The organism is Mesorhizobium sp. B3-1-9 (genome assembly GCF_006439595.1).
Classification (GTDB): domain Bacteria; phylum Pseudomonadota; class Alphaproteobacteria; order Rhizobiales; family Rhizobiaceae; genus Mesorhizobium.
Genome location: NZ_VFTJ01000007.1, coordinates 1 through 55,966, shown reverse-complemented (window position 1 = coordinate 55,966; position 55,966 = coordinate 1). Strand labels below are relative to the sequence as shown.

Below are 55,966 nucleotides of genomic sequence, written 5' to 3'. Positions count from 1 at the left end.
ACGCGCGCAACCGCTACCCGCACGAATTCTCCGGCGGCCAGCGCCAGCGCATCGCCATTGCCCGCGCCATGATCCTGAAGCCGAAAGTGGTGGTGCTGGACGAGCCGACTTCGGCGCTCGACCGCTCCGTGCAGAAGCAGATCGTCGAGCTGTTGCGCAAGCTGCAGGCCGACCACGAACTGTCCTATCTCTTCATCAGCCACGACCTCGCGGTGGTGCGCGCCATGGCCGACTACATCATCGTCATGAAGCAGGGAAAGATCGTCGAGGAAGGGCCGACGCAAGAGATCTTCGACAATCCGCGCGAAGCCTATACGCAGACGCTGATGAACGCGGCGATCGATTCGACAAAGTTCCGCATGAGCGCTTGAGGCGGGGCGAGCCCAGCCAGGCTAATGCATGTCGCCCAAAAGTGTGTGGCGGCATCGCCTGAATCCGTTCGGAGCGACGCGCTTCAGGTTCACTGCGCGGATGGGCACCTCTGCCTCCGCGTGGCGACGATCGCCTGCTGCTGTTGCTGCAGTCTGTCGATCCGGGCGGTTTCGCGATTGGCGACCACCGTCTTCACGCGCTCGCCGCCGAGCAGCCACGTCGGCACGCTCGTGTTGGCGACCTTGCCGCGGGCTATTGCGGTGCGTGAAATATCGGTGGCGGTGTCGCCGACCGCATTATTGAGCTCGGGGCAGTTCATTTTGTCGTACTTCGCCGGGCTGATCGACGCTGTGGTCGATGAACAACCTCCCGCGAACAGGAGGAACACGAGTGTCGGTGCAATGGCCGTCGGCGTGAACTTCATACTCTCAACCCTGGTTCGCCGTCTTACAGTCCCGCGCATCTCCAAAGCATAGCGGGTTGCCATTAGGCCAAACTGAGAAACTGTTGTCGAGCGTTGCCGCGCGATTCTGTTTCGAGGTCAGGCCATCCTTCGACGGCGCTGACCGCAATAACTATTGGCATAATATGCCATGTCCCTGTATCGTGCCTGTTGAATTGGAGCTGATATCGCGATGCCGACACGCAATGTTGTCCTGACGGAACACCTCGAAGAGGTGATCGACCGGTTGGTGAAAACCGGGCGCTATCAGAACGCGAGCGAGGTGTTGCGTGACGGCTTGCGGCTGGTCGAGCAGCGCGAGGCGAGGGAGAAGGCAAAGCTCGCTGCGCTCAGGGAGGCCGCCAACATCGGCTTCCACGACATCGAACAAGGCCGTTTCGAGGATGTTACTGAAGACGGCGTCGAAAAATTTATGGATGGCCTGGGGCAACAGGCAAGCTTACGCGCGAAAAAAACCGGCTTGTAAGGCCATGGTCCTATACCGGCTTTCCGCGGTCGCGAAGGAAGACATCGTTCAAATACTCGCCTACACGGAAGTCAATTTCGGCGAGATTGCGCGTATTCGCTACCAACGGCTGCTGATGATCGCCCTGCGCGACATTGTCGCCGATCCCCAACGGGCCGGCAGCATCGCCCGCGCGAGCTGGGAAACAAGATCCGCAGCTACCACCTGCGCCATAGTCGGGACCGCGCGCGGACCGAACATGGCATTGTGCTACGACCGCGCCATTTCCTGCTCTATCGGATGACGCTCCAGGTCATCGGAATTGGCCGCGTTCTCCACGACGCAATGGAACTACAGCGTCATCTGCCGGAGAGCTACGGCGACGATTGACGCCAGTCCTGATTTCAGGCGGGGAGTAATTTCAGGAAAAGCCAAGTGCTTGTTTTTTCTGGTCGGAGTGGCAGGATTTGAACCTGCGACCCCCTCGTCCCGAACGAGGTGCGCTACCAGACTGCGCTACACTCCGTGACCAGACCGCGGGCTTATAGCTGCCGCTTTCCGATCCTGCAAGCGGCAATGGCAGCACATGTGTCGCATTTCCTTTCTTTCGCGAAGCTTGCCCGAATGGCATAGGATTGGCTGTCAGCTAAAGGGTGGCTTAAAGGCTTTTGTCGTAAGGCCGTCCCATCGGAGCCAGACTTTTGACAGGGTCGTTCATGAGCCAGCGCATCGTCAGTTTCGTCATGAGCGGCGGCGTCGGCTCGCGGCTGTGGCCGCTGTCGCGCGAGGACAACCCCAAGCAGTTCCACGACTTCTCGGGCGACGGCTCGATGCTGGCTAAGACCTTGCGCCGGCTGGCGGCGCGCCCGCAAGGCGAGACACCGATTTTCCTGATCGCCGCGGAACGTCACGCCGACCGCGTCCACGCCGACCTTGCCGGTCTCGATCTGGCCGGCGGCGGACCGCTGTTCGAGCCGACAGGTCGCAACACGGCAGCCGCGGTGGCGCTTGCCAGCTTGCGCACGCTCTCCGAATATGGCGACGAGCTGGTGCTGGTGGTGCCGTCCGACCATGAAATATCGACGCCTCATCAGTTCTGGCAAAGCATCGAGGCGGGCGCAGGCGCGGCAAATGCCGGCCGGCTCGTTGTGTTCGGCCTGAAACCGACACAGCCCGAGACCGGCTATGGCTATATCGAGGTCGGGGCCGGCAAGGACGGCCTCTTCGACGTCTCGCGCTTCGTCGAAAAGCCCGATCTCGCCACCGCGCAGGCCTATCTGGACGCCGGCAGCTTCTACTGGAACACCGGCATCTTCCTGTTCCGCGCCGGGGCCATGCGCGACGCCTTCGCGGCCCATGAACCGAAAATCTGGCAGGCGACGGAGGCCGCCTACAAGGCTGCGACCAGCGATCTGTCCGGCCTCTACATGCCGCTGGAACTCTATTCCGCGATCCCGTCGACCTCGATCGACTACGCCATCATGGAACGCGCGAAAGACATCGCCATGGTGCCGGCCGGCTTCCGCTGGAACGATCTCGGTTCATGGCAGTCGCTGCTCGATGTCGGCCCGTCCGATGGGCAGGGCAACGTCATCGTCGGAGACGTCGTCGCCATCGATTGCGAGAACTCCTATATCCGCAGCGAGGGGCGCCTGCTGTCGGCGATCGGCATGAAGGACGTGGCGATCGTCTCCACCGCCGACGCCACTTTCGTCGCGCCGGTCAGCCACAGCCAGCACGTCAAGAAGATCGTCGAGCAGTTGGAGAAATCCGGCCGGCTCGAAACCAGGTTCACGCCGGCGCATGACCGCGTCATCGAGAGCGGCGCCTGGCGGCGCCGCGTGCGCCACTGGCTGTTCGAGGAGACGCTGCCGCTATGGTCTACCATTGGCGTCGACGAGCGCCATGGCGGCTTCCACGAGGCGCTGGGCTTCGACGCCTCGCCGCTGATGAAACCCAAGCGCATGCGCACGCAGGCGCGTCAGGTCTATGCTTTCGCGGTCGCCAAGGAGCGCGGCTGGGACGGCCCGGCGGACACGCTGATTGCGCACGGCATCGACTTCATGGCGGGTCAGGGCCGCACCGACAAAGGCGGCTGGGTGCGCACGCTCAACATCGACGGCTCGGTCGCCGATCCGGTCGAGGATGCCTACGACCATTCCTGCGTGCTTCTGGCGCTGGCCCACGCCCATATGTCAGGCCATCCCGATGCGTTGCGGCTCGGCGAGGAGACGTTCGCCTTCCTCGATGCGCATCTGGAAGATGCCCGCATGACCGGCTTTCTGGAAACTTCCGACGGCGACGGCGAGCGCCGCTCCAACCCGCACATGCATCTGCTCGAAGCCTTCCTTGCCTGGCACCGGGCGACCGGAGACCGCGCCTATCTGCGCCGCGCCGCGCGCATCATCGATCTTTTCCGCAGCCATTTCTTCGACCCAGAAAGCTGGACGTTGGGCGAATATTTCGACGCCGGCTGGAAGCCCGCCGCCGGCGACAAGGGCGCCTGGACCGAGCCCGGCCACCATTTCGAATGGGCCTCGCTGCTCATCGATTTCGCCGCCCGCAGCGGCCAGACGGAGCTCGGCGGCTTCGCCAGGAAACTCTATGCCTCGGCGATCGCCAACGGCCTCAACCGCGCCACCGGCCTTGCCTATGGCGCCGTCTCGCGCCAGGGCCTGCCGCTCGACAGGGTCTCGCGCAGCTGGCCGCAGGCCGAAGCGGTGAAGGCGGCGATAGCGCTCGACGGTTCGGGCGGCCCGGATCTCAAGCCGGAGATCGAGGCGCGTGTCGGCCGGCTGTTCCGCTGGCACATCGACCCGGCGCCGCTGGGCTTGTGGATCGACCGCATCGACGAACGCGGCCGCTCACTGGCGAGCGACGTGCCGGCCAGTATCTTCTACCATCTGGTCTATGCGCTGACGCAGTATCTGGATGGCACCAGCGATAAGTCGTAGGCCGTTTGCCCCATGCTCGGATCTTGACGTCACGGCACGGTGGCGGGTGCGCTTTCCTGCATGACAAGGGGCACGATCGCAACGATCGGCGGCAGCGCAAAACACCACATTCCGACTTGTGAATAGAGCAAAGCGGCTGTCCCACATCCCAGCGCGAAGACGAACACGGCGACCGACATTCGCGCCAGGCGCGATCGGGACGCGGCCATGCTCTCGGGCAGTGCGCCGTGGATGAGATCGGCGAGGTCGAGCATGATCTGGGTCGTGGTGCCCGTCATCAGCGTCGACGGCGGCGCACTGGGAAGATGGACGCGATGCGCGGCATTCTGCACCGCCATGGCCGAAACCAGCACCATGCCGGTGACGATGGCGGCCCAACTGTTTCCGTCGGGGAACGGGCCAAGGCGGATTGCCAGGATCGCACCTGCCGTCAGCAGCAACAGTTTGATTGCCAACAATGACCGGAAGACCGGCAGCTTCCGGCTTTGTAACGGATACGATAGAAGTCGGCTAAGGGTAACCATGAAGCAGAAGACCGGCAAAGCCAGAAGTTTTGCAAAGGCGCCTGACGTGCCAAGCGCCAGCGAAGCGCCGAGCGTGACGAAATTGCCGGTGACATGCGCCGTGAACAGTCCCTGCAGCGCCAGGAAGCCCGCGGTATCGACATAGCCTCCATTGAAGCTAAGCAGCAGCGGCAGCGTGGCCGCCTTGTTGTCCTTGGCTTCGCCCGCCATTTTCGCCTCCTCGATTGCCCCGTCAGAAAACCTACGGCAAGCCGGCAGCAAGGAGAACAGCCTTCTCGGCAAATCGCGCCCTTCAGCAGAGGCTCAGTAGGGCGCCACTACATCCCCCGTCTCGACATAGACAGACTTCAATTGCGAATAATGCGCCAGCGCGGCCAGCGAATTCTCCCGCCCTATGCCGGATTGCTTGACGCCGCCGAACGGCATTTCCACGGGCGTCAGATTATAGGCGTTGATCCAGCAGGTGCCGGCCTGCAACTCGGCGATCACCCGATGCGCGCGCGGCAGGTCGCGCGTGAACACGCCGGCGGCCAGCCCGAATTCGGTGTCGTTGGCGCGCTCGATCACCTCGTCCTCGCTGTCGAATCTCAAGACGCTCATCACCGGCCCGAAAATCTCCTCGCGCGCGATGCGCATGGTGTCGGTGACGCCTGAGAACACCGTCGGCTCGATGAAGAAGCCGCCGTCGAAACCCTGCAGTGACGGCACGTTTCCGCCGCAGGCGAGGCTGGCCCCTTCCTGCTTGCCGGCTTCGATATAGGACACGACCTTGTCCTGCTGCGCCCTGTTGACCAGCGGCCCCATCTGCGTTTCGAGATCGAGCGGATCGCCGATACGGATCTTTTTCGTCCGCTCGACCAGCCGTTCGACGAAGCGATCATGCAGGCCGCTCTGCACGAAGACGCGTGTACCGTTGGAGCAGATCTGCCCGGTCGAGTAAAAATTGCCGAGCATGGCGCCGCCGATGGCGTTCTCGAGATCGGCGTCGTCGAAGACGATCAGCGGCGACTTGCCGCCGAGCTCCATCGTCGCGTGCTTCATCTTCGAGCCGGCAAGCGACAGCACCTTGCGGCCGGTCGGCACCGAGCCGGTCACCGAGACCTTTGCCACGACATCATGATCGACGAGGCCGGCGCCGACATCGCCGTAACCCTGCACGACATTGAACAGCCCGTCCGGCAGTCCAGCCTCCGAGTAGATTTCGGCCAGCGCCAGCGCCGAAAGCGGGGTGTTTTCCGACGGCTTGAACACCATGGCATTGCCCATGGCCAAAGCCGGCGCCGATTTCCAGCCGGCGATCTGGATCGGATAATTCCAGGCGCCGATGCCGACGCACACGCCGAGCGGCTCGCGCCGCGTGTAGGCGAAGGGTCCGCCAAGATCGATCATCTCGCCGTTGAAGGCGCCGACCGCGCCGGCGAAATATTCCAGGCAGTCGGCCGCTGATGGCGCGTCGGCCACAAGCGTTTCCTGGATCGCCTTGCCGGTGTCCAGCGTCTCGATACGGGCCAGATCGGCATTGCGCGCCCGCAGGATGTCGGCTGCGCGGCGCAGGATGCGGCCGCGTTCGACCGGCTTCAGCCGCGCCCAGGCGGGCTGCGCGGCGCGTGCGGCCTCGATGGCGAGTTCCAGCACGTTGGGCGTCGCCGAATGCAGCGTGGCGATGGTCTCGCCCGTCGCCGGATAGATCACGGGCAGTGGCGCGCCGCCTTCGTCCTCGATGTAGCGGCCGTTGACGTAATGCGATGCCGTGGGTTGGGCGCGCATGGCTTTCTCCAAGTCTGTTCGCCGAGCGGGCGGTCTGCCCGACAATGCCCTATCGGTCCGCCACCTGCCAGCGTGGATTGATCCACGGTTCCTGGTTGGATGGCGCCAGCGGCGTGCGGCCGAGGATGTGGTCGGAGGCCTTTTCGCCGGTCATGATCGATGGCGCGTTGAGATTGCCGTTTGTCACCCGCGGAAAAATCGAGGAGTCGGCGACGCGCAGGCCCTCGACGCCGATCACCCGGCATTCCGGATCGACGACGGCGGTCAGATCGTCGGCGCGGCCCATCCTGCAGGTGCCGCAGGGATGATAGGCGCTCTCGGCATGGTCGCGGATGAAGGCGTCGAGCTCGTCGTCCGATTGCACATGGCTGCCCGGCGAAATCTCCTTGCCGCGAAAGCCGTCGAAGGCTTTCTGGCCAAAAATCTCGCGCGTCAGCCGGACGCAGTGGCGGAACTCGCTCCAGTCGTCCGGATGCGACATATAGTTGAAGCGGATCACCGGCTTCGTCTTCGGATCGGGCGAGCGCAGGCTCACCGACCCGCGCGACTTCGAGCGCATCGGCCCGACATGCGCCTGGAAGCCATGCGACTTCGCCGCCGACTTGCCGTCATAGCGCACCGCCGCCGGGATGAAGTGGTATTGGATGTCCGGGTAGTCCACACCGGCTTGCGAGCGCACGAAGGCCGCCGCCTCGAAATGGTTGGTGGCGCCAAGTCCGGTCTTGAAGAACAGCCACTGCGCGCCGATCAACGCCTTGGAGAAAGGATTGAGCACCGAGTTCAGCGTGATCGGCTTGGTCGATTCCTGCTGGATGTAGAGTTCCAGATGATCCTGCAGATTTGCGCCGACGCCCGGCCGGTCGGCAATCACCTGGACGCCGTTTTCCTGCAAATGCACGCCCGGGCCGATGCCGGACAGCATCAGGATCTTCGGCGAATTGACCGACGACGCCGCGACGATCACCTCACGCCGCGCCTTAACGACCTGAATCTGTTTGTTAGCTTCGATCTCGACGCCGATCGCGCGTTGATTCTCGATCACCACGCGTCGGGCGAAGCCTTTGATCAGACTCACATTCCTGCGTTTGAGAGCCGGCTTCAGATAGGCGTTCGCCGCCGACCAGCGGCGGCCGCCAAGAATGGTCTGCTCCATCGGTCCGAAGCCTTCCTGCTTGGAGCCGTTATAGTCATCGGTGAGCTCGAAACCGGCTTGGCGGCCGGCCTCGACGAAGGCGCCGTAGAGCGGATTTTTCCGCGTGCCGCGCTGCACATGCAGCGGTCCGCTTTTGCCCCGCCAGCCATCCTCGCCGCCGTCGGAATCCTCCATGCGCTTGAAATAGGGGAGCACGTCGGCGAAGGCCCAGCCGGCGGCGCCCTGTTCGGCCCAATGATCGAAGTCATGCGCATGTCCACGCACATAGACCATGCCGTTGATCGAGGAGGAACCGCCGAGCACCTTGCCGCGTGGCGTGGCGAGCACGCGCCCGCCGAGATGCGGCTCGGGCTCGCTGGCGAAACCCCAGTCGTACAGGCTCATATTGAGCGGGATCGACAGCGCCGACGGCATCTGGATCAGCGGCCCCATATCGGTGCCGCCGAACTCGATGACGATCACCGAGTGCTTGCCGTCTTCCGACAGCCGGTAGGCCATGGCCGAGCCGGCGGAGCCGGAGCCGATGATGACGAAATCCGCTTCAAGCATTGTTCATATGCGCCATAAAGTCGGCGAGCGAGACATTGCCGCCGGTTGCAACCACGAGGACAGTCTTGCCCTTCACATCCACCTTGCCGCCGAGCAGCGCCGCCAGCGATGCCGCGCCCGACGGCTCCAGCACCAGCTTCATCCGCTCGAAGGCGATCTTCATCGCGCGCCGCACCGAGGCATCGTCGACAGTGACGCCGCGCACCCCGGCGGCGCTCACCGCCGCGAAGGGCGCGTCGCCGGGCTTTCGGGCCATCAGCCCGTCGCAGATCGATTTCGGCCCGATCGGCATCGTCTCGATCGCGCCATGCGCGAGCGACGAGCCCATGCCATTGAAACCTTCCGGCTCGACCGCGATGATCTCGGTACCGGGCGACACATAGTGAAAGGCGAGCGAAACGCCGCCGATCAGGCCGCCGCCGCCGACCGAGCAGAACACCAGGTCTGCTTGCGTCTTCTTCGCTGTCAACTGGTCGAGCGCTTCCAGCCCGGCGCCGGCCTGACCCGCGACGATCTCCGGATCGTCGAAGGGATGCAGCAAGGTGAGGTGCTCGGTCTGAGCGATCTCGCGCGCCTTGGCGGCCGCGACCTCCTCGCGGGCGCGGTCGCCATGATCGGTCAGCACCACGCGCGCGCCATAACCGGCTGTCGCGTCACGCTTGGCGGCCGGCGCGTCGATCGGCATGACGATGGTGACCGGAATGCCCAGCGCCTGGCCGGCGGCCGCCAGCCCCTGCGCGAAATTGCCGGAGGAATACGCCACCACGCCTTTCCTCGCTTCATCCGGTGAAAGCCGGTTCAGCCGCCAGTAGGCGCCGCGCACCTTGAAGGAGCCGGCCCATTGCAGCGACTCCGGTTTGACGAAGACGCGCGCGGCGCCGGTCTCCTTGGCCAAAGCCGCCGACTCCAAAAGCGGCGTCACCTGCGTGGCCGTCGAGGTGACGGCGTAAGCCTGCTTCAGATGATCGAGGGTAGGGATGAGAACGTCTGCCATCATTCGCCTCTCGGATACCGTTTGCTCTCTTCGAGATTGTCGAGGTTCATGTGATTGCGCATGTAGCGTTCCGATGCCTTCTGCAGCGGCTGGAACTCCCACGGGTAGTAAGCGCCGTTGCGCAGCGCCGGGTAGACGACCCAGCGGCGCGCCTGGCTTTCGCGCACGGCGGCGTCGAAGCTTGCCATATCCCAGCGGCCACGGACCTTTTCCATGAAGGTCGAGACCAGATCGGCGTAGGCCGGATTGGTCGCGAGATTGTCGAGCTCGCGCGGATCGGCCTCGAGGTCGAAGAGTTGCGGCGGATCGAGCTCGCAATGGACGAATTTGTATTTGCCCTCGCGGATCGCCACCATAGGTGCGGAGGAGCCTTCGGCCGCATATTCCATCAGCACCAGCGCCGAGCGCTGCTCGCCGCCGGCAAGCGGCAGCAGCGACTGGCCGTCCGTCCAAGGCGCGATCCCGCTCATATCGACGCCGGCGAGGTCGCAGAGCGTCGGCGTCACGTCGAGATTGGAGACAGGCGCCTCGATCAGCCCGGCCTTGATGCCCTTGCCGGCCATCATCAAGGGCACTCGCGCCGCGCCTTCATAGAAGCACATCTTGAACCACAAGCCGCGCTCGCCCAGCATGTCGCCATGGTCGGAGCAGAACATCACGATTGTGTCGTCGGCCATACGGGTGCGCTCCAGCACCGACAGCAAGTCGCCGACCTTGTCGTCGAGATAGGAGATGTTGGCGAAATAGCCGCGCCGCGAGCGGCGCACCTGCTCCGGCGTGATGTCGAAACTGTCGTAGTCGGAGGCCTTGTAGAGCCGCTTGGAATGCGGGTCCTGGCTGTCATAGGGAATGAAACCCACCTCCGGCTCCAGCGCCGGGCAATCCTCGTAAAGGTCCCAGTACTTGCGCCGCGCGACATAGGGGTCGTGCGGATGGGTGAAGGAAATGGTCAGGCACCAGGGGCGACGTCCGGCGTCGTCGGAAACACGGGCAAACTCATAGAGTTTTTGCGTCGCGTGGAACGCGACCTCATCGTCATATTCCATCTGGTTGGTGATCTCGGCGACGCCGGCGCCAGTCACCGAACCCAGATTGTGGTACCACCAGTCGATGCGCTCGCCGGGCTTGCGGTAGTCCGGTGTCCAGCCGAAATCGGCCGGGTAGATGTCGGTGGTGAGCCGCTCCTCGAACCCGTGCAACTGGTCCGGTCCGACGAAATGCATCTTGCCGGAGAGCACCGTGTGATAGCCGGCGCTGCGCAAATGATGCGCGTAGGTCGGGATCGAGGAGGCGAACTCGGCGGCGTTGTCATAGACCTGGGTGCGCGACGGCAGTTGCCCGCTCATGAACGAGGCGCGGCCCGGGGCGCAGAGCGGCGAGGCGGTGTAATTGTTGGCGAAGCGCGCCGAGCGCGCGGCCAGCGCCTTCAGATGCGGCGCATGCAGGAAATCCGCGGGGCCGTCCGGGAAGAGAGTGCCGTTGAGCTGATCGACCATGACGATCAGGAAATTGGGTCGCCGGGTGGTCAAGGCAGGCTCCGTCCGTTGAGCTTGGTTTCGAGGTAGTCTTCCACGAGCGCGATCGCGGTCTGCGCATCCGGCACACCGTCCTTCAGCGCGCGGCGGATGTAGAGCCCGTCGATCAGCGCCGCGGTCGCTTCCGCCACGCGGTCGGCCTCGGCCCGAGGCAGGATGCCGGTCAGCCCGCTCATCAGGTTCGAATGCAGCCGCCGCGCATAGATGCGCAGTAGCCGCCGCAGGTCGGAGGACTTCTGCGCCTCGACATAAAAGGCGAGCCAGGCGGCTATGATCTGAGGCTGGAACTGGTCGTCGGAAAAGCTGACGGCGACGACGGCCGAGACGCGCTGGCGCGGCGTCACCGCAAGGCCGAACGCGCGCCTTGTGTCCGCGTTGAGCTCGGCAAGGATGTGCCGCATCGTCGCGAACAGCAGCTCGTCCTTGGCGCCGAAATAGTGATGCGCCAGCGCCGACGACACGCCGGCGCGGCCGGCGATCTCCGACATGGTCACGTCCAGCGATCCGCGCTCGCCGATCGCCGAGATCGTCGCGTCGATCAGCGCCTTGCGGCGCACGGGCTCCATTCCGATTTTCGGCATTTTGGGGATCCGGTTCGAGCCGAGATTATTTTTTATTGACGCATCAATCAATAAAAAACTGGCGCTGGGATCAACCGATCGTGTCGTTCTGGACCATGGCATGGGGCTGGAAAACGGTTCATTGTTGAACAATATTGAATCACGTGCCGCGCGCGATCGTGCTAGGTTGCGGCGCAAATGGAGGTTGCCATGACCGCATGCATCGTCGGCTGGGCGCATTCGCGCTTCGGCAAGCTCGAAGGCGAGACGCTGGAGGGCATGATCACCAAGGTTGCCGTCGAGGCCCTCGACCATGCCGGCATCGGTCCGGACGATGTCGACGAGATCGTCCTTGGCCACTTCAACGCCGGCTTCTCGCCGCAGGATTTTACCGCGAGCCTCGTGCTGCAGGCCGATGACCGGCTGCGCTTCAAGCCGGCGACGCGCGTCGAGAACGCCTGCGCCACAGGCTCGGCCGCCGTCCGGCAAGGCATCCGCGCCATCGACGCGAACGCCGCCCGCATCGTGCTGGTGGTCGGCGCCGAGCAGATGACGACCACGCCCGGTCCCGAGATAGGCAAGAACCTGCTCAAGGCATCCTATCTGCCTGAAGACGGCGAGACGCCTGCCGGCTTTGCCGGCGTCTTCGGCAAGATCGCGCAGGCCTATTTCCAGCGCTACGGCGATCAGTCGGATGCGCTGGCCATGATCGCCGCCAAGAACCACAAAAACGGCGTCGAAAACCCTTACGCCCAGATGCGCAAGGATTTCGGCTATGAGTTCTGCCGCCAGGAAAGCGAGAAGAACCCCTTCGTCGCCGGTCCGCTGAAGCGTACCGATTGCTCGCTGGTTTCGGACGGCGCGGCCGCACTTGTGCTCACCGACACCGCGACGGCGTTGAAGATGCGCCGCGCTGTGACTTTCCGCGCCAACGAGCATGTCCAGGACTTCCTGCCGATGTCCAAGCGCGACATCCTCTCCTTCGAGGGCTGCGAGCGTGCCTGGGAGCAGGCACTGAAAAAGGCCGGCGTCACGCTCGACGACCTCTCCTTCGTCGAGACGCATGACTGCTTCACCATCGCCGAATTGATCGAATACGAGGCGATGGGCCTGGCAAAGCCAGGCGAGGGCGCCAGACTGGCGCTGGACGGCTCGACGGCGAAGGACGGCCGCCTTCCGGTCAATCCCTCCGGCGGCCTGAAAGCCAAGGGCCATCCGATCGGCGCCACCGGTGTGTCGATGCATGTGCTGACCGCCATGCAACTGATGGGCGAGGCCGGGGGCATCCAGGTGCCGGGCGCCAAGCTCGGCGGCATCTTCAACATGGGCGGCGCGGCGGTCGCCAACTACGTTTCCATTCTCGACAGGATTCGCTAGAAGCGGCCCGCATTGAAGCGGCGCACCCTTGGGTGCGCGTGCGGGAGGCAACATGACAAATCCGGTTCTGGTCGAAGTCACGCGCGGCGCGGTGGTCGAAAGCAGGCACCGCGGCGCGGTTTCGATCTTCGACGCCGACGGCAAGCCCGTCTGGGAGATCGGCGACACGGACCGTCCGGTGTTCCCGCGCTCCGCGGTGAAGGCGATTCAGGCATTGCCGCTGGTCGAATCGGGCGCTGCCGACGCCTATGGCTTCGGCGATCGCGAACTGGCGCTGGCCTGCGCCTCGCATTCGGGCGAGCCGGCCCATGTCGAGTTGGCAACGGCGATGCTCGCCAGGGCCGGGCTCGACAGGACGGCGCTGGAATGCGGCGCGCATTGGCCCTCGAGCCACGACGCCACCATCGCGCTCGCCCGCGCCGGCGGCGTGCCCAACGCTTTGCACAACAATTGCTCCGGCAAGCATTCCGGCTTCCTCTGCACCTGCGTCCATTCCGGCATTGCGCATGGCGGCTACGTCAAGGCCGGCCATGCGCTGCAGGAGATGGTGCGCGACGCCATGCAATCCGTGACGGGCGCGGCGCATGACGTCGACCATTGCGGCACCGACGGCTGCTCGATCCCGACCTACGCCGTACCGTTGAAGAGTTTTGCGCTGGGCTTTGCCCGCATGGCGACGGGCAGGGGCTTTTCGCCCGAACGCGCCAAGGCGGCGAAGCGGCTGATCTCGGCTTGCATGGCCGAGCCGTTCCTCGTCGCCGGCACCGGCAAGGCCGATGTCGCGCTGATGCAGGCAACACCGGGCCGCATCTTCGTCAAGACCGGCGCCGAAGGCGTTTATTGCGCGGCACTGCCCGAACTGGGCCTCGGTATCGCCTTAAAATGCGATGACGGCGCGGGCAGGGGGGCGGAGGCCATGATCGCCGCGGCGCTGGCGAAGCTGCTGCGCGACGATGAAGCGGCTGCGGCAAGGCTCATCGAGCTCGCCCATCCTCCGGTCGAAAGCCGTATCGGCGCCAAGGTCGGCATGCTGCGGCCGACGGCGGCGCTCAACTAGCCGTCCTCAGCGACAGCACCAAAGTCATCGGATTTTTTGGCGAAGCCTGGAAGCCATAGTGCTCATAAAACGCCTTGGCTTCATCCGATATGGCATGAACCAAGAGACCGCGAATGCCAAGAATGGCTGCCGCTTGACCGGTCCGCAACACCGCGTCCTGCAGCAGAGCGACACCCAGACCTTTTCCCTGCCGACCTGCGTCGACAGCCAAACGGCCGAGCACAGCCATAGGCACGGGATCGGGCATATTGCGCCGGATCGAACCGGGCGCATCCACAAGGTCAAGTCCGCCTGATGAAAGGCAATAGTAGCCGACGACGCGCGTGCCTTCTGCAATCACATAGGTTCTGGACGCACCGCTGACTTGATTGGCACGCGCCCGCCGTCGGAGCCATTGATCCAGGCTGTCGGTTCCGCTTTGAAAGAAGTCGAGTTCGTGACTATCGGCAAGAAGGACCGGTGCCGAAAGCATCAGTCCCGCCAGGGCTTGGGCGCATTCATCAGGCGGGCAAATCCCTCGCCGCTCGGTGGCTGGTCGAGGATATCGAGATAATGCTGATAGCTCTCGGCATCGACCTTGACGAGCGTCTGGTCGAGCAGCGTGTCTTCTGCGGCGCGGTAAGCGGCGTCGATCATGAAGTCGGAGCGGGTCTTCCCGCGTATCTTCGCGGCACGGTCGATCAAGATACGAACATCCTCGCGGATGCGCAGATTGACGGGCTTGGCGTGGGTGTTGTGGTCTTTGGTGGCCATGGCGATGGATCCTTACCTTTACCGATATAGCAATTTGCATACACAATGTGTATCTAAATTTATGGGTTACCCGGATTTAGGTCGCTGACGAGCCGGAAAAACGCTGGTCTACGACAAAACGGAACAGCACCAAGTTCGTTTTTTGCTAGTCTCCCTCCACCATTGAACGGGCGCTGGGTGATGAGCATGCTCGAAGCGGACAAGGTGTTTGCCGGCTCGATCCCGGAAAACTACGATCGCCATATGGTGCCGCTGATTTTCGAGGCCTATGCCGCCGAGACCGCACGACGGGCCGTGTCGTTCTCACCCTTGGCCGTTTTGGAGACCGCCGCGGGAACCGGGGCCGTCACCCGCGCGCTGGCGCCACAGCTTTCTCCGGGCGCCAGCTACACCGTGACAGACCTCAACCAGCCGATGCTCGACTACGCCGCTTCGCGCCAGGGGCCCGACAGCCGCATCACATGGCGCCAGGCGGATGCCCTGAAGCTGCCTTTCGACGACGCTGCTTTCGACCTCGTCTGTTGTCAGTTCGGCGCGATGTTCTTTCCCGACCGCGCCGCCGCCTATCGTGAGGCGAAGCGGGTTCTGAAGCCGGGCGGGCATTTCCTCTTCAGCGTCTGGGATCGCATCGAGGAGAATGTATTCGCGGACGACGTGACGAATGCTCTGGCGAGGATTTTTCCGCACGATCCGCCGCGTTTCCTGGCGCGCACGCCGCATGGTTACCACGACAAGGCGCTGATCCGCAGCGATCTGGAGGCCGCCGGCCTCTCCGATGTGGCGATCGACACAAGGGCTGAGCAGAGCCGCGCATCCTCGGCGCGCGTTCCCGCCGTCGCCTATTGTCAAGGAACCTTGCTTCGCAACGAGATCGAAGCGAGGGAGGCAGGACGGTTGGCATCCGCGACCGACTACGCCGAATCCGCGATCGCCGACAGGCATGGCAGCGGCGAGGTTGCCGCCAAGATCCAGGCCCACATTATCGTGGCCGCGGCCTAGCTCACCTTGTTGCGCTCGACGGTGAGATGCGCATAGCCGGTATCGGTTGACTGGGACAGGTCGCCGGTCACCGGATCGGCCCAGCGCTGGCCGATGATGGCGCCGTTTTTCGCGCCGTCGATGACATTGTCCGAGATGACGGCGCTGCCGGAACCTTCGACGACGGAAACGACGATGCCGGTGCCGGCCTGGCGGATGATGTTTCCGCTTGCCACGACATTGCGCAGATAAGGGCCCCAGCCGAGCTGCATGCCGTAGAGCGGCGCGTTCTCGACGACATTGCCGGAGACCGTGGTATCGGCCTCGGCGCTGATGCCGACGCCGAAGCCGGGCGGGTCGGCGGTGTATGGACCGGTGGTTGAGAGGTTGCGCACGATGTTGTTCGAGCAAACCGCCATCCGCCCGCCTTCGTTGAAATTGACGATCGAGATACCGTTGGCGGCGCCGTCGACCAGATTGTTGCTGAGGATCGCGCCTTCGAAGGAGAATTCCGAATAGATCCCGGTCTCGCCCGAGCGCGAGCAGGTGTTGCCGGTGATCTGCAGATTGCTCGAACTGTTGGCGCGCACTGCAGTGAAGGCGCAATCGGAGACGACGTTGCCCGAGATGATCACATTGCCGGCGCGGAAAGTGTTGATGCCGTTGCCATTCTGACCGGTGCCGCCGCTGCGCGCCCCGATCCGCTGGACACGATTGCCGCTGACGATGGTGCCGTCCTCCGCCGCCTGCCAGCGATGCACCAGGATACCGCCATTGGCGCAGTCCGAAACGCTATTGCCCGAAATCTCCAGACCCCCGGCCTCGACCGAATAGATGCCGGCGTCCGCGGCGCCAGAAATATCGCAGCGGCCGATGCGGCCGACGGCATGCTCGAGCGCCAGCCCGTTCTTGCCGCTGCCGGTCACCTGGCAATTGTCGATGACGAGATGGCCGACGCGGCGCAAATCGAGCAGCCCTTGCGTGTAGTCGGCCAGCCAGCGGTTGGCGCCGTCCAGCACCAGCCCACTGAGCTCGATATGCTCGGCTTGTTCGGCCATCATCAGATGGCCGTTGCCGCCATAGACGATGCGCGTCGCGCCGGGCACGCCCGACAGTCGCACGCGCGCAGGCAGCTTGAGGTTCGAGACGAGATAGGTGCCGGGCGGCAGGAACACCGGCTGGTCGCGATCGCTGGCCTCGGCCAGCATCTTGGCGAAGACCTTGCTCTGGTCGTCGACCGCGCCGGGCTGCACGCCGATCTCCGTGGCGTTGATCGAGCCGCGCATAGCGGCCATTTCGATGCCGGGCAGCGATTTCGCCAATGCCTTGCCGGCGAAGACGCCGGCGACGGCGAAGCCGGCGGTCCGGGCAAGCAGCGTTCGTCTGTTCAACATCGGCACAGGTCCTGGCGTTTCGCCCCTCGTCGCAGGAATCGTGCCAAGGCGGGCCCATCGGCAAACCGCTTGTGCAGTCGCCTCGCCAAGCCTAAGTTCATTGTATGAGCAGAGCTTTCACGCGCGAAGAAGACAGCGAGAACGCCATTGCCGGCGTCGGCGAACGGCCGGTCAGCACGCACCGCAATCTGGTGACGGAGCGCGGCCTTGCGATGATCGAGGACAACCTCGCCGAGCTGCGCGACATACTGGGCAAGGCGGAGAGGAAGGGCGACCGCGAGCGCATCGCGGTGGTTTCCCGCGACCTGCGCTATTGGACCGCGCGGCGCGAGAACGCCGAGCTTTCGGTGCCGGAGCCCGGCAGCAACGTGGTGCGCTTCGGCATGGGCGTCACGCTGGAAGGCGACGACGGCAGGAAGGTGCATTGGCGCATCGTCGGCGAAGACGAAGCCGACCCGTCGAAGGGTAGCATTTCCCATGTCTCGCCAATGGCCGTGGCCCTGTTCGGCAAGAAGGTCGGCGAGGTCGTCAAGGTCAACGGCAAGGAATGGGAGATCGTCAAGCTCTCGGACAAGGCCGAGAACTAACCGCAGCCCTTTACTTTGCCAGCTTCCGCAGTGCGGCTTCGTATTTGTCCATGACATCGCGAGCGGCGTTGATCTGTCGTTCGTGATTGTCGTCGCGGACTGGCCTTAGAACGAAGCCGTCGTCGGTTTCGATGACCTGAAGCTGGTCGCCGACTTGGAGGTTCAGACTGTCAAGCATTTCGCGTGGCAAGAATACGGCTCCTGATCCGCCCTCAAGTCCGTAGATGGTCGTTTTGATCATGATCGCGCCGCCCTGGTTGTATCTGTCGTTATAGAACAACCTTCAGCCAATTCGGCAAGCCTTCACTGATCGGCCAGTAACCGATCCATTAGCCGGTTGGCCGCTTCCGGGATGACGGTCCCCGGCGGGAAGATTTCCGCCGCGCCCGCCGCCAGCACCGCGTCATAATCCTGCGGCGGGATGACGCCGCCGGCGACGATCAGCATGTCGGCATGGCCGAGCTTCCTCAGCGCTTCCTTGAGCTCGGGGATCAGCGTTAGGTGCCCGGCCGCGAGCGACGACGCGCCGATGATGTCGACATCGTGCCGCGCCGCCAGCTTGGCGATCTCATCCGGCGTCTGGAACATCGGCCCGACGGTGACGTCGAAGCCCAGATCGGCGAAGGCGCTGGCGATCACCTTTTGGCCGCGATCGTGGCCGTCCTGGCCCATCTTGGCGACCAGGATGCGCGGCTTGCCGCCGGATTTCTTCTCGAACGCCTCGATCTTCTCCTGCAGCCGCGCAAGCGCCGGATTGTCGCCGAGCGCGTCGCGATAGACGCCGGAGATCGTCTGCACCGCCGCTGTGTGGCGGCCGAATACTTTTTCCAGCGCCAGCGAAATCTCGCCGACGGTGGCGTTGGCGCGCGCGGCGCGGATCGCGAACTCGAGCAGGTTCTCGCCGCCCTCGGCGGCACGGGTCAGCGCTGCCAGCGCATCCTCCAGCACCGCGACGTCGCGCGTGCCCTTGAGCCGCTGCAGCTTCGCCAATTGCCTGGCTTTCACCTCGGCATTGTCGATCTTCAGCACATCGACTTCGATGTCGGTCTGGGGCCGGTGCGCGTTGACGCCGACCAGAATTTGCTCGCCGGAATCGATGCGCGCCTGGGTGCGGGCGGCCGCTTCCTCGATGCGCAGCTTGGGAATGCCTTGCTCGATCGCCGCCGCCATGCCGCCGAGGCTTTCGACCTCCTCGATATGGGCCAGCGCGCGCGCCGCCAGATCATGCGTCAGCCGCTCGACATAGGCCGAGCCGCCCCACGGATCGATCATGCGCGTGGTGCCCGATTCCTTCTGCAGGATGAGCTGCGTGTTGCGGGCGATCCGCGCCGAATGATCGGTCGGCAGCGCCATCGCCTCGTCGAAGGAATTGGTGTGCAGTGACTGGGTATGCCCCTGCGTCGCCGCCATCGCCTCGATCATGGTGCGGGTGATGTTGTTGTAAGGATCCTGCGCCGTCAGCGACCAGCCCGAGGTCTGGCAATGGGTGCGCAACGACAGCGAACGCTCGTCCTTCGGCGCAAAATTCTTCTTCATCAGGCTCGACCACAGCAGCCGCGCGGCCCTGAGCTTGGCGACCTCCATGAAGAAGTTCATGCCGATCGCCCAGAAGAAGGAAAGGCGCGGCGCGAAACGGTCGATGTCGAGACCGCCCGCAACGCCGGCGCGCGCATACTCGATGCCGTCGGCGATCGTATAGGCAAGCTCGAGGTCGGCCGTCGCGCCGGCCTCCTGCATGTGATAGCCGGAGATCGAGATCGAGTTGAATTTCGGCATATGCCTGGAGGTGTAGGCAAAAATGTCCGACACGATCCGCATCGAAGGTTTCGGCGGATAGATGTAGGTGTTGCGGACCATGAACTCCTTCAGAATGTCGTTCTGAATGGTTCCGGCGAGATCCTTCTGCGCGACGCCTTGTTCCTCCGCCGCCACGATGTACAGCGCCATAATCGGCAGCACGGCGCCGTTCATGGTCATCGACACCGTCATTTCGTTGAGCGGAATGCCGTCGAAGAGCTGGCGCATGTCGAGGATGGAATCGATCGCTACACCCGCCATGCCGACATCACCGGCGACGCGCGGATGGTCGCTGTCATAACCACGATGCGTGGCGAGATCGAAGGCCACCGACAGGCCTTTTTGGCCCGCGGCGAGATTGCGCCGGTAGAAGGCGTTGGATTCCTCCGCCGTCGAGAACCCGGCATACTGCCGGATCGTCCAGGGCTGCTGGACATACATGGTGGGGTAGGGGCCGCGCACGAAGGGCGGCATGCCCGGATACGTGTCTAGATTGGCGAGCCCCTTGAGGTCGCCTTGGCCGTAAAGATGCTTCACGGCGATGCCTTCCGGCGTCATCCGCTGGCCTTTGAGCTCGACCGGCGCGCAACGCGGCGCCGACCAGCCGATCTGGCTGAAATCCGGGATCATGACCCGGCTCCGATCGACTGATCGATGCGCACCGGAAACAGCGGCTCGCAGGTCGCGACGCCCTCCGTCAGCGCCGGACGCCGCTCTTGCGGCAGCGTCTCGACCGGGCGCTCCGTGCCGACGCGGTAAAGCGTCGTGCCGACAATGCCGCGTTCGCCCGACCGGTAGGCGCCGTTGCGCTTGGCCGCGGCCGTCTGAACGCGATTTTGGATATAGCCCTGCTGCAGGCTGGCAAGCACGCCGCCCTCGGCCTCGATGCGCTGGAATTCTTCCCAGGCCGCGGCGCAGAGATCGTCGGTCAGCGCTTCGACCGCGCCCGAGCCGCTGGCCGGGTCGACGACGTGGCCGATATGGCTCTCCTCGGCCATGATCAGTTGGGCGTTGCGGGCAACGCGGCGGGCAAAGCCGGCCGGCAGCCCATGCGCGATCGTGTGCGGCAGGATCGAGATCGAATCGGCGCCGCCGGTTGCCGCCGCGAAGGCCGCGATCGCCGTGCGCAAAATATTGGTCTCCGGGTCGGCCATCGTCATCATGCGATAGGAGGTCTCGGCATGGATGCTGGCGGTCGCGGCCGGGATCGAGCAGGCTTCCTGGATGCGCGCCCAGAGCGTGCGCAACGCCCGCACCTTGGCCATCGACAGGAACTGGTCCTGGTCGACGCTGAGCGCGAAGCCGATATAGGGCGCCGCATAGACCAGTGGCTGGCGCGCCTTCTCGAACATCCTGAGATAGGACACCACGGAAGCCATCATCGTGCCGAGCTCCTGCGCCTCGGTGGCGCCGGCATTGTGGAAGACGCGGCCGTCGGCCTCGAGCAGCACGCCCGGCACGCCCATCGAGAAGAAATGCGCCAGCGACTGCGGCATCGATTCCTGCAGCGCCTCGATCGAGGTGCGCAGCCGTCCGGTGCCGGCGAAGATCGCAGCCGGGTCGATGCCGAAGGAAAGGTTGAGCTTGGTCGGATCGGAGCGGCGTTTGCTCAAGAAGGCGAGAAGCCAGTCGGCCACGGCGCGGCTCCAGGGATGCGCGTCGATGCGCACCTGCACGCGGTTGAGCGGCACGCCGTCGAGCACCCGTTCCAACGCTTCCGCGGTGCGCGGCAGGCCGTAGCCGAAGGCATTCGGCGCGCCCTCGAAGACCAGCGACAGACCGCTGGCGCCTTGGGCTATGTCTTCCAGGGCTTGCGCGCTGGCCCGGGCAATATCCGGGTCGTCGACCCGCTGGCTGACGATCCAGCGCGCGGTCGGATTTGTGCGCGGCAATGGCTCGGCGGTCGTCGAGCGTTGTCTGAGCGGCTCGATGCGGATGCCGTCATCGGTGCGGGAGACGAGCTTTTCCTCGAAGGAACCGCCGGCAAGCGCCTTTTCCGCCAGCGCCTGCCAACGCTTGGCGTCCGGGTTCGGAAGGTCGACATCCCTGGTCAAGGCGCCGGCGCCCATCGCTCTCCTCGCTTCTCGGCCGCATCAGCCGGGTCCAGCCAATCTAAGGTCAGGAACCGGATATCACAATGCGTCATCCGGCCAATCGATTGCCAAACATGCGCGGAATCCGCAAGCGCCAAAGGCCGAATTCGCTGCGCCCCAAAATCGATGCTGGGCATTGCCGCATGTGACGAGCGTTACTATACCTCCGAATGAGGCCTTTGAGCGGAACAGATTGCGGAGACAGGATATGGTTGACGAGACCAGCATCTTCATCGGCGCCAGCCGCAAGCCCGACGATTCCTATCAGCGCGCGGAGGAGCTGCTGCTGCGCTACGGCAACCGCCACGGCCTTGTCACCGGAGCCACGGGCACCGGCAAGACGGTCAGCCTGCAGATCCTGGCCGAGGGCTTTTCCAATGCCGGCGTGCCTGTCTTCTGCGCCGACATCAAGGGCGACCTTTCCGGCATATCCATGATGGGCGAGGCCAAGGATTTCCTGGTCAAGCGCGCCGAGCAAGTGAAGCTCGATCCCTACCAGTTCCAGGAATTCCCGGTTATCTTCTGGGATCTGTTCGGCGAGCAGGGCCACCCGATCCGCGCCACCATTTCCGAGATGGGGCCGCTGCTTTTGTCGCGGCTCATGAACCTCACGGAGGCGCAGGAAGGCGTCATGAACATCGCCTTCCGCATCGCCGACGAGGAAGGCCTGCTGCTGCTCGATCTCAAGGACCTGCAGGCGCTGCTCGCCAACATGGCCGACCGCGCCGACCAACTCAGCGCCCGATACGGCAATGTCACCAAACCCTCCGTCGGCGCCATCCAGCGCACGCTGCTGGTGCTGGAACAGCAGGGTGCGGCTAACTTCTTCGGCGAGCCGGCGCTGCGCATCGCCGACATCATGCGCACGACGCGCGACGGCCGCGGCGCGATCAGCGTTCTGGCCGCCGACAAGCTGATGATGAACCCAAGACTCTACGCCACCTTCCTGCTGTGGCTGATGTCGGAACTGTTCGAGGAACTGCCCGAGGTCGGCGATCTCGACCGGCCGAAGCTGGTGTTCTTCTTCGACGAGGCCCATCTTTTGTTCGAGGACGCGCCGAAGGTGCTGATCGACCGTGTCGAGCAGGTGGTGCGGCTGATCCGCTCCAAGGGCGTCGGCGTCTATTTCGTCACTCAAAACCCGCTGGATATTCCCGAAAAAGTGCTGGCCCAGCTCGGCAACCGCGTCCAGCATGCGCTGCGAGCCTATACGCCGCGCGAGCAACAGGCGGTGCGCACGGCCGCCGAGACCTTCCGGCCCAACCCCGATTTCGATTGCGCCACCGCCATCACCCAGCTCGCCACCGGCGAGGCGCTGGTCTCGATGCTGGAGGACAAGGGCGTGCCGGCCATGGTCCAGCGCACGCTGATCCGGCCGCCGTCATCCCGGCTTGGACCGATCACGCCCGACGAGCGCCGCAAGATCATCGCCGAGAGCCCGGTCGCCGGCCAATACGACGAGACCGTCGATCGCGAATCGGCTTTCGAAATCCTGCAGAAGAAGACCAAGGAGGCGCAGGACGCCGAGGCGGCAAAGCAGCAGAACAGTGGCGGCTCGCGCTGGACCATTCCCGGTTTCGACGATGTTTTGGGAACAGGCAACCGGCGGTCCTCCAGCCGCCAGACCGTGGCCGAAGCCGCCATCAAGTCGGTGGTGCGCTCGGTCGGCTCCTCCGTCGGCCGCGCCATCGTACGCGGGATTTTGGGAAGCCTTGCGCGAGGCCGCTGAAGCGAAGAGCCGGCACCGAGCGGAGCGCGACGCGAATCACGCCCCGCAACCTTTGATGTCAGGCGAGGACCCGCTTGCCGTCGGGCGAATCCGTCACGGAAATGCGCCACCCCGGAAGGCTGTCCGCGTTACCTCCCGACGATCAAATCTTACCCGTCGACGGGTGAGCCGCGTCAGTGGCAGCTGAAACTTTCCGCCAGGGAATTTTTCCCGGCGGAACCGCAATTTCATGAAATACCAGACGCGCCAAATCATGGCCTTTGACGTGCTGTTGCCGGGGGGCAAACTCGATAGCGCCGACAGCACGTGCGATCACGAATTATTGTGGCAACGGAACCGAAAGCGCCCTCTAAGATTGGGCAAAGGCTGCGGAGGGCTGAGCATCAGGAGTCCGAGTTGCGGCGCGATGACGATCTGCCAGCTTGGTATTCGGAAATTCCTGCTGAAAGGCGGCCACTGCTAAACGCGAAAGGCGGGCTGTCGTTCGGCCACACTCGCCTCATGCAGCAATTCTTGAGCGAGAACTTTTCGCGCAAGCTTTCGCTCGCCGAGATGGCGGCTGTGTGTGGGCTGTCCCCCTACCACTTCGCCCGTGCTTTCTCCAAGACGTTCGGCATGACGCCGCATCAATATGTTCTTACCCTTCGCCTTGACTTTGCCGAGAAGCTGCTGGCCGACAGGCGCGTCTCGATCACGGACATCGCCTATCTGAGCGGCTTCTCGAGCCAGAGCCACCTCACCACCACGATGAAGAAATATCGCGACGCCACCCCACAGCAGGTGCGGGCAAGGCATGTTCGGTCGCGGTCCGGATAGGGAAACTAATTTAGCAGTATGGAAATTAAGCGGATCTCTTATAAAGATTCGGCTAAAGTAATTTACTGTTAACCTCCAGAAAACCTGCGGTATATTTTCAGATAAACAGCAATTTATTGGAATACGAAGCCCCTGAAAACGTGTCTTTCTGCAGCAAATCCGGTATTCGGATTCTAAGCTGGCCGAGGGGACATGAGCGACGACACGGCGATTCGCCGGAGCCTTTCCGAGGAGATCGGTTACTGGCTGGAGTCGGCATCGCGGACGCTTGAGAAGCGCTATGGAAATGGCGTGCCCCTCGCCAAGCAGGACATGCTGCTGGCCCATTATCTCTATGGCCTCACGGCTGTCGTTCACGCGCATGACGCGCCTGCCGTCCATCTGGCGGCGGTGCGGTCCTATCTCGAGCGGCTGATCCCAACGGAGCGGGTTGCGGCGGCGCTCAAGGCTGTGCCCGAGGCGGGTGACGCCTGGCTTGAAAACACGCTCGATCGCGTCGAGGCGATCGGTGAAAAACAGGGCCACGCGCTGCTGGCGCGCGGCGCCGATATCGTCATCCCATTTTCGAGCAGACACGCTTTGGCGGCAGGATCGGCGGAACCTGCCGTGATCGAGCGCGACCCACCAAAGGAGGCATTCTCGCAATGAACTTCAGGCAGGAAGGTATCAGTCAGCGCGGATCGGCTCGATTTGCTGGAAATTGGGTCTCCGGCGCCACCGACAGCCGCTCGCTCCGGCGCCGCCTGATGGCGGCGCTGCGCAACGCGCATAGGGTGCTCGGCATGCAGCGCAGGGGGCTAGGGCTTGGCACGCTCGGCGGTGGCAGGATTCTGGCGGCGGCGCTGGGTGCAATTGCATTCGGTGGCATCGCCACGCCGGCATCGGCACAGGTTTTCGGCGGCGGCGGCACGGCAAACGGTGTGCGCGGTATCGCGTTTGGATCTGGAGCCGTGCAAAACGGAGCCGATTCCATCGCCGAGGGTACCAATGCCAGCGCGGGCAGCCAGAATGCCGTCGCGATCGGCTTCCAGTCGATCGCCTCGCAGATCAACTCCATCTATCTCGGCTCGCGGACTGCTGCGGGAACGGGTGCCACTGCCACGAGCGCCATCGGCATCGGCACGGATGTCACGGCATCTCAGGCCGACGCAATTGCCATGGGACGTTCGTCCGTGTCGTCGGCGCAATATGCGATCGCCATCGGTCTGAATGCGCGAGCTACGGGTACCGGCGGCGCGATCGCGTTGGGTCAAGGCACTGTCTCGAGCGGCGTCAATTCGGTCGCGCTCGGTGTAACCGCCAATGCCACTGGGGCTGGCGCAAACGCCTTGGGCACCTTCTCCCTTGCTTCTGGGGGGAACTCCACTGCCCTCGGCACCAGTTCCACGGCCAGCAACAACTATGCGACAGCCGCGGGCTGGGGATCTGTCGCCAGCGGCGCCAACTCCACTGCCGTCGGGCGTGAGGCCGCTGCCAGCGGCATAAACGCTTCTGCATTCGGGGAAGGGGCAAAAGCAGTAGCAGACAATTCTCTCGCTGCCGGCGTCAGCGCCAACGCAGGCGGAGTCGGCAGTACCGCGCTCGGCATCGGCACCTCGGCCGGCGGCGCCAGTTCGGCAGCCGTGGGCTTCCAGGCCCAGGCAGCCGGCACCAATGCAATCGCCGTTGGCCCCCAGGCAAATGCATCGGCGTCAAACTCGGCAGCGTTCGGCAACGTTGCCACGGCTTCCGGTCAGTTCGCGCTGGCTCTGGGCAATTCGGCCGTGTCGAGCGGCGTCGGCTCGGTCGCGGCTGGTTCTGGAGCCCAGGCGACGGACGTCTCCACCACCGCGATCGGCAACAACGCCGCGGCGATAGCCGCCAACGCAAGTGCGCTGGGATTGGGCGCCACTGCGAGCGGTGTAGACGGCACGGCGGTCGGCAGGCAAGCCACTGCGAGCGCTCAATCGGCCATCGCCATAGGCACCAGTTCCGCTGCGAGCGCCGCCGCCAGCACGGCAGTTGGCAACACCGCCGTTGCCAGTGGCATAAACTCCTCCTCATTCGGGTCTGGAGCGAAGGCGACAGGCGACAATTCCCTTGCCGCCGGCGTCAGCGCCAGCGCCGGCGGGCTAGCCAGCACCGCGCTCGGCATCGGTTCCAATGCATCGGCGCAGAGCGCCATCGCCGTCGGCAACAATGCCAAGGCCGATTCCGCCGAGGCGGTCGCCATGGGCACCAATGCGGTCGCGACCGGTGGCAAGGCTGTCTCGATCGGCTCTGGCAACACCGCCTTTGGCGACGGCGCGGTCTCCATCGGCGATCCGAGCTATGCCAGCGGCACCGGCGCCTTCACCGGCGGTGCCAACAACATCGCCAACAGCGACGGCACGGCGAGCGCCACCGCCGCCAACCAGGCCGCCGGCGCAGTGGCGATCGGCAACAACAACAAGGCGATCGGGCAAGGCTCCGTGGCGCTGGGCAACGGCTCTACCGCGGGCGCCGCCGGCCTCGCCGGCAATATCGCCCTGGGCGACGGCGCGACCGCGGCGGCGAAGTCAGGCGATGTCGCCCTGGGCTCCGGCTCGGTGACCGTCGCGGCGGTCGGCACGAGCGGCACGACGATCGGCGGGACGGCCTACAGTTTCGCCGGAACGGTTCCGACATCAACCGTCAGCATCGGCGCTCCGGGCGCGGAGCGGACCCTCACCAATCTCGCGGCGGGCCGGCTCAGCAACGCCTCGACCGACGCGATCAATGGTTCGCAGCTTTTCGCGACCAATCAGCAGGTGACGCAGAACACGACCGATATCGCCAACATCGGAAATACGGTCACCGACATCAACACCGGCGCCGGCATCAAATATTTCCACGCCAATTCGACGCTGCCCGATTCCCAGGCTCTGGGGACGGATTCGGTTGCGATCGGCCCGAATGCCGTCGCCAACAATGCGGGCGACGTGGCAATCGGCCTGAACTCCGTATCCGGCACCACGACCGTGGTCGGCGGCACGACGATCGGCGGTGTGAACTATACCTTCGCCGGCGGAACGCCGGCCGGCGCGTTCTCGGTCGGCTCGGTTGGTGCTGAACGCCAGATCCAGAACGTTGCGGCCGGGCGGTTGAGCAACTCCTCGACCGACGCGGTCAACGGCTCGCAGCTGTTCGCGACAAACCAGCAGGTGACGCAGAACACAACTGATATCGCGGCCAACACCGCCGACATCACCAATCTCGGCAACACGATCACCAACATCAACACCGGTGCCGGCATCAAGTATTTCCACGCCAATTCGACGCTGCCCGATTCCCAGGCGCTGGGGACGGATTCGGTCGCGATCGGCCCGAATGCCGTCGCGAACAACGCCGGCGACGTGGCTATCGGCTTGAATTCGGTATCGGGCGCCACGACCAATGTCGGAGGCACGACGATCGGCGGCGTCAACTACACCTTCGCCGGCGGAACGCCGGCCGGCGCATTCTCGGTCGGCTCGGTTGGCGCGGAGCGCCAGATCCAGAACGTCGCGGCCGGGCGGTTGAGCAACTCCTCGACCGACGCGGTCAACGGCTCCCAGCTCTTCGCGACAAACCAGCAGGTGACGCAGAACACGACCGATATCGCGGCCAACACTGCCGACATCGCCGCCAACACTGCCGACATCACCACGCTCGGCAACACCATCAACAATTTTGCCGGCGACAGCTCGACTGCCTACACGGACGCCAACGGCGAAGGCATCCGCTACGTGCGCACCAACGACACGACGCTTCCGGTCACCGATGCCTTGGCGCAAGGGATCGGCTCCTCGGCGCTCGGCTACCAGGCGACGGCGTCCGCCGCCAATTCCTTGGCTCTCGGCCGCGGCACCGCGGTCACCATAACCGACGGCGTGGCGCTCGGCTCCGGCTCGGTTTCCGACCGTGCGGTCGCGCCCGTGTCGGGGTCGATCCTTTCCGGCACCGGCCTCATTCCCTACAACACCGCGGACATGACCCTGCTCGGCGCCGTCTCGGTGGGCACCTCCACCGCTTATCGCCAGATCATCAATGTGGCCGACGGCACCGAGGACCAGGACGCCGTCACGCTTCGCCAGCTGAAGGGCGCGCTGAGCTCCTTCGCGGTGACCGGAAGCATGTACTTCCACGCCAACTCGACCGCGTCGGACTCGCTGGCGGTCGGCGCCGATTCGGTAGCGATCGGTCCGCGCACGACCGTCAATGGCGACAACGGCATCGGCATGGGCAACGGCGCCATCGTCCAGCAGACGGCCCCCGGCGGCATCGCGATCGGCCAGACCTCGACTGTCAATGCGGCAGACAGCATCGCGCTAGGCACGAACTCGACCGCCAACGGCGCCCAGTCAATGGCGCTCGGTGCCGGCGCCACGGCCAACGAGCCGGGCAGCGTCGCTCTCGGCGCCGGCTCGACGACGGCGGCTGCCGTCGCCACCACCGGCACGACGATCAACGGCGTCGCCTACACCTTCGCCGGAACCAATCCGACGAGCACGGTGAGCGTCGGCAGCGTCGGCAACGAACGCACCGTAACCAATGTGGCCGCGGGCAGGATCAGCGACACTTCCACCGATGCCATCAATGGCAGCCAGCTCTACGCGACCAATCAGGCTGTCGAAGCGGTGCAGGGGAGCGTCGGCAACCTGAATGAGTTCGCCGTTCAGTATGACAAGAACCCGGACGGCACCAAGTCGAACTCGCTGACGCTCGTCGGCGGTGACGTGAATGCGCCCGTTGTCATCCACAATGTCGGCGCCGGCACCGCTGACACCGATGCAGTCAACGTGCTGCAGCTCAACAACGGGCTGGCGACAACGTTCGACAACTCCAAGACCTACACCAATCAGGTGGCGGCCACCACGCTGCAGCAGGCCAATGCCTATACCGACTCCAAGCTCAGCCAGCTCAACATGGACATGGGCGAGGCGCGCGGCGAGGCGCGGCAGGCCGCCGCGATCGGCCTGGCAGCCGCCTCGCTGCGCTACGACGACCGCCCCGGCAAGCTGAGCGTCGCGGCCGGCGGCGGCTATTGGCGCGGCGAAGGCGCCGTCGCGTTCGGCGCCGGTTACACCAGCGAGGACGGCCGAGCCCGGGCGAACCTCTCCGGCACGACGGCGGGCGGGCACTGGGGTGTCGGCGCGGGCGTCAGCTTTACACTGAACTGAGTCTGCTGATGACCAGGCAAACAGTCCTTGCCGTAATATCGATGGTTTGCCTCCTTCTGTCCGGCCCGCACGCGGCCGGGCAAGGGGCGGCCCCTGCCTACAGGATAAAACCTTCCGACGTCGCGGTACCTCCGGACGTGAAGCTTGGCGAATATCAACGCATCACGCGTCCGTTCGAGAACTGGACGCTGATCTGCGACGAGAACCTGCAGGCCAGGAAGAAAGTATGCAACATCAGCCAGTCCTTCATCGACCAGGGCCAGGCAATAATCTTCAGCTGGTCGCTTGCGGCCGACGAGAAGGGCAAGCCGTTCATGATATTGCGCGCGCCCAGCGCGGCAGGGGCAGGCAGCAAGCTTTCGCTCAGATTTGCCGGCCGCAAACAGCCGGTCGACGTTCAAATGCAAGGCTGCGACGCGTCGGTTTGCGTCGGTTACCTACCCGTCGGCCCGGTGCTTCGCGAGCAGATCGGCAAGGAGACGATGGTCCAGGTTTCCTATTCCCTGCCGTCGGGAGCGACCGTCAGCCTCGATGCCCCGTTCAAGGGGCTCAAGACCGCGCTGTCGGCCATCAACTAGAAAGACTTTGAGATGACACGCCAATCCATCGAGGACAGAATCCTGACGCACTCCCAGCCGGTCGCGCTGCCGGAGCCGCCGGCAAATGCGCCGCCACAGCGTTCGCCAGGCTGGCGCCTGGTGCGAAACACGGCGCTGCTCGGCGCGTTCGCGATCTTGGTCGCGTCGGCGGTGATCCTGTCGCTCCGTCTCTATCCCGCGCTCGGTACATTCGTCGCCGGCACGGCTTCCGCGCAAGCACAGGCGCCTGTGCAGGGCGAGCCGGCGCAAGCCGCGCCTGTGCCGGCGGATATCGCGGCGAACAAGAATCCGTTTCAGGCGCATGTCGCTCAGGCGGGCGTGCGCACCTGCGCCAATCTCTTTACCACGCTCGGACAGGCGCTGACGGCAGGATCGACCTATGCGGTGCAGACACAGTGGGACAAAACTTCGCCGGATGCCCATGCGGTGCAGGCCGTGGCCGGGATGAGCTACGATCTGCCGGACTACAAGACGCAGGCCGCGGGCGTCGTCTTTGCTTCGCCCGTCGGCCAGACCTGCGAGGGCGGCTTCGTGCGCGTGGCGCCGTTCCAGCGCTCTTGCCAGGAAGTTGCCGGAACGCTCCCGAAAGGCAGCCTGCTGGCGGACAATCTTTCGAAAACGATGCTTTTCAACCTGGCCAACAATGGCGGCCAGGCGCTGCTGGTCCCCACCGGCAATACCTGTGTCGTCGTCTCGGTGGCCCGCATGGGCGGCTAGCGGCCAGCCGTGATTGTCGATTCCTGGACAGCTGCAATTGGGAGCTACGAAAATGCTGATCAACCGTCGCCTCTCATTCCCGCTGCTGGCGGCTTTTGTCGGACTGACAATGGCGAGCCAGGCCGCTGACCTGGTGGCGCCGCCGCCGGCGCAGACCGGCGAGGAGAGGGGAATCTGGGGCGCGATCGCCTACTCGCCGGGCGACGGCAGGCACGGCTTCTTCTGGGGCGCCGACAAGCGGCAGGAAGCCGAAGACATCGCGCTCAAGCACTGCGAGAATGCGGACGGCGCGGGCTGCAGGGTGGTCGAGGTGTTTCGCAACCATCGCCATTGGGACGATGATGACGGCACCGGCTTTCCCTATGAGCATTGCGCGGCGCTTTCAGTCGGCAAGAGCCGTGGCCCGGCGACCCCGTTCTGGGGTGTCGCGTCCGCCACGACGCGTCGCGAAGCCGAGGACAAGGCCAAGGCCGAATGCGGCGGTAAGGAGAAGCAGTGCAAGATCCGCGAGTGGGTCTGCACCTGAGCGTCGACAACGCTGCAGCCTGCATTAGATGTTCTGCCGCGTGAAGCGGAAGGCAGCGGCCCGCTGCCTCAGATATTCTCCGGTGTGACTATTTCGAAAGGTATCGACCGCTGAAGGGTCGCGAATGGTGCTTGTGGTCCAATGACATCGATCATGGTCTGCACGAGAAGAGCGGAGGTCGCTTCAAGGGGGTGACAGAGAGCTGCCGTGATCAATCCTTCCGACAATCCTTTGCGGGTCTCGGGCCCAATGTCGCGGCATACCACCTTGATCCCCGATCGCCTCTCGGAAGATACTTCCCTCAAGGCGCGAAGCACGCCTGTGATGCCGCCGCCAACAATTAGAATCCCCACCAGATCGTCCGTCGTCTTCAGCAACTCGGCCACCATGCGGTAGGCCTCGCTCGATTCCTCGTGAGTGGGGCGGCTCTCCTCCACTGTGAGCCGAGGCGCGTGCTCGCGCAAATAGGAGCGGAAGCTGGCGTCCGAGACATCCTGGCATTGGTAGCGATGATTGCCGATGAAAACAGCGATTCGACCAGCCCCTTGGGTCGTTTGCGTGATCAGGAATGCTGCGGTGCGCCCCAGCTTCCAGTTGTCGGTGCCTACATAGGCCGCCCTTTCCGGTGCGGATTGATCTGTGATGTAGGAGACAACCGGCTTACCCATCTCCTTCAGGGAACGGATGGCCTGGCCAATGATCGGGTGATCCGCCGCGACCACCGCCACAGCGTCGCATGCATCGCCAAGCGCGATGAGCCGGCTCGATATCGTCTCCGGCGTCAAAATATCCACGAAGTCGACGACAGGGTCGATGACCTCGTCCCGCCGCTCGCGGCAGGCGGTGACGATCTTCTTCCCGAACAGTTGATAGAGGTCGCGGGTCGACTGCTGGAGCAGGAAACCCAGCCGGTAATGCGGCGAGATTTTTCGCGCCCGGTCATCGATCGCGCCGATGCCGTAAAAGCCAATTTCTTCCGCGGCGCTTTGCACGCGCTGGACTGTTTTCGGCCGCACGGCAACCGTGCCGCCCAGAATTCTGTTCACCGTCGCCACCGACACGCCTGCCGCGGTAGCAAGATCGTGGATTGTCGGCCGCTTCATGAACGCTCACCCTTCTCTGTATCATCATGATTGAAACTAAATGATACAAATGCAATTTTGATATTATTTCTGCCTTCTCCGAATATCAACCCTCCGATATGAATTGCGCCGAGTGAGGCCTCGATCGGATGTCGAGAGCCCACAGACCCAGACCGATCCGGGCACGGAGGCGCTGTCACGATGGATGATCTTCAGTATGGAACGCGCGACAGGCGCGGTAACTGGGCACCACATCGCCGTGCCGGGCCGGCACCGATCTGGCACCGTCCGTTCAATGTGAAGAAGGTGGTAGCCTGGATTCCAGAATTCTTCTGGCCGTGGAACACCTTCCACCTCGCCACGTCGCTCATTTGGGTCAACCTGCTGATCCCGAGCTGGCAGAGTCTCGCGAGCCTCTCGCTGCTCAACTACCTTTGGCTGTACGGCCTCAACGCCGCCGGGATCTTTCTTTTCTACGGCTTCTTCGAGCTGCGCTACTACGTCCAGCGCAAGCAACAGAACCGCTTCAAGTACAATCCGAAGTTTCCCTCGGATGCGCCGTCCGACGTGTTCTGGTTCCAAAGCCAGAACGTCGACAATTTCGCCCGCTCGTTTTTCGTCACCATACCGCTGTGGACAGTGGTCGAGATCGTGATGCTGTGGGTCTACGCGAACAGCTGGGCTGTCTGGCTGCCCTGGACGACGAACTGGCTTTACCTGTCGTTCCTGGTGCTTATCGCGCCTGCCTTGCATGAGGTCTATTTCTTCTTCCTGCACCGGGCGATCCATTGGCCGCCGCTCTACAAATGGGTGCACTCGGTCCACCACAATTCGATCAATCCGAGCCCGTGGTCGTCGCTGTCGATGCATCCGGTCGAGGGCTTCCTCTATCATGCCGAAGCCTGGCTGCACCTGTTGATCCCGTCCAACCCGGTCTGCGCCTATTTCACGCTGCATGGAGCCGGTTTCGGCGCCGTCAACGGCCATCTCGGCTTCGAGACCTTCGAGATCACCGACAAGGTCAATCTCGATAGCCACTCTTACGTGCACTACCTGCACCACAAGTACTTCGAGGTGAATTACGGCGGCGACGGGCTGGTGCCACTCGATAAGCTGTTCGGCACCTGGCACGACGGCAGCAAGGAAGCCGACGAGGTCATGAAGGCCCGCTTCCGCAAGAAAAAGGAAAAGGTGCGGAGCCGGCAGGAAGGCCGCGGCGATCCGGCATCCGGAATGCCTGCGGAATAACGAACCAGGCGCCGTTTCGGCTGGGTCCGTGAGGAGTGGGCCCGGAACAGGAAGACTTTTGTTGAAACCCTATGGGGTAATCTGGGAGGAATACCATGAAGCTTTTCAAGACACTCGTCTCGACGGCGATGCTGATCGGGTTCAGCACCGGCGCGACGCTCGCCGCCAACATCTTTGTCGTCGGCGGCAAGCCGGACGATCCGTTCTGGTCGATCGTCAAGCGCGGTGCCGAAGACGCCGGCAAGGTCGTCGAGGCTCAAGGCGGCAAGGTCACCTGGCTCGGGCCGCAGAACTACGACAATCTGGGTGTCGACGCCGCCGAATTGATCCGCCAGGCGATCGACCAGAAGGCCGATGCCATCGTCGGCCCGGACTGGGTGCCGGAAGCGATGGATCCTGCGTTCAAGGCGGTGCGAGACGCCGGCATTCCGCTGCTTATCTACAATGCCGGCGGGTTGAAAGCGGCCGACCGTCTCGGCGCCATGAACTATGTCGGCTCCGATGACTACAAGGGCGGCGTCGCGGCCGGCGAGTACCTTACCAAGGCCGGCAACAAGAAGGGTGTCTGCATCAACACGCTGCCAGGCGCCGCCAACATCGAGGCGTTTTGCGGTGGCTTCAAGGAGGGTATGAAGAACGGTGGTGGCGAAGCCGACGTGCTGCCATTGCCCGCCACATCCTTCGGCTCGGCAACCGCCGTAGCCCAGGCGGTGAAGGCCTATCTGTTGCAGCACCAGGACGTGAACGCTGTCTTTACGATCGGCAACGTCGACGCCAACTCGGCCATGAACGGCATCACCCAGGCCGGCAAGGTCGGAAAGGTGCACCTGTGCGGCATGAATTTTGACGAGACCATCCTGAACAACATCAAGGGTGGCCAGCAGGACTGCGCCATCGACCAGCAGGGTTACCTGCAGGGATATCTCGCCGTGGCGATCCTCAATGGTCACGTCAATTACGGCCTGTCGGTGCCCACCCGCGAGATCCTTACGGGACCAGGCATCATCGACAAGACGAACGTCGACGCCACCATCGCTGGCGTGAAAGCAGGGACACGATAATCCTCCCGCCTGGGCCGCCCGCGTTTTGCGGCGGGCGGCCCTTTTTCCCTTTCTCTGCGGCGGCACATTACGGCCAGCCGCGTGCTTGCGGATTACCGTAATGGCACATCCCGCCGCATCCACATCAACGCCTGCGCTCGAACGCTCGCAGTCCGGACTGGCGCTCGGCCGGTTGGCACGTCGACCGGAGTCGGGCTCGTTCCTTGGCATGGTCGCAGTCCTGCTTTTCTTCGGCCTATTCGGCGGCAGCAGTTTCATGTCGGCAGCCGGTGCGGCAAGCTGGCTGAACATCGCTTCCGAGATCGGGATCATTGCGCTGCCGATAGGGTTGCTGATGATCGCCGGGGAACTGGACATCTCGGTCGGCGCGGTGATCCCCGCGGCGTCGCTCACCACTGCCATCGTCTCAGGTCACTACGGGCTGCCCGATTGGCTTGGCATAACGGCAGCGCTTGGCCTCGGCCTCGCCGTCGGCCTCGTCAACGGCCTGTTTGTGACGAGGACAACCATCCCGTCGCTTATCATCACCATCGGCACCATGTTCGGCACGATGGGTCTGACGCTGGGCCTCACCGTCAAGATCGCCGGCAGCACCGGCGTCTCGCTCGTGCCGGACCCGCTTACCAAGCAAATCTTGGGTGACTATCTCGGCGGCATGTTCCAGGTCACGATCCTGTGGTGGGTCGTGTTCGTGGTTGGCCTGTTCTGGCTGTTGCACATCTCGCCTATGGGCAATTGGATCTATGCGCTCGGCGGCGACAAGGAGAGTGCGCGCAACGTCGGCATCCCAACCAAGCGCCTGACGATCGGCCTCTTCATGCTGTCCGGCTTCAGCGCCGCGTTCGTCGGGGTCAGCGAGGTGATGGTCTACCAAAGCGCGCAGGTTCTGGCCGGCCAGTCCTTCATCTTCAATTCCATCATGTGCGTGGTCATCGGCGGCGTTTTGCTCACGGGCGGTTTCGGCTCGATCGTCGGCATCGTGTTCGGCACGCTCACCTTCTCGATCGTGAACCAGGGCATCTATTTCACCAGTCTCGATCCCAATGTCGGCAGCGTCATCATCGGCGCGCTTCTCCTGATTGCGGTGTTGACCAACGACACGTTCCGGCAGTTGGCGCTCAGCTATTCGTCGAAGAACGGAGGACAGTCATGATGGACGCAATCAAATCATCACTGCGCCGTCCCGAAGCCGGATCGGTCCTCAGCCTCATTGGCGTGGTGCTGTTCTTCGTTCTGTTCGGCGGCGCCAATCTGGGCACACTGGTTGGCGCGGCCAGTTGGGTCAATTTCGCGGCCAATCTCGGCATCGTCGCCATTCCCGTCGGCCTGCTGATGATCGCGGGCGAACTCGACATTTCCATCGGCGCTCTGATCCCGACGGGCTCGATGACCACGGCCATCCTGACCGGCTACTACGGACTGCCCATAACGGTAGGGATCGCCGGCGCGCTGGCGATCGGCGTGGCGGTTGGCCTGATCAACGGCCTGCTGACGATCCGCACCTCCGTGCCCTCGCTTATCATTACCCTGGCCACGCTGGTCGCCATGCAAGGGGTGGTGCTCAGCGGGTCTGTGCTTCTGACCGGCAACGCCAGCGTTGCGCTCACTGCGCCAGACTGGGCCAAATTCCTGTTCGGCCAACTGATCGGCGGCAGTCACCAGGTCATCATCGTCTGGTGGGTCGCCTTCGCCGCCATCATGGGTTTCGTTCTGCACAAGACCCGCTATGGCAATTGGCTGTTTGCAATGGGCGGCGACAAAGTCAGCGCCCGCAATGCCGGCATTCCGACAGAACGCCTGACCATTGCGCTGTTTGTGTTGTCCGCGGTCAGCGCCACACTCGTTGGCATCTGCCAGGCGATCCTGTTCAACTCCGCCCAGGTCTCCGGCGGCATGAGCTTCATCTTCAACGCGATCGTGTCCGTGGTGGTGGGCGGTGTGCTGCTGACCGGCGGTTTCGGGTCGGTGCTCGGCATCTTCGTCGGCACGATCACATTCGCGATTGTGAGCCAGGGCATCTACTTCACCCAGATCGACCGAAACTGGTCGAACCTGATCATCGGTGTGATGCTCCTGCTGGCCGTGCTGATGAACCAGTCATTCCGCGACCTGGCGCTGTACTTCAGACCGCGGCGCAAGCGAAGCCTGCCGCGGGAGCCAGCCAACCCATGAGAGATGAGTTTGAGATCACTTCCCGCTTCGGTGAATGCCACCCTGGCGCAGTCGAATTGCAGATGAAGAGATGACGCCATGAACGACAAACCTGCCATTCTCGAACTGAGAAACGTCAACAAATCCTTTGGACCGATCGACGTCTTGCACGATATTTCGCTCAGAGTGCGCGCCGGCGAAGTGCTTTGCCTGCTCGGCGACAACGGCGCCGGCAAGTCCACGCTCATCAAGACCCTGGCCGGGGTCCACAAGCCAACCAGCGGCCAGATATTGATGGATGGTCAGCCGGTTACGTTCACCGGACCAAGCGATGCGCAGGGGCGCGGAATTGCCACCGTGCATCAGTTCGGCGGCACGTTTCCGCTGATGAGCATCGGGCGGTCTTTCTTCGTCGGCGTCGAGCCGACCAAAGGTTGGGGGCCGTTTAGGATCTACGACCGCAAGCGCGCCAACGAGATAGCGGTGAAAGCGGTCCGGGATTTTGGCATCACCCGTATCGACGACGGCGACCGCCTGGTGGGCGGCCTGTCGGGCGGCGAGCGCCAGTCGCTTGCCATTGCCCGCGCCGTGCATTTTGGAGCGCGCGTGCTGATCCTGGATGAGCCGACCGCGGCACTCGGCGTCAAGCAGGCCTCGCATGTGCTGCGTATCGTCAACGAGGCCAAGAAGCGTGGCCTGGCGGTGGTCTTCATCACCCACCAGGTCATGCACGCCATGACCGTCGGCGACCATTTCGCGGTACTGATCCGCGGCGCCATCGCCGCCGATTTCCGCAAGGGCGAAAAGTCACGCGAGGAGATTACGGATCTGATGGCCGGCGGCGAGACCATGGCCGACCTCGAAGCCCAGGTCGAAGGCTACATGGAAACCCATGCGGGCCATCCGCCGTCCCTGATCCCAGCCGCTCACTAGACTTTCCTTGGGAGGTTATCCAGTCCGGCGCGGCTTCATCTCGCCGCTCACCGCGATCCCGTAAACCCGAAAGCAAAAACAGGACAGAAATGACAATTCGCATTGCAGTGATCGGCGCCGGCCTCATGGGCGCGGATCATGCCAGGATAGTCGCCGAGGAACTGCCCGGCGCAACCCTCCAATTGGTTTGCGACATGGATGAGCAGCGCGCTCGTTTCGTCGCTGATGCATGCGGCGCCAACGACGTTGCCACCGATCCCGAGGGCGCCATCGCGCGGCAGGATGTGGACGCCGTTATCATCGCCAGCCCCGATTTCACGCACGCGCCGCTGTCGATGGCCTGCATTGGCGCCGGCAAGCGGGTACTGTGCGAAAAGCCCCTGTCACAAGCCCCGGCTGACTGCATTGCGGTGATGGCAGCCGAACAGAAAGCCGGGGCGAAATTCGTCCAGCTCGGCTTCATGCGCCGGTACGACCGCTCCTACCAGGAGATGAAGCGGGCGCTGGAAGACGGCCGTCTCGGCCGGGCGTTGATGATGCACAATTTCCACCGCAACGTCGAAACGCCGGCCGCCGATTTCACCGGCGCGATGGCCATCACCAATTCCGCCCCGCACGAATTCGACGTCGTGCGTTATGTGCTCGGCACTGAATACACCGCCATCTCCGCATTCCAGCCGAGACGCTCGGACGCGCGTGTCGCCCCCGTCGTCATGGTGTTGGAAACCGTGGATGGCCAGCTGGTCAACATCGAGATCAACAACAACGCCGCCTATGGCTATGACGTGCGTGCCGAACTGGTCGGCGAACGGGGCACTGTCGCGACCAACAATGTTGCCTATACCCGCACTGAGTCCGCGCTTACCCAAAGCACCAGCTACGACGCCGACTGGCGGACCCGTTACTACGATGCCTACCGGCGCCAGAACCGAGACTTCCTGCGCTTCGTCATGACTGGCGATTTTCCCGTGACAGCGTCGGATTGCTGGGACGGCTATTGCGCCGCCGTCGTTGCTGAGGCTGGCGTGGTGGCGCTGAAGGAAGGCCGTCGAACGCCCGTCCAGATGATTGCAAAGCCGGAGTTCTACGCGTGAAGCTGGGTTTCGTTTCAGACAGTCTCGGCAACCTGCCGTTCGAGGCGGTGCTCAATCATGCCCAGCGCATGGGCGTATCCGGTATCGAGGTGAACACGTGCGGCTGGTCGACCGCCCCCCATTTCCGTCTCGCATCGATGCTGGGCAACAGGGAAGCACAGAGACGCTTTATGGGAGCGTTCGAGGAACGCGGGCTGGAGATCATCAGCCTGAATGCGAATGGCAATCCGCTGCATCCGACCGATCCGGCCCAGGGCGAGGCGTTGAAAGATACGATCCGCGTCGCCGGCGAGATGGGCATCCGCACCGTCTGCACCATGAGCGGCCTCCCTGCCGGCAGCGCCGGCGACAGCATGCCGAACTGGGTTGTCTCGTCCTGGCCGCCGGAAACGCAGATCATCCTCAAATATCAATGGGAAGAAAAGCTGATCCCGTTCTGGACCGAGATCGCTGCGCTGGCAAAGGCAAACGAGGTCGAGCGCATCGCGCTCGAGCTGCACGGCAATCAGTGCGTCTACAACGTGCCCTCACTGCTGAAGTTGCGACAAGCGGTCGGACCTATCGTGGGCGCCAATCTCGACCCCTCGCACCTGTTCTGGATGGGCGCCGATCCACTCGAGGCCGCCGAAGCGCTGGGCGAGGCCATCTATCACGTGCATGCCAAGGATACGATGCTGAACCGGCCCGTTCAGGCAACGACCTCGCTGCTCGAGAATGGCAGCCTGATGGACATCCCGGCCCGCTCCTGGAGCTATATCACGCTCGGCTTCGGTCATGGCGAGGAGTGGTGGCGGCGGTTCTGCTATCGGCTGAAGATGGCCGGCTATGATGGCTGGCTCTCCATCGAGCACGAGGACGTGCTTCTGAATTCGCTGGAGGGGCTCGAAAAGTCGGTCGCGCTGCTCCAGGGCGTGATGCCGTCGGCTCCCGCAGACTTCAAACCGCAAGATATCTGAGGAGACGTATATGCCCTGGGTCGACGCTTGTGCCGCTGACGAAATTGAAGCCGAGGAAGCCAAGCGTTTCGAGAATGGCGGCCGCACCTTCGCGATCTTCCGTAACGACGCGGACGAATACTACTGTACGGACGGATTGTGCACACACGAGGCGATCCACCTTGCCGACGGTCTTGTCATGGGCAATACGGTGGAGTGTCCCAAGCACGCGTCCGTTTTCGACTTCACCACCGGCGAAGTCGAGACGCCACCGGCCTGCGAGAACCTCAGGACATACAAGACCAAGGTCGAGAACGGCCGCGTGCACATCGAGATTTGACATGTCCGACACCTTTATCCTCGCCGCCTGCGCCGAAATGCTGTGGCGCGACAGGCCGATGGAATTCCGCGTCAGGCGGTTGACCGAACTGGGCTTCCAGATCGGGCTGTGGAACTGGCCGGAGCATGATCTCGCCATGCTCGAAAAATCCGGCGCCACCTTCTCGATCATGAACGGCTATCTGCGCGGCCGGCTCGCCGACGATGAAGGCGCGGAAGAACTCCTGAAGACAGCTAAGGAGACGGCCGCCGTCGGCAAGCGCCTTGGCGTGGCGCGCCTCAACCTGCATGGCACCGGACTAGGCGAGGGTGGTCTGCCGGTCAGCCCGTGCGAGACGGTCACCGGCGCGATGTGGCTCAAGGCGCGCGATACGCTTAACCGCGTCGCCGATCTTGCCGAAGCGGAAGGCGTTACCTTCACGCTGGAGAACCTCAACCTGCCGGTCGATCATCCCGGCGTGCCCTTCGCGCGCGCCGAGGACACGCTGGCGCTGGTGTCGAGCGTCAACCGGCCGGGCCTGCGCCTCAACCTCGACCTCTACCACGCACAGATCGGCGAGGGGAATTTGATCGAGCTCTGCCGCGCCTGCCTGCCATGGATCGGCGAGGTCCAGGTGGCGGACGTGCCGGGGCGCATGGAGCCCGGCACCGGCGAGATCAACTATCGCGGCATCGCCGGCGCGCTGAAGGATATGGGCTATCGCGGGCCGGTCGGCATGGAAGCGTTCGCTTCCGGCGATCCCGAAGCGGCGCTCGAGGCCTTCCGCAACGCTTTCACTATCTGAGGGAACGAAAATGGTCACCAAGAACAACCGTCCGACCGTCGCCGACATCCGCGCCATGAAGGCGCGCGGACAAAAGATTTCGATGCTCTACGTCACCTCGCTCGAAGAGGCGGCGGCGGCGAACGCGGCCGGCGTCGACATGCTGTCGATCGAAGGACGCTTCTTCTCGCCTGAGATGCGCGAGGCCGCGGGCCGCTGCTTCGTCCAGGTCGGGCTTCCCTATGGCCCCGCCGGCGATCTGGTCTCGGCGCATGACTATCTCGGCGCCGCCTATCACTTTACGCGCATGGGCGGCGACTGCTTCTACTGCGCCGCCTCGCTCGATATCCAGAAAACGCTCTGCGACAACGCCGTGCCGATCATCGCCCATGTCGGCCTGATCCCCTCGCAATGCACCTGGACCGGCGGCTTCAAGGCCGTCGGCAGGACGGCCGAGAGTGCGCGCCGGGTGTGGGACCACGTGAAACGCCTCGAAGCCATCGGCTGCTTCGGCGCCGAATTGGAAGTGGTGCCGGACCGCATCGCCGAACTGATCACCAGGAACACGCCGATGATCATGCTCGGCATGGGCGCCGGCCCCCATGCCGACGCGCAATATCTTTTCAGTGAGGACGTGCTTGGCCACACCGCCGGGCACAAGCCGCGCCACGCCAAGACCTATCGCAACTTCGCCGCCGAATTCGAGCGGCTGCAGCGCGAGCGCATCGCCGCCTATCGCGAGTTCATCGCCGACGTGCGCACCGGCTCCTATCCCGAGCCGCAGCACGTCGTGCCGATCGCCGACGAGGAGCTTGCCGCTTTCAAGGCCGCGGTGGATCTCTAGCGTTGAAGTGCGATCAGCCGATCTCGATGTCCATTTTGGCGATCAACCGCTCGCGCGCCCTTCAGGCGGCGTCCCACTGGCCTCTAAGCGTGTCCGCATTGGCGAGGGTGAGCCCGCAGGCTTCGACTGATCGCTTGGTGGCCGCGACAAGGTCCTGATTTCCCGAAGCCGGTGTTCCATCGGGCAGGAAAAGATTGTTCTCGAACCCGACGCGCGCGTTCCCGCCAAGCAGCGCGGCTGCCGTCACGCACGCCGTCTCCTGGTTGCCGAAGGCGCAGACCATCCAATGGCTTGCAGCGGCAGTGCCCGGGGCCAAGAAAGGCAGCAGGTCGGCCGGGCGGGACGTCTGTCCAACCGCGTAGCGGCCGAGCACATAGAGAACCGGCAGATTGTCGAAGGGGATCAGGCCGCGGCCCGCGAGCATCGCGAGATAGGTTGCCTCCTCGGGAGTGTAGAGGATGATCTGCGGTGTGATCTTCTCCCTGCGCAGCGTTTCAAGGAATGCGGCGAAACCCGCTTCGTAAGTTTGGTCGGGCAACAACTCGCGCAGGGCCAGTGAAACCGCCTCGGGCCGCGCTTCCAGCACCACCCGCATCTGCTGTTCGGGCCGATAGATGCCCAGTGCCTCGCTGGTGATCTGGACGACGAGCCGTTCGTCGACACTGGCCCTGATCGCCGCGGTTGCGGTCCGGTAGGCTTCGGCGTCGAGCAGGTGATGTCCGTCGCGGTCGCGGACATGGACATGGATCATGGCGGCGCCCGAGTCGAGCGAAGCCGCGGCCACATGCGCCAACTCATCTGGTGTGATCGGCAAGGCGGGATGATCGGCCTTCGTGCGCCGGCCACCATTTGGCGCCACGGCGATCGCGACCGGATCGGGGCGGCTGGCAACCGGTTGCATGGAATTCCTTTCGGCCCGAATGGCTGCTTCATCTGTCGCATAAGCATGCGTTGTGCAACACATGCGACGTCATGGCCATCGACGCGATCGTCGAGGCCTCGTCGACCGTCCGCTGAACGTCGCCGGGCAATCAAAGGGCGGGGCGCTTGGCTATGGCCAGGCCCATGCCGAGCGCGATCATAGCGCCGCCGGAGGCCTCCCGCAGCCGGCGTATGGTGCTGGCGCGCCCGGCCGCGCCTTGCCGGATGCGGCTCGCCGCAAAAGCGACCACGACATCGGCCACTGTATTGAGCGTCACCGATATGAAGCCAAGGACCATGAATTGCAGGGCGACGTGGCCGGCGCCCAGGTTCACGAATTGCGGAATGAAGGCCAGGAAGAAGGCGGCCGTCTTTGGGTTCAAGGCCTCGACCAGCACGCCTTCGCGAAACGCTCGGCCAGTGCCGACGGCAGGCGACAGCGTCTCGCCTTCCAGCATCGTCTTTGCCTCGCGGCGCGCGGACTGGAAGGTGCGGAAGCCCAGCCAGACGAGGTAGAGGGCACCGATCAGCTTCAGCGCCGTGAACAGCTCCGCGCTGGCGAGCACGATAGCTGAAACACCCAGGCTGCCGGCAAGCACATGGACCATGCCGCCGAGGCCCGTCCCGACACTCGAGGCAATGCCTTCCGCGCGTCCTCCAGCCAGCGTGCGTGCGGCGACATAGAAGATGCCCGGCCCCGGTGTAATGGCAAGCAGGAATGCCGCGGCGAAGTACAAGGCGAATTGGGTCAAATCCGGCATGATGGACTCTCTTGAAAGCGCAGGGCCGGTCTTCACACCGGCCAGTCTTCACACCGGAATGAGCGGAGCGACCGCGCGGTCGGACGGCCGCTCGCTCGATGACAGGCCGGACACGACGCCGGCGCGATCGGCCGCGTTGCGGTTCTGGCTCATCTTGCGCTTGCCTTCGAGCTTCGTAATCAGCATGCGCAGGCCGACAATGCCCTTCAGCTGCGACTGGATGAAATCCGCCGGTGCGTCCGACACGGCCCAGGGTGCTGCGCGCTCGCCCTCATGCAGGTTGGTCAGGCGGGTCACCACCTCGAGCAGCCTGTCGGCATCCTCGAAGAACTCGATCGGCCCATGGGCGTGGACGGCGACATAGTTCCAGGTCGGCACCACCTTCCCGGTCTCCTGCTTGGTCTGATACCAGGCCGGCGTCACATAGGCGTCCGGGCCCATGAACATCGCCAGGCCGTCGCCCAGCGGCGGCATGCGCCATTGCGGGTTTGCCTTTGCGACATGGCCGTAGATCACGCCGTGCTCGCCCTCGTTCTCGTCGAGGAAAAGCGGCAGAGGCGTCGCCAGCGGGCCATCGGCCGTGGCGGTGATCAGGATTGCCAGCCGCGCGGCGCGGATCGTGGCGGTGAGGCTCTCATGATCGTCGTCGCGAAAGGCGGGCGGTGTGTACATGGCAAAACTCCTTGCGTTCCAAGAAAAGATGCCGGATGTCTGGCTTGCTTGGAACATCCAGTTTTGGAGGTTTTTGGTGGTCCAGTTGGAGCAGGACGGCGTCGCGCGGCGGATCATCGCGGCGATCAAGGAGCAGATCCACAGCGGCGGCTATCGGCCAGGCGATCGCCTGCCATCGACGCGGGCTTTTGCGACCGAGTGGGGCGCCTCGCGAACCACGGTGACGGCCGCTTACAATCAGCTCGACGCCGAAGGCTATCTGATCATCCGGCATGGTGCGCGCGCCATCGTTGCTCCGGGGTTGGAGAGGGCGTCGGGAGAGGCGCCCGTCGCAGCCGCTTCGCCACGCAACCTCTCGGCATTCGCACGACGGTTGCTGGCCTTGCCTGCGCCTACGGAAGGGCAACCAGCCAAGCTCGCGGATTTCCGCTATGGCGAGTTGTCCGGTGCGGACTTCCCGGTGCTGGCCTGGCGGCGCGCGTCGAACAAGGCGATCCTGCGGCGCGCCGCGCGGCTGCGCTATGGTGATCCTCAGGGGTCTTCCGTTCTGCGCAACGCGCTTCAGGCCTATCTCTGGCGGGCTCGCGGCATCAGTTGCACGCCGGACCAGATCGTCATCGTCAACGGCTCGCAGCAGGGGTTGGACCTCTGCGCGCGGCTGCTGCTCGACCCCGGTGACCCCTTTGTGATCGAGAACCCCGGCTATCCGCTGGCACGCCACGCCTTCGTGGCGGCCGGAGGCGTCGCCGTGCCCGTTGCCGTCGACGCGGAAGGGCTAAGGACGGATACGCTGCCGCCGGCCCGTCTCGCCTATGTGACGCCTTCGCACCAGTTTCCGCTCGGTGGCGTGCTTTCGGCGACGCGGCGGCGTTCGCTGCTGGCCTGGGCCGCCGGCACGGGGGCCTATATTGTGGAAGACGATTATGACGGCGAATACCGTCACGACATCAGCCCGATCCCGCCTCTGCAGGCGCTCGACGCGGATAGCGTCATCTATGTCGGAACGCTGTCCAAGACGCTCTCGCCGACCTTGAGGCTCGGCTATCTCGTCGTCCCCGCCAGCCTGCGCCGGGCGTTCGGCGAGGCCAAGCGCCTGACCGACCGGCATGCTCCGATGCTGGAACAGGACGTGCTGGCCGAGTTGCTGGCGAGCGGCGCCTACGAGCGCCACGTGCGCAGCATTCGCAGGAAGAACGCCGAGCGCAGGGGCATCCTGCTGCAGGCTTTGACTGAACATCTGGGGTCGCGGGTTACCGTCGCCGGGGCCGAGACTGGCCTGCATGTCGTTGCTTGGATGAACGGTATCGATGCTGGACGCGAAGCGGCGATCATCGCTGCGGCGCGCACCGCCGGTATCGGCCTTTATCCCGTGTCGCCACTCTATGATCTGGGCGGGCCGCGTCCGGAAACGGCCGGCTTCATTCTTGGCTATGCCGGGCTCGATGCGGATGCGTTGCGGCGCGGCGTTGCGGTGCTGGCCACCATATTGGCCGAGCACCGCTGACGAACCAACCGCTTAGAAAATCGCGTCGTCGAGCCGCTTCACCGGACCGAGCAGGATGGAGCCCGTCGGCACGCCATTGTCGATCGGGATGGCCTTGCGCTCCGGCAAGTTCTCTTCCGGCGCGCCGACATTGGCCGTCACGATGACCGGCGTCTTGGTCGGCACGCGGTCGTAGAGGTCGATGATGTCCTGGTTGATCAGACGCACGCATCCCGACGACACCGACTTGCCGATCGACCACCATTCCGGCGAGCCGTGCAGGCGGTAGAGCGTGTCCTGGTTGCCCTGGAAGAGATAGAGCGCGCGCGCTCCGAGCGGGTTCTTCAGGCCACCCGTCATGCCGCCATTCTTGGCGCTGTATTGGGTCAGTTCCGGCTGGCGGGCGACCATCTCGTCCGGCGGCGTCCATTTCGGCCACTTCTGCTTCCATTGCACGACCGCATCGCCAGACCATTCGAAGCCGGCGCGGCCGAGGCCGACGCCGTAGCGGATCGCCTGACCGCCCTCGCGCACCAGATAGAGGAAGTGGCCGGTGGTATCGACGACGATGGTGCCCGGGCGCTGTCCGGTCGGATCGGGGACGATCTGGCGCAAGAATTTGTGATCGATCTTGTTGACCGGGATCGCCGGCAGATCGAAGCCATTGTCCGACATCGCGCCATACATCGTCTCGTAATCGCCGAGGGGCGGCTCGACATAGGCCGGCGGTGGCGGCTGGATGGGAGCGGGGCCCGGACCGGTGGTGGTGCACGCGGACACGGCGGCCGAAGCAGCGCCAAGGGCTGTGAAATTGAGGAAGCCACGGCGGCTGAGGCGGAAGGAAGCGTCTGACATGGTTGCCTTTTCTAGGTCTTAATTCGCAAGAAAGCATGAATCCGCGGGCACGTCGCCGACGGCATTCATAACAGTCGGCGGCGATAGGCGGTTCCAATTCTGGCCTGAGGGTGGACAGAAAAAGGCGAAGCTGTGACCGCGCCACAGCTGTTGCGCTGCAGCAACAGAGGTCTCAGGCGCCTGCCAGGAGACCTTCGAGCGAAGGCAGGATCAAGCCCGGCTGAAAGTCGCGGTATTCATCCGGCTGGTCGGTCCGGTTGATCCAGACCGTACGGAAACCGAACTTGGTCGCGCCGGCGATATCCCAGCGGTTCGACGACTGGAACGACACCGCGCCTGGATAGAGCCGCCAGCCAGTGACCACCATGTCGTAGACCGATGGGTCGGTCTTGAAGCGTTTGACCTGGTCGACCGAAAACACGTCGTCGAGGATCTGGTCGAGCGCCGCGGACTTGACCGCCGCGTCGAGCATTTCGGGCGAGCCGTTGGATAGGATCGCGAGCTTCGCGCCCGAGGCCTTGAGCGCTTTCAGCACGGCGGGCACTTCCGGATAGCAGTCGAGCCGCCAATAAGCTTCGAGCAGTCTCGTCCGCAGCGCCGGATCGGCCGAGGGAACCTTGCGCAACGCAAAGTCGAGCGCCTGCTCGGTCAATTGCCAGAAATCGGCGTAAGCGCCCCCCATCAGCGTCCGCACCCAGGAATATTCGAGTTGCTTGGCGCGCCAGATTTCGGAGAGAAGCTGGCCGTCCGGCCCGATCTCGCCGGCATGCCGGCGCACGGCGGCGTGCACGTCGAACAACGTGCCATAGGCGTCGAAGACATAGGCCGCATGATGCATAACGAGAGTTTTGAGGCGAGGATGCGCCCCGTGCAAGCGCTGATTGCGCTTTTAATGCATGTCGCCCAAAAGTGTGTCGCGGTTTTGGGAAACCGACAGGCATCAAACAAATAATGCATGTCGCCCAAAAGTGTGTCGCGGTTGGGAAACCGACATGCATCAAACCAAAGAACTTACCGGGCGTCGCCCGATCCGTTTCGGGCGACGCTCTGTAAGTATGGCTGGCCTCAACGATTTTTGGCCGTGTCGGTTGACGCCAACCGTCAAAGCATCGTCCTATGGCGGCCTGAAATCACTCATTTGGACGGCGAACATGACATTGGCGGCGGCGGCGCAAACCGCGACTTGGACCTATGTGGACGGCGACTGGTACGAGGGCAACGTCGCCATTCTCGGGCCGCGCAGCCACGCCATGTGGCTGGGCACCAGCGTCTTCGACGGCGGCCGCTGGTTCGAGGGCGTTGCGCCCGACCTCGAACTTCATTCCGCCCGCGTCAACGCCTCGGCGACGGCGCTTGGCCTGAAACCCTCCATGACCGCCGAGGAGATCGTCGGCCTGACCTGGGATGGCCTGAAGAAATTCGACGGCAAGACGGCGGTCTATATCAGGCCGATGTATTGGGCCGAGCATGGCGGCTATATGGGCGTGCCGGCCGATCCGGCCTCGACCCGCTTCTGTCTTTGCCTCTACGAATCGCCGATGATCCCGCCATCCGGCTTTTCGGTCGGTGTCTCGCCGTTCCGGCGCCCGACCATCGAGACCATGCCGACCAACGCCAAGGCCGGCTGCCTTTACCCCAACAACGGTCGCGCCATCCTGGAGGCCAAGAACCGCGGCTTCGACAACGCGCTGGTGCTCGATATGCTGGGCAATGTCGCCGAGACCGGAACCTCCAACATCTTCCTGGTCAAGGACGGCCATGTGATGACGCCGGCCCCGAACGGCACGTTCCTCTCCGGCATCACCCGCTCGCGCACCATCAACCTGCTCGGCGACTACGGTTTCAAGACCACCGAAAAGACGCTGTCGGTTCGCGATTTCCTTGAGGCGGACGAGATCTTCTCGACCGGCAACCACTCGAAAGTGGTGCCCATCACCCGCATCGAAAACCGCGACCTGCAGCCCGGACCGGTCGCCAAGAAGGCGCGCGAGCTCTATTGGGAATGGGCGCATTCGACGTCCGCCGCCTGAGCCGCCGGAGCGTTTCACCGTTTCACCCAAACGGCGAACAGCTCCGCCTCGTCATTTTTGCGCAATTCCGGGCGGAAAACCGTTTCGCACTTTTCCCGGAATTGCTCTAAAAAGTCGCTCGGCGCTCCATTCTGGAGTTGCCCCAACCCATTCCAGACCTATCTTAGCTCGGTAATATCACCGGACTTTTTCCTCGAGGGAGTACCATCCATGGCTTTTGAGTTGCCCGCTTTGCCTTACGACTACGAGGCCCTGCAGCCTTACATGTCGAAGGAGACGCTGGAGTATCACCACGACAAGCACCACAAGGCCTATGTCGACAACGGCAACAAGCTGGCGGCCGAGGCCGGAATGGGCGACCTGTCGGTCGAAGAGGCCGTGAAGCAGTCCTTCGGCAAGAATGCCGGGCTCTTCAACAACGCGGCCCAGCATTACAACCACATCCATTTCTGGAAGTGGATGAAGAAGGGCGGCGGTGGCAACAAGCTGCCGGGCGCGCTGCAGAAGGCGGTCGACAGCGATCTCGGCGGCTACGACAAGTTCAAGGCGGATTTCATCGCCGCCGGCACCACCCAGTTCGGCTCCGGCTGGGCCTGGGTTTCGGTCAAGAACGGCAAGCTGGAAATCTCCAAGACCCCGAACGGCGAGAACCCGCTGGTCCATGGCGGCTCGCCGATCCTCGGCGTCGACGTGTGGGAGCACTCCTACTACATCGACTACCGCAACGCGCGGCCGAAATATCTCGAAGCCTTCGTCGACAGCCTGATCAACTGGGACCACGTCCTGGAGCTTTATGAAAAGGCCAAAGGCTAAAAGATTTTGATGAGAAGCCCCGGTTCGCCGGGGCTTTTCTTTTTCGGTAGAGAAATCCGGCAAAATCGTCACGGCGACGGGGAATAATCCCACCGCCACGCCCGTTAACGTCCAGAGCAATTCCAGGAGAAGTGTGGAACGGTTTTCCGTCCGGAATTGCCCCAACCAGGAGATAGAGCATTTCACCTTGAACGGTGAAATGCCTCAGTCGCGTACCCTCTTCCTTCACCGTGGAGCCAATTGAATGAGAAAGCTTGTCATCGCCATCTCTTTGCTCGCCTTCGCCGGTTCGGCCGCTTATGCCGATCCGATCAAGGATCGCCAGGCCCTGATGAAGGAACGCGGCAAGCTCGCCGGGCAGATCTCGAAGGTCGTCAAGGGCGAGGAGCCTTTTGACGCCGCCGCGGTGCTGACGGCATTGCAGGCCCTGGAGGCCAATGCCGAGAAGTTCGACGCCGACAAGCTGTTCCCGGCCGGCTCCGACAAGGGCGACACCACGGCCGCGCCGAAGATCTGGGAAGACATGGCGGGCTTCAAGGCGGCCGGGGACAAGTTCCTGGCCGATGCCAAGGCCGCGGTCGCTTCCCCGCCGGCCGATGTCGACGCGCTGAAGGCGCAACTCAACACGCTGGGCGGCGATTGCGGCACCTGCCACCAGACCTACCGGATCAAGAAGAGCTGATCGCCTAAATGGCCTGGCTGAAGAAGCTTGTCGGCGCCGTCATCGTGCTTGGCGGCGCCGCGGCTGCCGCCGGCTGGGTCCTGTCGGCGCCGGCCAGGCTTGACGCCGCGACCGTTGCGCAGCTCGGCCCCGGCGACGCCGCCAAGGGCAAGCGCATCTTCTACGCGGGGGGCTGCACCTCCTGCCACGCCAAGCCCGGCGCCCAGGGCGACGCCCGTCTCGAACTCGTCGGCGGTCTGGAACTCAAGACGCCGTTCGGCACCTTCGTTCCGCCCAACATCTCGCAGGACCAGAAGGACGGCATCGGTGCCTGGAGCGAGGAGGACTTCGCCAACGCCATGCTGAAGGGCGTCTCGCCCTCGGGCGAGCATTTCTACCCGGCCTTTCCCTATGCCTCCTACGCGCGCATGAAGCCGGCCGACATCGCCGACCTCCACGCCTTCATGAAGACGCTGCCGGCGGTTGCCGGCAAGGCGCCCGATCACAGGCTTTCCTTCCCCTTCACCATCCGCCGCGGCATCGGCCTGTGGAAGCGGCTCTATCTCAGTCCCGAACCGGTGATCGCGCTGCCCGATGGCACGCCGGACAAGGTGCTGGCCGGCCGCTACCTGGTCGAGGGACCCGGCCATTGCGGCGAATGCCACACGCCGCGCGATTTCGCCGGCGGCGTCAGGAAAGGCGAGTGGCTGGCAGGCGCCGTGGCGGCCGAAGGCTCGGGCGTCGTGCCCAACATCACCCCCGACGGGAAGAGCATCAAGGACTGGTCCGAGGCCGACATCGCCAATTACCTCGAGACCGGCTTCACGCCCGATTTCGATTCCGTCGGCGGCGCCATGGTCGATGTGCAGCGCAACATGGCGCAGTTGACGGCCGATGACCGCGCCGCGATCGCCGCCTATCTGAAGGCCGTCCCGCCGCACCCCAACGGCTATCCGGCGCGCAAGCCGGCGAGCTAACCTTTACAGGTGGCGGTCGCCGAGAAAATCGAAGCCACCTTCGAAGAAGTGGTTGTAGTTGCAGGTCAGTTCTTCGCCTGGCGCGATGTCGCGTAGCGCGTAGGTCTCCTCGGGCGAGGAGACGTCGCAGTTCGGGTCGTCGTCGTGGTTCATGTAGCGTGCGTCGTCAGCCTCGAAGACGATGAAGCTCGGATCGTGCCGGTCCGGATAGGAATAGCGGTCGAGATAGGATTTTACCGGGCCGATCTGGGCCTCGTAGGTGTCGACCGGGATCCGGCGGTCGAACCTCGGGTCGAGCTTCCAGACCAGCGTGCCCTTGGCGATGTGGCCCCTGGCGAAGACGCCGATGCCCTGAATGGCGGATTTGTCGAGATACGTGTCGACGAGCAGCATGAGGATCCTTGCGGGTGAATGGTCGCGGCCGGAAGAGGCCAGGTCGAAAAAGGGCGGCACTGGGTAGCGCGCGCCCTTGCCAATTGCGAGCGGAAAATCAGGTCTTGCCGGTCACTTTCAACGCATAGGCGTAAATGTAGGCGATCTCCTCCAGCCGCGAGAAGCGGCCCGACGCGCCGGCATGGCCGGACTCCATGTTGATCTTGAACAGCACCGGATTGCCGCCTGCCTTGCGGTCGCGCAGCCGCGCCACCCATTTCGCCGGCTCCCAATAGGTGACGCGCGGATCGGTCAGGCCCGCCAGCGCCAGGATCGGCGGGTAGTCGTGCGCCGCCACATTGTCGTAGGGCGAATAGGCCGCGATCGTAGCGTAGTCGGCGGCGGAGGCGATCGGGTTGCCCCATTCCGGCCATTCCGGCGGCGTCAGCGGCAGGCTGGCGTCGAGCATGGTGGTGAGCACGTCGACGAACGGCACCTCGGCGACGATGCCGCCGAAATCCTCCGGCGCCATGTTGGCGATCGCCCCCATCAGCATGCCGCCGGCCGAGCCGCCCTGCGCGACGATGCGGTCGTGCTTTGTGTAGCGCTCGGCGACGAGATGGCGGCCGCAGGCGATGAAATCGGTGAAGGTGTTCATCTTCTTCGCCCGCTTGCCGTCATCGTACCAGCCATAGCCCTTGTCCTTGCCGCCGCGCACATGCGCGATGGCATAGACGAAGCCGCGGTCGACCAGCGACAGGCAGTTGGTGTTGAAGGCGGACGGAACGGTGATGCCGTAGGAGCCGTAGCCGTAAAGCAGGCAGGGCGCCGAACCGTCGAGCGGCGTGTCGCGATGGTAGAGCAGCGAGATCGGCACCAGCTCGCCATCGGCGGCGGGCGCCATCAGCCGGCGTGTGACATAGTGCTCTGGATCGTGGCCGGAGGGCACTTCCTGCGTCTTCAAGAGCACGCGCTCGCGGCTGCGCATATTGTAGTCGAACACCTGCGCCGGCGTCGTCATCGACGAATAGGTGAAGCGCATCGTCTCCGTGTCGTACTCGTAGGAGCCGGACAGTCCGAGCGAGAAGGCTTCCTCGTCGAAGGAGATGAAATGCTCCTCGCCGCTGGCGCGCTCCCGCACCACGATGCGCGGCAGTCCGTCCTTGCGCTCGAGCCTGACCATATGATGCTTGAAGCCGAGCACCGAGAGGATCAGCCGGCCGGGCTCGTGCGGCACCAGTTCCTGCCAGTTGGCGCGCACCGGATTGTCGACCGGCGCGGTCATGATCTTGAAGTCCTTGGCGCCGTCGGCATTGGTGAGAATGAAGAAGACGTCGCCGCCCTCTTCCAGGTCGTATTGCAGGCCGGTCTCGCGCACCGCGACCAGCTTGGGCTCGGCCGTTGGATCATTGGCGGGCAGCAGGCGGTATTCCGAAGTCTCATGGTCGTTGATGCCGATCATGATCCAGTCATTGGCGCGCGTGCCGCCGACATCCATGAAGAAGCCTGGATCGGTCTCTTCGTAGATCAGCCGGTCATTCTCCGATTTGTCGCCGAGCGCGTGGAAGAACACTTTTGACGGGCGATGATTGTCGTCGAGACGGGTGTAGAAGAAGCCGCCATCGCCGGCATTCCACACCCCGCCGCCGCCCGTATCCGGGATCTGGTCGGCAAGTTCTTTGCCGCTCGCAAGGTCGCGCACGCGCAGCGTGAAGAACTCCGAACCCTTGTCGTCGAAGGCCCACAGCAGCTTCCCGTGGTCGGCCGAATGGTCGACGCCGCCGAGCCTGAAATAGGCCTTGCCCCCGGCTTCCTTATCGCCGTCGAGCAGGATCTCCTCGGCGCCGCCGCCGCACGGCGTGCGGAAATAGCGCGGCTGCTCGCCGCCCAGCCGGAAGGAAGAGCCATAAGCATAAGGCCCGTCCTTCATGGGCACCGTCGAGTCATCCTCCTTGATGCGCCCCTTCATCTCGGCAAACAGCTTGCCGCGCAGATCCGCGGTGCCGGCCATCAGCGCCGCCTGATAGGCGTTCTCGGCATCGAGATGGGCGCGGATGCGGCCGTCGAGGAGGGAAGGGTCCCGGAACACGGCCTGCCAGTTGTCGGCCCGCATCCAGGCATAGTCGTCGCCGCGGGTGATGCCGTGATGCGTGTCGGAAACCGGGTGTTTCTCGGGCATCGGCGGGTTGGCGGCCGGGAAGGCGGAAGTCAAGGCGGAAGCTCTGGTCATTACGTCTCGCTGCGGAATTTGCTTGAATGACGAATGAACACGCCGCTCAGCGGCGGTTCAAGGGGCGCGGTTCAAGGTGGTCTATAGAAGCTAAGTCGAAGGGGGAAAGATGAAATCCTGTGTTTCTACCGCAATGTCTGTCGCCGTCCTCGCGGCAGGTCTGGCTTTTTCCAGTCAGTCTCATGCAACCGTCTTTGCCGCCTGGCAAGTGGCGGGCGTGCCGTTCGGCGACACGCTCAATGCACGAAAGTATCCGTCCAACGCATCGCAAAAACAGGCCGCCTATCCGAACGGCACCGTGCTGCAGATGACCGGCCGCTGCACCGGCGGCGTGAACTTGCTTGATATCGCTCGCCAGCCGCAATGGAAGCAGCGCCAGGCGATCCGCTATCGCTGGTGCGAGATATGGCACGACCCGGCGCAAATGGCCATTTCGTCACCGGTTGGGTCTACGGCAAATATATCGCGCCTCACTAGGGGGTATCGTTCACCCAGGGTTCCGGATCGGCAGGGCGGCGCCCTTGCGCTTTGTTGCGCAGGATTTGTCGCGCCGGCGCGACAGGCATCCAAGCATTGGCCAAGCATTGAACGCCGTGTCGAGCGGCGATCGGATGTCTAACACACGGATGACGTGACGTCACGGCATGCTGGTCTGACCAGAAAAATCTCGCGAAGTTACACGGCGCACGAATTTTTGAAGCTGAATCAGCAATATTTGATGAATATCGGTGAATATAAGTCAATATGCGAATTGACTTACTTGCAACGCGGCGTCATTAAGATAAGGCGATGCGAATCGCAGGCTTTCCTGCACGAAATTCGCGCGATGCCCGATCCCACAAAAAGGGCGCAGTTTTAGAAACAAACTCTCGTTGGGGCCTTAGCACTATGGAAATCGTCGAAACACCTTCGAAAAACGGTGATGCGCTGATCGAGCTGACCGCCGATGTCGTCGCCGCCTATGTCAGCAACAACCCGGTGCCGGTTGGGGAACTGCCGAACCTTATCGCCGACGTCCATGCCGCGTTGGGTCGCGTCGGTGGCTCGCCGGAGCAGCCGTCGGCCGAGAAGCAGAAGCCGGCTGTGAACCCGAAGCGCTCCGTCCATGACGACTACATCGTCTGTCTCGAGGACGGCAAGAAGTTCAAGTCGCTGAAGCGGCACCTGATGACCCACTACAATCTCACGCCGGAAGAGTACCGTGAGAAGTGGGGCCTGGATGCCAACTATCCGATGGTCGCCCCCAATTACGCGGCCGCCCGCTCGCAGCTCGCCAAGAAGATGGGTCTGGGCCGCAAGCGCAAGGGCCGTTGATTGGTCTCAGCTCGTCAAGCAGTTCGACGGCGCCCTTGCGGCGCCGTTTTGCTTTCTTGATGGGAGCGATATCGGCCGGATCAGGCCGTCTGCTTCAGCGCTGCTTCGGCGTCGCGCTTGATGCGCTTGACCATCGAACGCAGGCCGTTGGCGCGCTGCGGCGACAGATGCTCGTCGAGGCCGAGTTCCTTCAGGGTCGCTTCGGCGTCCGTGTTCCGGATTTCGCTTGCATGCCTGCCCGAAAACAGCGCCAGCATGATGGCGACGAGGCCGCGCACGATATGGGCATCCGAATCGCCCTGGAAGCTGATCACCGGATCGGCGCCCGCTCCTTGCTCGGTGGTGAGCCACACCTGGCTCACACAGCCAGGCACCTTGTTCGCGGCCGTGCGCTCCGCCTCGGGAAAGGCCGGCAGGCCCTCGCCTAGCTCGATCACATAGCGATAGCGGTCCTCCCACTCGTCGAGCAGGGAAAAGTCGTCGCGGATGGTCTGGATCGAGGTGGCCATTGACCCGCATATAGTGGCCCGGCCCGGCCGCGTCACGGAAAAAGAAAGACGCCGCGGGCGTCGAGAGGTCGGACGGGCCCGCGGCGTTAGAGCAATTCCAGGAAAAGTGCGTAGCGGTTTTCCGTCCGGAATTGCGCCGAAACTGAAGAGCCGAGCGAACGGCTGGAAAGAATTCAGTTCTTGGCGGTCAGCATCACCGGAATGTTGACCTTGGCGGGCAGCACGATGTCTTCGGCGACGCTGCCGGTGGTCGTGACGGAACCATCCGCGACCTTCGTCTCGGGCGCGCCTGCCTGCCCGGGCTGTTGCTGGTCGTCGATCATGGCCGCGGCGATCTTGGCCGTTTCCTTGGCGCGGACGGTGATGGTGTACATGGCCGATTTGCCGGTTTCGCAGACATCGGGCTTACGCTCGCATAGCCCGGCAATGTCGCCGACCGCCTCGCGCGCCGCAAACAGCGCCTGGATCGGTCCGACGCTCTGCTGGCCGTCTTCACCCGGGCCGACGCCGAGCGGCAGCGCCAGCAGCACCAGCGAAAACCAGAAAGCCATCCTGATCAGAAAGCCCATCTTACTTGCCTCTCATCCGCGATGGACGATGCATCCATCCGTGACGGATCATGCATCCATCGGCATGACCTCTTTATGGGCACGATAGTGGCACGGTCACGCAAAGGACGGCTTGCATCGAAGCCGCGAATTTTCCTCAAATTTTAGGCAAATTCGAAAGGAATTGGTTTTGAAACGGACTTGTCTCGAATCTCATCGACCACATTAACTTTACGATAACCATATATCATATTGTAATTACTCGATTTTATTCCCGGTAGAGATTAACCGTGTCAAGTTTCGGCTCGTTTTGGCACAGGCCTCACGGCTAACCCGCCGTTTACCATGGCGGCAACTCGGCGTGCTTTGCGGGGTCGGCGTCACAATATTTGTCCTAGGCCGTAGTGACGATTTAAGGAATTGGGATTCCCACAGGCCGGCAAATCAGATTCAACACTGATTTTTGGGGAT

General features: G+C 63.7%; 55 protein-coding genes and 1 tRNA gene (1 of these 56 cut by a window edge). 32 read left to right on the top strand and 24 right to left on the bottom strand.

All coding sequences use genetic code 11. From position 1 onward, the window contains the following. Positions 1–371, top strand: partial view of an ABC transporter ATP-binding protein gene (locus FJW07_RS14790; protein ID WP_140857218.1) — the end only. It extends 1,246 nt beyond the left edge of the window; 371 of the gene's 1,617 nt are visible here — the last part of the coding sequence; its start codon lies beyond the left edge, outside the window; it ends in the stop codon at positions 369–371. 89 nt (positions 372–460) lie between these two features. Here the strand turns inward: FJW07_RS14790 and FJW07_RS14785 are convergent, their stop codons facing one another. Next, the gene (locus FJW07_RS14785; protein ID WP_140857217.1) at positions 461–796 is read right to left on the bottom strand and encodes a hypothetical protein; all 336 of its coding nucleotides are present in this window, start codon (positions 794–796) and stop codon (positions 461–463) included. Positions 797–1,007: 211 nt separating this feature from the next. Between FJW07_RS14785 and FJW07_RS14780 the strand changes: the two genes are divergently transcribed. Both FJW07_RS14780 and FJW07_RS14775 read left to right on the top strand, forming a co-directional pair. Continuing rightward, positions 1,008–1,301 carry a type II toxin-antitoxin system ParD family antitoxin gene (locus FJW07_RS14780; protein ID WP_140643434.1) on the top strand — a complete coding sequence of 98 codons (294 nt, stop codon included), beginning with the start codon at positions 1,008–1,010 and terminating at the stop codon, positions 1,299–1,301. After that, a complete protein-coding gene (locus FJW07_RS14775; protein ID WP_246680758.1) occupies positions 1,252–1,584 on the top strand; it encodes a hypothetical protein in 333 nt (110 codons plus the stop codon). Before FJW07_RS14780 ends, FJW07_RS14775 begins: the two co-directional genes overlap by 50 nt. Before the next feature lie 145 nt (positions 1,585–1,729). Here FJW07_RS14775 and FJW07_RS14770 read toward each other — a convergent pair. Continuing rightward, a tRNA-Pro gene (locus FJW07_RS14770) sits at positions 1,730–1,806 on the bottom strand. A 190-nt stretch (positions 1,807–1,996) separates the two neighbouring features. Here FJW07_RS14770 and FJW07_RS14765 point away from each other — a divergent pair. Then, positions 1,997–4,234: an AGE family epimerase/isomerase gene (locus FJW07_RS14765; protein ID WP_140857215.1), complete on the top strand. Its 2,238-nt coding sequence runs from the start codon at positions 1,997–1,999 to the stop codon at positions 4,232–4,234. Between the two features lie 29 nt (positions 4,235–4,263). Here FJW07_RS14765 and FJW07_RS14760 read toward each other — a convergent pair whose 3' ends face one another. The 6 genes from FJW07_RS14760 to betI all read right to left on the bottom strand — a co-directional run bounded on the left by FJW07_RS14760 (position 4,264) and on the right by betI (position 11,337). After that, a complete protein-coding gene (locus FJW07_RS14760) occupies positions 4,264–4,968 on the bottom strand; it encodes a YoaK family protein (protein ID WP_140857213.1) in 705 nt (234 codons plus the stop codon). Between the two features lie 93 nt (positions 4,969–5,061). Further along, positions 5,062–6,525: a betaine-aldehyde dehydrogenase gene (betB, locus tag FJW07_RS14755; protein ID WP_140857211.1), complete on the bottom strand. Its 1,464-nt coding sequence runs from the start codon at positions 6,523–6,525 to the stop codon at positions 5,062–5,064. Positions 6,526–6,574: 49 nt separating this feature from the next. Next, entirely contained in the window at positions 6,575–8,227 is a 1,653-nt protein-coding gene (gene betA / locus FJW07_RS14750) for a choline dehydrogenase (protein WP_140783353.1), read from the bottom strand. Then, positions 8,220–9,224 carry a threonine/serine dehydratase gene (locus FJW07_RS14745; RefSeq protein ID WP_181182632.1) on the bottom strand — a complete coding sequence of 335 codons (1,005 nt, stop codon included), beginning with the start codon at positions 9,222–9,224 and terminating at the stop codon, positions 8,220–8,222. Before FJW07_RS14745 ends, betA begins: the two co-directional genes overlap by 8 nt. Next, a complete protein-coding gene (gene betC, locus FJW07_RS14740) occupies positions 9,221–10,750 on the bottom strand; it encodes a choline-sulfatase (RefSeq protein ID WP_140857209.1) in 1,530 nt (509 codons plus the stop codon). The genes FJW07_RS14745 and betC overlap by 4 nt, the downstream gene beginning before the upstream one ends. Next, positions 10,747–11,337, bottom strand: coding sequence for a transcriptional regulator BetI (betI, locus tag FJW07_RS14735; RefSeq protein WP_140857207.1), 591 nt, complete (start codon positions 11,335–11,337; stop codon positions 10,747–10,749). The genes betC and betI overlap by 4 nt, the downstream gene beginning before the upstream one ends. A gap of 189 nt (positions 11,338–11,526) precedes the next feature. Between betI and FJW07_RS14730 the strand changes: the two genes are divergently transcribed. Together FJW07_RS14730 and FJW07_RS14725 are read left to right on the top strand one after the other, a co-directional pair. Then, positions 11,527–12,693 carry an acetyl-CoA acetyltransferase gene (locus tag FJW07_RS14730; protein WP_140857205.1) on the top strand — a complete coding sequence of 389 codons (1,167 nt, stop codon included), beginning with the start codon at positions 11,527–11,529 and terminating at the stop codon, positions 12,691–12,693. Between the two features lie 52 nt (positions 12,694–12,745). Continuing rightward, positions 12,746–13,750, top strand: a complete 1,005-nt coding sequence (locus FJW07_RS14725; RefSeq protein ID WP_140705461.1) for an asparaginase — start codon at positions 12,746–12,748, stop codon at positions 13,748–13,750. Here FJW07_RS14725 and FJW07_RS14720 read toward each other — a convergent pair. Together FJW07_RS14720 and FJW07_RS14715 are read right to left on the bottom strand one after the other, a co-directional pair. Beyond that, positions 13,743–14,222 (bottom strand): GNAT family N-acetyltransferase, encoded by a 480-nt coding sequence (locus FJW07_RS14720; RefSeq protein ID WP_140705463.1) that lies wholly within the window; start codon positions 14,220–14,222, stop codon positions 13,743–13,745. The two genes, FJW07_RS14725 and FJW07_RS14720, sit on opposite strands and share 8 nt — an antisense overlap. Next, on the bottom strand, positions 14,222–14,503 hold the full coding sequence (locus FJW07_RS14715; protein WP_140783347.1) for a DUF1778 domain-containing protein: 282 nt from the start codon (positions 14,501–14,503) through the stop codon (positions 14,222–14,224). The genes FJW07_RS14720 and FJW07_RS14715 overlap by 1 nt, the downstream gene beginning before the upstream one ends. Positions 14,504–14,689: 186 nt before the next feature. Here FJW07_RS14715 and FJW07_RS14710 point away from each other — a divergent pair, with 186 nt between their 5' ends. Next, a complete protein-coding gene (locus tag FJW07_RS14710; protein WP_140857500.1) occupies positions 14,690–15,502 on the top strand; it encodes a methyltransferase domain-containing protein in 813 nt (270 codons plus the stop codon). Here FJW07_RS14710 and FJW07_RS14705 read toward each other — a convergent pair. After that, complete coding sequence (locus FJW07_RS14705) at positions 15,499–16,875, bottom strand: TIGR03808 family TAT-translocated repetitive protein (protein ID WP_140857203.1); 1,377 nt, start codon at positions 16,873–16,875, stop codon at positions 15,499–15,501. The two genes, FJW07_RS14710 and FJW07_RS14705, sit on opposite strands and share 4 nt — an antisense overlap. Before the next feature lie 104 nt (positions 16,876–16,979). Between FJW07_RS14705 and greA the strand changes: the two genes are divergently transcribed. Continuing rightward, on the top strand, positions 16,980–17,462 hold the full coding sequence (greA, locus tag FJW07_RS14700) for a transcription elongation factor GreA (protein ID WP_140643462.1): 483 nt from the start codon (positions 16,980–16,982) through the stop codon (positions 17,460–17,462). A 10-nt stretch (positions 17,463–17,472) separates the two neighbouring features. Here the strand turns inward: greA and FJW07_RS14695 are convergent, their stop codons facing one another. The 3 genes from FJW07_RS14695 to FJW07_RS14685 all read right to left on the bottom strand — a co-directional run bounded on the left by FJW07_RS14695 (position 17,473) and on the right by FJW07_RS14685 (position 21,328). Continuing rightward, positions 17,473–17,703, bottom strand: coding sequence for an AbrB/MazE/SpoVT family DNA-binding domain-containing protein (locus FJW07_RS14695; protein ID WP_246680757.1), 231 nt, complete (start codon positions 17,701–17,703; stop codon positions 17,473–17,475). 62 nt (positions 17,704–17,765) lie between these two features. Continuing rightward, entirely contained in the window at positions 17,766–19,889 is a 2,124-nt protein-coding gene (gene scpA / locus FJW07_RS14690; RefSeq protein WP_140857201.1) for a methylmalonyl-CoA mutase, read from the bottom strand. After that, positions 19,886–21,328 (bottom strand): methylmalonyl-CoA mutase subunit beta, encoded by a 1,443-nt coding sequence (locus tag FJW07_RS14685; protein ID WP_140857199.1) that lies wholly within the window; start codon positions 21,326–21,328, stop codon positions 19,886–19,888. The genes scpA and FJW07_RS14685 overlap by 4 nt, the downstream gene beginning before the upstream one ends. 232 nt (positions 21,329–21,560) lie before the next feature. On the opposite strand from FJW07_RS14685, the gene FJW07_RS14680 reads away from it, so the two are divergent. The 7 genes from FJW07_RS14680 (at position 21,561) to FJW07_RS14650 (ending at position 30,898) form a co-directional block, all read left to right on the top strand. Further along, the gene (locus FJW07_RS14680; protein ID WP_140857197.1) at positions 21,561–23,081 is read left to right on the top strand and encodes a helicase HerA-like C-terminal domain-containing protein; all 1,521 of its coding nucleotides are present in this window, start codon (positions 21,561–21,563) and stop codon (positions 23,079–23,081) included. A 396-nt stretch (positions 23,082–23,477) separates the two neighbouring features. Then, positions 23,478–23,897: an AraC family transcriptional regulator gene (locus tag FJW07_RS14675; RefSeq protein WP_226891934.1), complete on the top strand. Its 420-nt coding sequence runs from the start codon at positions 23,478–23,480 to the stop codon at positions 23,895–23,897. Positions 23,898–24,089: 192 nt separating this feature from the next. After that, positions 24,090–24,545: a hypothetical protein gene (locus FJW07_RS14670; RefSeq protein WP_140705478.1), complete on the top strand. Its 456-nt coding sequence runs from the start codon at positions 24,090–24,092 to the stop codon at positions 24,543–24,545. Further along, entirely contained in the window at positions 24,542–29,056 is a 4,515-nt protein-coding gene (locus tag FJW07_RS14665) for a YadA-like family protein (protein ID WP_140857195.1), read from the top strand. The genes FJW07_RS14670 and FJW07_RS14665 overlap by 4 nt, the downstream gene beginning before the upstream one ends. An 8-nt stretch (positions 29,057–29,064) precedes the next feature. Beyond that, positions 29,065–29,634 (top strand): invasion associated locus B family protein, encoded by a 570-nt coding sequence (locus tag FJW07_RS14660; RefSeq protein ID WP_140785268.1) that lies wholly within the window; start codon positions 29,065–29,067, stop codon positions 29,632–29,634. 12 nt (positions 29,635–29,646) lie between these two features. Next, positions 29,647–30,372 carry a hypothetical protein gene (locus tag FJW07_RS14655; protein WP_140857193.1) on the top strand — a complete coding sequence of 242 codons (726 nt, stop codon included), beginning with the start codon at positions 29,647–29,649 and terminating at the stop codon, positions 30,370–30,372. A 109-nt stretch (positions 30,373–30,481) separates the two neighbouring features. Beyond that, complete coding sequence (locus FJW07_RS14650; RefSeq protein ID WP_246672346.1) at positions 30,482–30,898, top strand: DUF4189 domain-containing protein; 417 nt, start codon at positions 30,482–30,484, stop codon at positions 30,896–30,898. 68 nt (positions 30,899–30,966) lie between these two features. Here FJW07_RS14650 and FJW07_RS14645 read toward each other — a convergent pair whose 3' ends face one another. Then, positions 30,967–32,001 (bottom strand): LacI family DNA-binding transcriptional regulator, encoded by a 1,035-nt coding sequence (locus tag FJW07_RS14645; protein WP_140857191.1) that lies wholly within the window; start codon positions 31,999–32,001, stop codon positions 30,967–30,969. A 180-nt stretch (positions 32,002–32,181) separates the two neighbouring features. Here FJW07_RS14645 and FJW07_RS14640 point away from each other — a divergent pair, with 180 nt between their 5' ends. From FJW07_RS14640 to FJW07_RS14595, 10 genes are all read left to right on the top strand, one after another. Continuing rightward, entirely contained in the window at positions 32,182–33,228 is a 1,047-nt protein-coding gene (locus FJW07_RS14640) for a sterol desaturase family protein (protein WP_140857189.1), read from the top strand. Between the two features lie 128 nt (positions 33,229–33,356). After that, positions 33,357–34,289 carry a sugar ABC transporter substrate-binding protein gene (locus FJW07_RS14635; RefSeq protein WP_140643663.1) on the top strand — a complete coding sequence of 311 codons (933 nt, stop codon included), beginning with the start codon at positions 33,357–33,359 and terminating at the stop codon, positions 34,287–34,289. Positions 34,290–34,389: 100 nt separating this feature from the next. Continuing rightward, the gene (locus FJW07_RS14630) at positions 34,390–35,442 is read left to right on the top strand and encodes an ABC transporter permease (protein ID WP_140857496.1); all 1,053 of its coding nucleotides are present in this window, start codon (positions 34,390–34,392) and stop codon (positions 35,440–35,442) included. Then, positions 35,442–36,461, top strand: coding sequence for an ABC transporter permease (locus tag FJW07_RS14625; RefSeq protein ID WP_140857494.1), 1,020 nt, complete (start codon positions 35,442–35,444; stop codon positions 36,459–36,461). Before FJW07_RS14630 ends, FJW07_RS14625 begins: the two co-directional genes overlap by 1 nt. Before the next feature lie 78 nt (positions 36,462–36,539). Then, positions 36,540–37,373 carry an ATP-binding cassette domain-containing protein gene (locus FJW07_RS14620; RefSeq protein WP_140658831.1) on the top strand — a complete coding sequence of 278 codons (834 nt, stop codon included), beginning with the start codon at positions 36,540–36,542 and terminating at the stop codon, positions 37,371–37,373. A gap of 89 nt (positions 37,374–37,462) precedes the next feature. Continuing rightward, entirely contained in the window at positions 37,463–38,467 is a 1,005-nt protein-coding gene (locus tag FJW07_RS14615) for a Gfo/Idh/MocA family oxidoreductase (protein ID WP_140857188.1), read from the top strand. Continuing rightward, complete coding sequence (locus FJW07_RS14610) at positions 38,464–39,423, top strand: sugar phosphate isomerase/epimerase (RefSeq protein ID WP_140857186.1); 960 nt, start codon at positions 38,464–38,466, stop codon at positions 39,421–39,423. The genes FJW07_RS14615 and FJW07_RS14610 overlap by 4 nt, the downstream gene beginning before the upstream one ends. Positions 39,424–39,433: 10 nt before the next feature. Then, on the top strand, positions 39,434–39,742 hold the full coding sequence (locus FJW07_RS14605) for a MocE family 2Fe-2S type ferredoxin (protein WP_140785275.1): 309 nt from the start codon (positions 39,434–39,436) through the stop codon (positions 39,740–39,742). A gap of 1 nt (position 39,743) precedes the next feature. After that, a complete protein-coding gene (locus FJW07_RS14600; RefSeq protein WP_140785276.1) occupies positions 39,744–40,526 on the top strand; it encodes a hydroxypyruvate isomerase family protein in 783 nt (260 codons plus the stop codon). A 10-nt stretch (positions 40,527–40,536) separates the two neighbouring features. Continuing rightward, complete coding sequence (locus tag FJW07_RS14595) at positions 40,537–41,349, top strand: 3-methyl-2-oxobutanoate hydroxymethyltransferase (protein ID WP_140785277.1); 813 nt, start codon at positions 40,537–40,539, stop codon at positions 41,347–41,349. A gap of 61 nt (positions 41,350–41,410) precedes the next feature. Here FJW07_RS14595 and FJW07_RS14590 read toward each other — a convergent pair whose 3' ends face one another. The 3 genes from FJW07_RS14590 to FJW07_RS14580 form a co-directional block, all read right to left on the bottom strand. After that, positions 41,411–42,250: a 3-keto-5-aminohexanoate cleavage protein gene (locus tag FJW07_RS14590; protein ID WP_140702878.1), complete on the bottom strand. Its 840-nt coding sequence runs from the start codon at positions 42,248–42,250 to the stop codon at positions 41,411–41,413. A 130-nt stretch (positions 42,251–42,380) separates the two neighbouring features. After that, a complete protein-coding gene (locus FJW07_RS14585; protein ID WP_140785278.1) occupies positions 42,381–43,031 on the bottom strand; it encodes a LysE family translocator in 651 nt (216 codons plus the stop codon). 48 nt (positions 43,032–43,079) lie between these two features. Further along, positions 43,080–43,703, bottom strand: a complete 624-nt coding sequence (locus FJW07_RS14580; RefSeq protein WP_140857184.1) for an FMN-binding negative transcriptional regulator — start codon at positions 43,701–43,703, stop codon at positions 43,080–43,082. A gap of 28 nt (positions 43,704–43,731) precedes the next feature. On the opposite strand from FJW07_RS14580, the gene FJW07_RS14575 reads away from it, so the two are divergent. Next, positions 43,732–45,207 (top strand): PLP-dependent aminotransferase family protein, encoded by a 1,476-nt coding sequence (locus FJW07_RS14575; protein ID WP_140857492.1) that lies wholly within the window; start codon positions 43,732–43,734, stop codon positions 45,205–45,207. 12 nt (positions 45,208–45,219) lie between these two features. Here FJW07_RS14575 and FJW07_RS14570 read toward each other — a convergent pair whose 3' ends face one another. Together FJW07_RS14570 and FJW07_RS14565 are read right to left on the bottom strand one after the other, a co-directional pair. Further along, positions 45,220–46,041: a L,D-transpeptidase gene (locus tag FJW07_RS14570; protein ID WP_140643508.1), complete on the bottom strand. Its 822-nt coding sequence runs from the start codon at positions 46,039–46,041 to the stop codon at positions 45,220–45,222. A 172-nt stretch (positions 46,042–46,213) separates the two neighbouring features. After that, positions 46,214–46,879, bottom strand: a complete 666-nt coding sequence (locus FJW07_RS14565; RefSeq protein WP_140857182.1) for a haloacid dehalogenase type II — start codon at positions 46,877–46,879, stop codon at positions 46,214–46,216. A 313-nt stretch (positions 46,880–47,192) separates the two neighbouring features. Here FJW07_RS14565 and FJW07_RS14560 point away from each other — a divergent pair, with 313 nt between their 5' ends. From FJW07_RS14560 to FJW07_RS14545, 4 genes are all read left to right on the top strand, one after another. Beyond that, positions 47,193–48,071: a branched-chain amino acid aminotransferase gene (locus FJW07_RS14560; RefSeq protein WP_140857180.1), complete on the top strand. Its 879-nt coding sequence runs from the start codon at positions 47,193–47,195 to the stop codon at positions 48,069–48,071. Positions 48,072–48,281: 210 nt separating this feature from the next. Then, on the top strand, positions 48,282–48,884 hold the full coding sequence (locus FJW07_RS14555) for a superoxide dismutase (RefSeq protein ID WP_140643514.1): 603 nt from the start codon (positions 48,282–48,284) through the stop codon (positions 48,882–48,884). A 244-nt stretch (positions 48,885–49,128) separates the two neighbouring features. Next, complete coding sequence (locus FJW07_RS14550) at positions 49,129–49,566, top strand: cytochrome c (protein WP_140643516.1); 438 nt, start codon at positions 49,129–49,131, stop codon at positions 49,564–49,566. 8 nt (positions 49,567–49,574) lie between these two features. Next, positions 49,575–50,522 carry a cytochrome c gene (locus tag FJW07_RS14545; RefSeq protein WP_140857178.1) on the top strand — a complete coding sequence of 316 codons (948 nt, stop codon included), beginning with the start codon at positions 49,575–49,577 and terminating at the stop codon, positions 50,520–50,522. 3 nt (positions 50,523–50,525) lie between these two features. Here FJW07_RS14545 and FJW07_RS14540 read toward each other — a convergent pair whose 3' ends face one another. Both FJW07_RS14540 and FJW07_RS14535 read right to left on the bottom strand, forming a co-directional pair. Continuing rightward, positions 50,526–50,915, bottom strand: coding sequence for an SET domain-containing protein-lysine N-methyltransferase (locus FJW07_RS14540; protein ID WP_140643521.1), 390 nt, complete (start codon positions 50,913–50,915; stop codon positions 50,526–50,528). Positions 50,916–51,012: 97 nt separating this feature from the next. Further along, positions 51,013–53,124, bottom strand: a complete 2,112-nt coding sequence (locus FJW07_RS14535; RefSeq protein WP_140857176.1) for a S9 family peptidase — start codon at positions 53,122–53,124, stop codon at positions 51,013–51,015. A gap of 109 nt (positions 53,125–53,233) precedes the next feature. Here FJW07_RS14535 and FJW07_RS14530 point away from each other — a divergent pair, with 109 nt between their 5' ends. Beyond that, entirely contained in the window at positions 53,234–53,743 is a 510-nt protein-coding gene (locus FJW07_RS14530; RefSeq protein WP_348640183.1) for a hypothetical protein, read from the top strand. Positions 53,744–54,012: 269 nt separating this feature from the next. After that, a complete protein-coding gene (locus FJW07_RS14525) occupies positions 54,013–54,438 on the top strand; it encodes a MucR family transcriptional regulator (RefSeq protein ID WP_027164827.1) in 426 nt (141 codons plus the stop codon). Positions 54,439–54,518: 80 nt separating this feature from the next. Here FJW07_RS14525 and FJW07_RS14520 read toward each other — a convergent pair whose 3' ends face one another. After that, positions 54,519–54,947: a SufE family protein gene (locus FJW07_RS14520; RefSeq protein ID WP_140857174.1), complete on the bottom strand. Its 429-nt coding sequence runs from the start codon at positions 54,945–54,947 to the stop codon at positions 54,519–54,521. A 173-nt stretch (positions 54,948–55,120) separates the two neighbouring features. After that, a complete protein-coding gene (locus FJW07_RS14515; RefSeq protein ID WP_140643529.1) occupies positions 55,121–55,516 on the bottom strand; it encodes a DUF5330 domain-containing protein in 396 nt (131 codons plus the stop codon). Positions 55,517–55,966: the final 450 nt, after the last annotated feature.

Coding starts and splice junctions, on each gene's coding strand:
- FJW07_RS14785 (WP_140857217.1), bottom strand. CDS start 796: ATGAAGTTCACGCCGACGGCCATTGCACCGACACTCGTGTTCCTCCTG.
- FJW07_RS14780 (WP_140643434.1), top strand. CDS start 1,008: ATGCCGACACGCAATGTTGTCCTGACGGAACACCTCGAAGAGGTGATC.
- FJW07_RS14775 (WP_246680758.1), top strand. CDS start 1,252: ATGGCCTGGGGCAACAGGCAAGCTTACGCGCGAAAAAAACCGGCTTGT.
- FJW07_RS14765 (WP_140857215.1), top strand. CDS start 1,997: ATGAGCCAGCGCATCGTCAGTTTCGTCATGAGCGGCGGCGTCGGCTCG.
- FJW07_RS14760 (WP_140857213.1), bottom strand. CDS start 4,968: ATGGCGGGCGAAGCCAAGGACAACAAGGCGGCCACGCTGCCGCTGCTG.
- betB (WP_140857211.1), bottom strand. CDS start 6,525: ATGCGCGCCCAACCCACGGCATCGCATTACGTCAACGGCCGCTACATC.
- betA (WP_140783353.1), bottom strand. CDS start 8,227: ATGCTTGAAGCGGATTTCGTCATCATCGGCTCCGGCTCCGCCGGCTCG.
- FJW07_RS14745 (WP_181182632.1), bottom strand. CDS start 9,224: ATGATGGCAGACGTTCTCATCCCTACCCTCGATCATCTGAAGCAGGCT.
- betI (WP_140857207.1), bottom strand. CDS start 11,337: ATGCCGAAAATCGGAATGGAGCCCGTGCGCCGCAAGGCGCTGATCGAC.
- FJW07_RS14730 (WP_140857205.1), top strand. CDS start 11,527: ATGACCGCATGCATCGTCGGCTGGGCGCATTCGCGCTTCGGCAAGCTC.
- FJW07_RS14725 (WP_140705461.1), top strand. CDS start 12,746: ATGACAAATCCGGTTCTGGTCGAAGTCACGCGCGGCGCGGTGGTCGAA.
- FJW07_RS14720 (WP_140705463.1), bottom strand. CDS start 14,222: ATGCTTTCGGCACCGGTCCTTCTTGCCGATAGTCACGAACTCGACTTC.
- FJW07_RS14715 (WP_140783347.1), bottom strand. CDS start 14,503: ATGGCCACCAAAGACCACAACACCCACGCCAAGCCCGTCAATCTGCGC.
- FJW07_RS14710 (WP_140857500.1), top strand. CDS start 14,690: ATGCTCGAAGCGGACAAGGTGTTTGCCGGCTCGATCCCGGAAAACTAC.
- FJW07_RS14705 (WP_140857203.1), bottom strand. CDS start 16,875: ATGTTGAACAGACGAACGCTGCTTGCCCGGACCGCCGGCTTCGCCGTC.
- greA (WP_140643462.1), top strand. CDS start 16,980: ATGAGCAGAGCTTTCACGCGCGAAGAAGACAGCGAGAACGCCATTGCC.
- FJW07_RS14695 (WP_246680757.1), bottom strand. CDS start 17,703: ATGATCAAAACGACCATCTACGGACTTGAGGGCGGATCAGGAGCCGTA.
- scpA (WP_140857201.1), bottom strand. CDS start 19,889: ATGATCCCGGATTTCAGCCAGATCGGCTGGTCGGCGCCGCGTTGCGCG.
- FJW07_RS14685 (WP_140857199.1), bottom strand. CDS start 21,328: ATGGGCGCCGGCGCCTTGACCAGGGATGTCGACCTTCCGAACCCGGAC.
- FJW07_RS14680 (WP_140857197.1), top strand. CDS start 21,561: ATGGTTGACGAGACCAGCATCTTCATCGGCGCCAGCCGCAAGCCCGAC.
- FJW07_RS14670 (WP_140705478.1), top strand. CDS start 24,090: ATGAGCGACGACACGGCGATTCGCCGGAGCCTTTCCGAGGAGATCGGT.
- FJW07_RS14665 (WP_140857195.1), top strand. CDS start 24,542: ATGAACTTCAGGCAGGAAGGTATCAGTCAGCGCGGATCGGCTCGATTT.
- FJW07_RS14660 (WP_140785268.1), top strand. CDS start 29,065: ATGACCAGGCAAACAGTCCTTGCCGTAATATCGATGGTTTGCCTCCTT.
- FJW07_RS14655 (WP_140857193.1), top strand. CDS start 29,647: ATGACACGCCAATCCATCGAGGACAGAATCCTGACGCACTCCCAGCCG.
- FJW07_RS14650 (WP_246672346.1), top strand. CDS start 30,482: ATGGCGAGCCAGGCCGCTGACCTGGTGGCGCCGCCGCCGGCGCAGACC.
- FJW07_RS14645 (WP_140857191.1), bottom strand. CDS start 32,001: ATGAAGCGGCCGACAATCCACGATCTTGCTACCGCGGCAGGCGTGTCG.
- FJW07_RS14640 (WP_140857189.1), top strand. CDS start 32,182: ATGGATGATCTTCAGTATGGAACGCGCGACAGGCGCGGTAACTGGGCA.
- FJW07_RS14635 (WP_140643663.1), top strand. CDS start 33,357: ATGCTGATCGGGTTCAGCACCGGCGCGACGCTCGCCGCCAACATCTTT.
- FJW07_RS14630 (WP_140857496.1), top strand. CDS start 34,390: ATGGCACATCCCGCCGCATCCACATCAACGCCTGCGCTCGAACGCTCG.
- FJW07_RS14625 (WP_140857494.1), top strand. CDS start 35,442: ATGGACGCAATCAAATCATCACTGCGCCGTCCCGAAGCCGGATCGGTC.
- FJW07_RS14620 (WP_140658831.1), top strand. CDS start 36,540: ATGAACGACAAACCTGCCATTCTCGAACTGAGAAACGTCAACAAATCC.
- FJW07_RS14615 (WP_140857188.1), top strand. CDS start 37,463: ATGACAATTCGCATTGCAGTGATCGGCGCCGGCCTCATGGGCGCGGAT.
- FJW07_RS14605 (WP_140785275.1), top strand. CDS start 39,434: ATGCCCTGGGTCGACGCTTGTGCCGCTGACGAAATTGAAGCCGAGGAA.
- FJW07_RS14600 (WP_140785276.1), top strand. CDS start 39,744: ATGTCCGACACCTTTATCCTCGCCGCCTGCGCCGAAATGCTGTGGCGC.
- FJW07_RS14595 (WP_140785277.1), top strand. CDS start 40,537: ATGGTCACCAAGAACAACCGTCCGACCGTCGCCGACATCCGCGCCATG.
- FJW07_RS14590 (WP_140702878.1), bottom strand. CDS start 42,250: ATGCAACCGGTTGCCAGCCGCCCCGATCCGGTCGCGATCGCCGTGGCG.
- FJW07_RS14585 (WP_140785278.1), bottom strand. CDS start 43,031: ATGCCGGATTTGACCCAATTCGCCTTGTACTTCGCCGCGGCATTCCTG.
- FJW07_RS14580 (WP_140857184.1), bottom strand. CDS start 43,703: ATGTACACACCGCCCGCCTTTCGCGACGACGATCATGAGAGCCTCACC.
- FJW07_RS14575 (WP_140857492.1), top strand. CDS start 43,732: ATGCCGGATGTCTGGCTTGCTTGGAACATCCAGTTTTGGAGGTTTTTG.
- FJW07_RS14570 (WP_140643508.1), bottom strand. CDS start 46,041: ATGTCAGACGCTTCCTTCCGCCTCAGCCGCCGTGGCTTCCTCAATTTC.
- FJW07_RS14565 (WP_140857182.1), bottom strand. CDS start 46,879: ATGCATCATGCGGCCTATGTCTTCGACGCCTATGGCACGTTGTTCGAC.
- FJW07_RS14560 (WP_140857180.1), top strand. CDS start 47,193: ATGACATTGGCGGCGGCGGCGCAAACCGCGACTTGGACCTATGTGGAC.
- FJW07_RS14555 (WP_140643514.1), top strand. CDS start 48,282: ATGGCTTTTGAGTTGCCCGCTTTGCCTTACGACTACGAGGCCCTGCAG.
- FJW07_RS14550 (WP_140643516.1), top strand. CDS start 49,129: ATGAGAAAGCTTGTCATCGCCATCTCTTTGCTCGCCTTCGCCGGTTCG.
- FJW07_RS14545 (WP_140857178.1), top strand. CDS start 49,575: ATGGCCTGGCTGAAGAAGCTTGTCGGCGCCGTCATCGTGCTTGGCGGC.
- FJW07_RS14540 (WP_140643521.1), bottom strand. CDS start 50,915: ATGCTGCTCGTCGACACGTATCTCGACAAATCCGCCATTCAGGGCATC.
- FJW07_RS14535 (WP_140857176.1), bottom strand. CDS start 53,124: ATGACCAGAGCTTCCGCCTTGACTTCCGCCTTCCCGGCCGCCAACCCG.
- FJW07_RS14530 (WP_348640183.1), top strand. CDS start 53,234: ATGAAATCCTGTGTTTCTACCGCAATGTCTGTCGCCGTCCTCGCGGCA.
- FJW07_RS14525 (WP_027164827.1), top strand. CDS start 54,013: ATGGAAATCGTCGAAACACCTTCGAAAAACGGTGATGCGCTGATCGAG.
- FJW07_RS14520 (WP_140857174.1), bottom strand. CDS start 54,947: ATGGCCACCTCGATCCAGACCATCCGCGACGACTTTTCCCTGCTCGAC.
- FJW07_RS14515 (WP_140643529.1), bottom strand. CDS start 55,516: ATGGGCTTTCTGATCAGGATGGCTTTCTGGTTTTCGCTGGTGCTGCTG.